The organism is Dactylosporangium siamense, from assembly GCF_016862795.1.
In the GTDB taxonomy this organism is placed as follows: Bacteria; Actinomycetota; Actinomycetes; order Mycobacteriales; family Micromonosporaceae; genus Dactylosporangium; species Dactylosporangium siamense.
Genome location: NZ_BONQ01000035.1, coordinates 1 through 56,244, shown reverse-complemented (window position 1 = coordinate 56,244; position 56,244 = coordinate 1). Strand labels below are relative to the sequence as shown.

At 71.8% G+C, this 56,244-nt stretch carries 60 protein-coding genes and 1 pseudogene (1 of these 61 only partly in view); 50 read left to right on the top strand and 11 right to left on the bottom strand.

The window, feature by feature from the left end:
- The 9 genes in view from Dsi01nite_RS12095 to Dsi01nite_RS12055 are tightly spaced (at most 56 nt apart) and all read left to right on the top strand, a layout consistent with a single transcriptional unit that may run on beyond the window.
- Positions 1-63 carry the end of an amino acid permease gene (locus Dsi01nite_RS12095; protein WP_203846199.1) on the top strand. 1,479 nt of this gene lie to the left of the window's left edge, so 63 of the gene's 1,542 nt are visible here — the last part of the coding sequence; the start codon falls outside the window, past its left edge; it ends in the stop codon at positions 61-63.
- A 56-nt stretch (positions 64-119) separates the two neighbouring features.
- Positions 120-863 (top strand): FadR/GntR family transcriptional regulator, encoded by a 744-nt coding sequence (locus Dsi01nite_RS12090; protein WP_203846198.1) that lies wholly within the window; start codon positions 120-122, stop codon positions 861-863.
- 46 nt (positions 864-909) lie between these two features.
- Positions 910-2,241 (top strand): glutamine synthetase family protein, encoded by a 1,332-nt coding sequence (locus tag Dsi01nite_RS12085; protein ID WP_203846197.1) that lies wholly within the window; start codon positions 910-912, stop codon positions 2,239-2,241.
- Between the two features lie 5 nt (positions 2,242-2,246).
- The gene (locus Dsi01nite_RS12080) at positions 2,247-3,596 is read left to right on the top strand and encodes an aldehyde dehydrogenase family protein (RefSeq protein WP_203846196.1); all 1,350 of its coding nucleotides are present in this window, start codon (positions 2,247-2,249) and stop codon (positions 3,594-3,596) included.
- Positions 3,597-4,364, top strand: coding sequence for a 3-oxoacyl-ACP reductase (locus tag Dsi01nite_RS12075; RefSeq protein ID WP_203846195.1), 768 nt, complete (start codon positions 3,597-3,599; stop codon positions 4,362-4,364). It begins immediately after the preceding gene.
- Positions 4,361-5,044, top strand: coding sequence for a gamma-glutamyl-gamma-aminobutyrate hydrolase family protein (locus Dsi01nite_RS12070; RefSeq protein WP_203846194.1), 684 nt, complete (start codon positions 4,361-4,363; stop codon positions 5,042-5,044). Before Dsi01nite_RS12075 ends, Dsi01nite_RS12070 begins: the two co-directional genes overlap by 4 nt.
- 4 nt (positions 5,045-5,048) lie before the next feature.
- On the top strand, positions 5,049-5,945 hold the full coding sequence (locus Dsi01nite_RS12065; RefSeq protein ID WP_203846193.1) for a TIGR03619 family F420-dependent LLM class oxidoreductase: 897 nt from the start codon (positions 5,049-5,051) through the stop codon (positions 5,943-5,945).
- A 4-nt stretch (positions 5,946-5,949) separates the two neighbouring features.
- Entirely contained in the window at positions 5,950-6,669 is a 720-nt protein-coding gene (locus Dsi01nite_RS12060) for a gamma-glutamyl-gamma-aminobutyrate hydrolase family protein (RefSeq protein WP_203846192.1), read from the top strand.
- Positions 6,670-6,690: 21 nt separating this feature from the next.
- Positions 6,691-7,242: a Uma2 family endonuclease gene (locus tag Dsi01nite_RS12055; protein ID WP_203846191.1), complete on the top strand. Its 552-nt coding sequence runs from the start codon at positions 6,691-6,693 to the stop codon at positions 7,240-7,242.
- Here the strand turns inward: Dsi01nite_RS12055 and Dsi01nite_RS12050 are convergent.
- Positions 7,213-7,410 carry a hypothetical protein gene (locus tag Dsi01nite_RS12050; protein WP_203846190.1) on the bottom strand — a complete coding sequence of 66 codons (198 nt, stop codon included), beginning with the start codon at positions 7,408-7,410 and terminating at the stop codon, positions 7,213-7,215. The genes Dsi01nite_RS12055 and Dsi01nite_RS12050 overlap by 30 nt on opposite strands.
- Before the next feature lie 52 nt (positions 7,411-7,462).
- On the opposite strand from Dsi01nite_RS12050, the gene map reads away from it, so the two are divergent.
- Complete coding sequence (gene map, locus Dsi01nite_RS12045) at positions 7,463-8,320, top strand: type I methionyl aminopeptidase (RefSeq protein WP_203846189.1); 858 nt, start codon at positions 7,463-7,465, stop codon at positions 8,318-8,320.
- Positions 8,321-8,348: 28 nt separating this feature from the next.
- Positions 8,349-9,047, top strand: coding sequence for a VIT1/CCC1 transporter family protein (locus Dsi01nite_RS12040; RefSeq protein ID WP_275423353.1), 699 nt, complete (start codon positions 8,349-8,351; stop codon positions 9,045-9,047).
- Between the two features lie 258 nt (positions 9,048-9,305).
- On the opposite strand, the gene Dsi01nite_RS12035 is transcribed toward Dsi01nite_RS12040, so the two are convergent.
- From Dsi01nite_RS12035 to Dsi01nite_RS12025, 3 genes are all read right to left on the bottom strand, one after another.
- On the bottom strand, positions 9,306-9,770 hold the full coding sequence (locus Dsi01nite_RS12035) for a nitroreductase/quinone reductase family protein (RefSeq protein WP_203846188.1): 465 nt from the start codon (positions 9,768-9,770) through the stop codon (positions 9,306-9,308).
- Positions 9,771-10,202: a ferritin-like domain-containing protein gene (locus tag Dsi01nite_RS12030; RefSeq protein ID WP_203846187.1), complete on the bottom strand. Its 432-nt coding sequence runs from the start codon at positions 10,200-10,202 to the stop codon at positions 9,771-9,773. It lies immediately after the preceding gene.
- A gap of 206 nt (positions 10,203-10,408) precedes the next feature.
- Positions 10,409-10,873, bottom strand: coding sequence for a hypothetical protein (locus Dsi01nite_RS12025; RefSeq protein WP_203846186.1), 465 nt, complete (start codon positions 10,871-10,873; stop codon positions 10,409-10,411).
- A gap of 197 nt (positions 10,874-11,070) precedes the next feature.
- Here Dsi01nite_RS12025 and rimP point away from each other — a divergent pair, with 197 nt between their 5' ends.
- The 17 genes from rimP (at position 11,071) to dapB (ending at position 28,364) form a co-directional block, all read left to right on the top strand.
- Entirely contained in the window at positions 11,071-11,679 is a 609-nt protein-coding gene (gene rimP, locus Dsi01nite_RS12020; protein WP_203846185.1) for a ribosome maturation factor RimP, read from the top strand.
- A complete protein-coding gene (gene nusA, locus Dsi01nite_RS12015) occupies positions 11,676-12,710 on the top strand; it encodes a transcription termination factor NusA (protein WP_203846184.1) in 1,035 nt (344 codons plus the stop codon). The genes rimP and nusA overlap by 4 nt, the downstream gene beginning before the upstream one ends.
- 5 nt (positions 12,711-12,715) lie before the next feature.
- A complete protein-coding gene (locus tag Dsi01nite_RS12010; RefSeq protein WP_203846183.1) occupies positions 12,716-13,015 on the top strand; it encodes a YlxR family protein in 300 nt (99 codons plus the stop codon).
- A 160-nt stretch (positions 13,016-13,175) separates the two neighbouring features.
- Positions 13,176-16,250, top strand: coding sequence for a translation initiation factor IF-2 (gene infB, locus Dsi01nite_RS12005; protein ID WP_203846182.1), 3,075 nt, complete (start codon positions 13,176-13,178; stop codon positions 16,248-16,250).
- 87 nt (positions 16,251-16,337) lie between these two features.
- Positions 16,338-16,718, top strand: coding sequence for a hypothetical protein (locus Dsi01nite_RS12000; protein ID WP_203846181.1), 381 nt, complete (start codon positions 16,338-16,340; stop codon positions 16,716-16,718).
- 20 nt (positions 16,719-16,738) lie between these two features.
- Positions 16,739-17,035: a DUF503 domain-containing protein gene (locus Dsi01nite_RS11995; protein ID WP_033357872.1), complete on the top strand. Its 297-nt coding sequence runs from the start codon at positions 16,739-16,741 to the stop codon at positions 17,033-17,035.
- A gap of 87 nt (positions 17,036-17,122) precedes the next feature.
- On the top strand, positions 17,123-17,620 hold the full coding sequence (gene rbfA, locus Dsi01nite_RS11990; protein ID WP_203846180.1) for a 30S ribosome-binding factor RbfA: 498 nt from the start codon (positions 17,123-17,125) through the stop codon (positions 17,618-17,620).
- The gene (locus tag Dsi01nite_RS11985; protein WP_203846179.1) at positions 17,617-18,648 is read left to right on the top strand and encodes a DHH family phosphoesterase; all 1,032 of its coding nucleotides are present in this window, start codon (positions 17,617-17,619) and stop codon (positions 18,646-18,648) included. Before rbfA ends, Dsi01nite_RS11985 begins: the two co-directional genes overlap by 4 nt.
- 63 nt (positions 18,649-18,711) lie before the next feature.
- Positions 18,712-19,113, top strand: coding sequence for a hypothetical protein (locus Dsi01nite_RS11980; RefSeq protein WP_203846178.1), 402 nt, complete (start codon positions 18,712-18,714; stop codon positions 19,111-19,113).
- Between the two features lie 147 nt (positions 19,114-19,260).
- Positions 19,261-19,479, top strand: coding sequence for a DUF6186 family protein (locus Dsi01nite_RS11975; protein ID WP_203846177.1), 219 nt, complete (start codon positions 19,261-19,263; stop codon positions 19,477-19,479).
- Positions 19,480-20,034: 555 nt separating this feature from the next.
- The gene (locus Dsi01nite_RS11970; protein WP_203846215.1) at positions 20,035-21,321 is read left to right on the top strand and encodes an MATE family efflux transporter; all 1,287 of its coding nucleotides are present in this window, start codon (positions 20,035-20,037) and stop codon (positions 21,319-21,321) included.
- 80 nt (positions 21,322-21,401) lie between these two features.
- Positions 21,402-22,235, top strand: coding sequence for a tRNA pseudouridine(55) synthase TruB (gene truB / locus Dsi01nite_RS11965; RefSeq protein ID WP_239135848.1), 834 nt, complete (start codon positions 21,402-21,404; stop codon positions 22,233-22,235).
- 72 nt (positions 22,236-22,307) lie between these two features.
- Positions 22,308-23,249 carry a bifunctional riboflavin kinase/FAD synthetase gene (locus Dsi01nite_RS11960; RefSeq protein WP_203846175.1) on the top strand — a complete coding sequence of 314 codons (942 nt, stop codon included), beginning with the start codon at positions 22,308-22,310 and terminating at the stop codon, positions 23,247-23,249.
- A gap of 94 nt (positions 23,250-23,343) precedes the next feature.
- Complete coding sequence (gene rpsO, locus Dsi01nite_RS11955; RefSeq protein WP_203846174.1) at positions 23,344-23,613, top strand: 30S ribosomal protein S15; 270 nt, start codon at positions 23,344-23,346, stop codon at positions 23,611-23,613.
- Positions 23,614-23,830: 217 nt separating this feature from the next.
- Entirely contained in the window at positions 23,831-26,290 is a 2,460-nt protein-coding gene (locus tag Dsi01nite_RS11950) for a polyribonucleotide nucleotidyltransferase (RefSeq protein WP_203846173.1), read from the top strand.
- Positions 26,291-26,293: 3 nt separating this feature from the next.
- Entirely contained in the window at positions 26,294-27,607 is a 1,314-nt protein-coding gene (locus Dsi01nite_RS11945) for a M16 family metallopeptidase (protein WP_203846172.1), read from the top strand.
- Positions 27,608-27,617: 10 nt separating this feature from the next.
- Positions 27,618-28,364 (top strand): 4-hydroxy-tetrahydrodipicolinate reductase, encoded by a 747-nt coding sequence (dapB, locus tag Dsi01nite_RS11940; protein ID WP_275423352.1) that lies wholly within the window; start codon positions 27,618-27,620, stop codon positions 28,362-28,364.
- An 84-nt stretch (positions 28,365-28,448) separates the two neighbouring features.
- Here the strand turns inward: dapB and Dsi01nite_RS11935 are convergent, their stop codons facing one another.
- Positions 28,449-29,054: a GNAT family N-acetyltransferase gene (locus tag Dsi01nite_RS11935; RefSeq protein WP_203846171.1), complete on the bottom strand. Its 606-nt coding sequence runs from the start codon at positions 29,052-29,054 to the stop codon at positions 28,449-28,451.
- 156 nt (positions 29,055-29,210) lie between these two features.
- Between Dsi01nite_RS11935 and Dsi01nite_RS11930 the strand changes: the two genes are divergently transcribed.
- From Dsi01nite_RS11930 to pspM, 18 genes and pseudogenes are all read left to right on the top strand, one after another.
- The gene (locus Dsi01nite_RS11930; RefSeq protein ID WP_203846170.1) at positions 29,211-30,542 is read left to right on the top strand and encodes a glycosyltransferase 87 family protein; all 1,332 of its coding nucleotides are present in this window, start codon (positions 29,211-29,213) and stop codon (positions 30,540-30,542) included.
- A 72-nt stretch (positions 30,543-30,614) separates the two neighbouring features.
- A complete protein-coding gene (locus tag Dsi01nite_RS11925) occupies positions 30,615-31,829 on the top strand; it encodes a winged helix-turn-helix domain-containing protein (protein ID WP_203846169.1) in 1,215 nt (404 codons plus the stop codon).
- Positions 31,830-31,922: 93 nt separating this feature from the next.
- Entirely contained in the window at positions 31,923-32,435 is a 513-nt protein-coding gene (locus tag Dsi01nite_RS11920; protein ID WP_373318768.1) for a DUF2752 domain-containing protein, read from the top strand.
- A gap of 9 nt (positions 32,436-32,444) precedes the next feature.
- The gene (gene thyX / locus Dsi01nite_RS11915; RefSeq protein WP_203846167.1) at positions 32,445-33,182 is read left to right on the top strand and encodes an FAD-dependent thymidylate synthase; all 738 of its coding nucleotides are present in this window, start codon (positions 32,445-32,447) and stop codon (positions 33,180-33,182) included.
- A 36-nt stretch (positions 33,183-33,218) separates the two neighbouring features.
- Positions 33,219-34,172, top strand: coding sequence for a 4-hydroxy-tetrahydrodipicolinate synthase (gene dapA, locus Dsi01nite_RS11910; protein WP_203846166.1), 954 nt, complete (start codon positions 33,219-33,221; stop codon positions 34,170-34,172).
- Positions 34,169-35,857, top strand: coding sequence for a ribonuclease J (locus tag Dsi01nite_RS11905; protein ID WP_203846165.1), 1,689 nt, complete (start codon positions 34,169-34,171; stop codon positions 35,855-35,857). The genes dapA and Dsi01nite_RS11905 overlap by 4 nt, the downstream gene beginning before the upstream one ends.
- A gap of 9 nt (positions 35,858-35,866) precedes the next feature.
- On the top strand, positions 35,867-36,280 hold the full coding sequence (locus Dsi01nite_RS11900; protein WP_203846164.1) for a DUF2784 domain-containing protein: 414 nt from the start codon (positions 35,867-35,869) through the stop codon (positions 36,278-36,280).
- Between the two features lie 2 nt (positions 36,281-36,282).
- Complete coding sequence (locus Dsi01nite_RS11895) at positions 36,283-38,946, top strand: FtsK/SpoIIIE family DNA translocase (RefSeq protein WP_203846163.1); 2,664 nt, start codon at positions 36,283-36,285, stop codon at positions 38,944-38,946.
- A 115-nt stretch (positions 38,947-39,061) separates the two neighbouring features.
- Positions 39,062-39,256 carry a hypothetical protein gene (locus Dsi01nite_RS11890; RefSeq protein WP_203846162.1) on the top strand — a complete coding sequence of 65 codons (195 nt, stop codon included), beginning with the start codon at positions 39,062-39,064 and terminating at the stop codon, positions 39,254-39,256.
- A gap of 370 nt (positions 39,257-39,626) precedes the next feature.
- The gene (locus Dsi01nite_RS11885) at positions 39,627-40,580 is read left to right on the top strand and encodes an AEC family transporter (RefSeq protein WP_239135842.1); all 954 of its coding nucleotides are present in this window, start codon (positions 39,627-39,629) and stop codon (positions 40,578-40,580) included.
- Positions 40,581-40,588: 8 nt separating this feature from the next.
- On the top strand, positions 40,589-41,224 hold the full coding sequence (locus Dsi01nite_RS11880) for a helix-turn-helix transcriptional regulator (protein ID WP_239135841.1): 636 nt from the start codon (positions 40,589-40,591) through the stop codon (positions 41,222-41,224).
- Between the two features lie 9 nt (positions 41,225-41,233).
- Positions 41,234-41,677 (top strand): DUF3291 domain-containing protein, encoded by a 444-nt coding sequence (locus Dsi01nite_RS11875; protein WP_203846161.1) that lies wholly within the window; start codon positions 41,234-41,236, stop codon positions 41,675-41,677.
- A gap of 29 nt (positions 41,678-41,706) precedes the next feature.
- Positions 41,707-43,137, top strand: a complete 1,431-nt coding sequence (gene rimO / locus Dsi01nite_RS11870; protein WP_203846160.1) for a 30S ribosomal protein S12 methylthiotransferase RimO — start codon at positions 41,707-41,709, stop codon at positions 43,135-43,137.
- A pseudogene (pgsA, locus tag Dsi01nite_RS11865) lies at positions 43,134-43,688 on the top strand (CDP-diacylglycerol--glycerol-3-phosphate 3-phosphatidyltransferase); the annotation flags it as partial. The gene rimO and the pseudogene pgsA, both read left to right, overlap by 4 nt.
- A 173-nt stretch (positions 43,689-43,861) precedes the next feature.
- Positions 43,862-44,347, top strand: coding sequence for a CinA family protein (locus Dsi01nite_RS11860; protein ID WP_203846211.1), 486 nt, complete (start codon positions 43,862-43,864; stop codon positions 44,345-44,347).
- Between the two features lie 99 nt (positions 44,348-44,446).
- Complete coding sequence (locus tag Dsi01nite_RS11855; RefSeq protein ID WP_203846158.1) at positions 44,447-44,908, top strand: helix-turn-helix domain-containing protein; 462 nt, start codon at positions 44,447-44,449, stop codon at positions 44,906-44,908.
- Positions 44,909-45,123: 215 nt separating this feature from the next.
- Complete coding sequence (locus Dsi01nite_RS11850; RefSeq protein WP_203846157.1) at positions 45,124-45,987, top strand: PspA/IM30 family protein; 864 nt, start codon at positions 45,124-45,126, stop codon at positions 45,985-45,987.
- Between the two features lie 31 nt (positions 45,988-46,018).
- The gene (gene pspM, locus Dsi01nite_RS11845; RefSeq protein ID WP_203846156.1) at positions 46,019-46,762 is read left to right on the top strand and encodes a phage shock envelope stress response protein PspM; all 744 of its coding nucleotides are present in this window, start codon (positions 46,019-46,021) and stop codon (positions 46,760-46,762) included.
- A 15-nt stretch (positions 46,763-46,777) separates the two neighbouring features.
- Here the strand turns inward: pspM and Dsi01nite_RS11840 are convergent, their stop codons facing one another.
- The 4 genes from Dsi01nite_RS11840 to Dsi01nite_RS11825 all read right to left on the bottom strand — a co-directional run bounded on the left by Dsi01nite_RS11840 (position 46,778) and on the right by Dsi01nite_RS11825 (position 50,032).
- A complete protein-coding gene (locus tag Dsi01nite_RS11840; RefSeq protein WP_203846155.1) occupies positions 46,778-47,566 on the bottom strand; it encodes a hypothetical protein in 789 nt (262 codons plus the stop codon).
- Between the two features lie 76 nt (positions 47,567-47,642).
- On the bottom strand, positions 47,643-48,131 hold the full coding sequence (locus Dsi01nite_RS11835) for a carbohydrate-binding protein (RefSeq protein ID WP_203846154.1): 489 nt from the start codon (positions 48,129-48,131) through the stop codon (positions 47,643-47,645).
- Positions 48,132-48,268: 137 nt separating this feature from the next.
- Positions 48,269-49,078: a DNA-formamidopyrimidine glycosylase family protein gene (locus Dsi01nite_RS11830; RefSeq protein WP_203846153.1), complete on the bottom strand. Its 810-nt coding sequence runs from the start codon at positions 49,076-49,078 to the stop codon at positions 48,269-48,271.
- Between the two features lie 18 nt (positions 49,079-49,096).
- Entirely contained in the window at positions 49,097-50,032 is a 936-nt protein-coding gene (locus Dsi01nite_RS11825; protein WP_203846152.1) for an LLM class F420-dependent oxidoreductase, read from the bottom strand.
- A 15-nt stretch (positions 50,033-50,047) separates the two neighbouring features.
- On the opposite strand from Dsi01nite_RS11825, the gene Dsi01nite_RS11820 reads away from it, so the two are divergent.
- From Dsi01nite_RS11820 to Dsi01nite_RS11805, 4 genes are all read left to right on the top strand, one after another.
- Complete coding sequence (locus Dsi01nite_RS11820; RefSeq protein ID WP_373318767.1) at positions 50,048-50,830, top strand: SAM hydrolase/SAM-dependent halogenase family protein; 783 nt, start codon at positions 50,048-50,050, stop codon at positions 50,828-50,830.
- Between the two features lie 100 nt (positions 50,831-50,930).
- Positions 50,931-51,773 (top strand): SAM-dependent methyltransferase, encoded by an 843-nt coding sequence (locus Dsi01nite_RS11815; protein ID WP_203846150.1) that lies wholly within the window; start codon positions 50,931-50,933, stop codon positions 51,771-51,773.
- A 44-nt stretch (positions 51,774-51,817) separates the two neighbouring features.
- Positions 51,818-53,014 (top strand): glycoside hydrolase family 5 protein, encoded by a 1,197-nt coding sequence (locus Dsi01nite_RS11810; RefSeq protein ID WP_203846149.1) that lies wholly within the window; start codon positions 51,818-51,820, stop codon positions 53,012-53,014.
- Positions 53,015-53,016: 2 nt separating this feature from the next.
- A complete protein-coding gene (locus Dsi01nite_RS11805) occupies positions 53,017-53,862 on the top strand; it encodes a GNAT family N-acetyltransferase (RefSeq protein WP_203846148.1) in 846 nt (281 codons plus the stop codon).
- 522 nt (positions 53,863-54,384) lie between these two features.
- Here Dsi01nite_RS11805 and Dsi01nite_RS11800 read toward each other — a convergent pair.
- Positions 54,385-54,855 carry a group II truncated hemoglobin gene (locus Dsi01nite_RS11800; protein ID WP_203846147.1) on the bottom strand — a complete coding sequence of 157 codons (471 nt, stop codon included), beginning with the start codon at positions 54,853-54,855 and terminating at the stop codon, positions 54,385-54,387.
- Between the two features lie 115 nt (positions 54,856-54,970).
- Positions 54,971-56,244: Lhr family helicase (locus tag Dsi01nite_RS11795; protein WP_444542521.1), on the bottom strand; the 1,274-nt coding region annotated here is incomplete at its 5' end.

The window sequence follows — 56,244 nt, the reverse complement described above, 5'->3', positions numbered from 1 at the left end:
AAGGGCCCGATCCGCACGATCGACGAGGCGGTCGCTGAGGACACTGCCGCGGTCAAGGAGTAGGGAATGATGTGGTCCGGGCGGCGTGAGCCGCCCGGACCGCGAACCGAGGAGGGCGGATGCCGGTGGCCACTGAGCCCCTGTCGGGCGTGCCGATGTGGCGACCGGTGCGGGGCGGCAACGCCTTCGAGATCACCGTGGCACGGCTGGCCCAGGCGATCCGGCTGGGCCTGGTGCCGGTCGGCGAGCGCTTGCCACCGGAGCGGGAGCTGGCGGAGCGCCTCCAGGTGAGCCGGGTGACGCTGCGCGAGGCCATCGCCGCGCTGCGGGAGGCCGGGTTCCTCGAGTCGCGGCGGGGCCGCTCGGGCGGCACGTTCGTGGTCCGCTCCACGGGCGACTCGCACGCCGACACCGCCGAGCAGGACGCCGCCGCCCTCGCCCGCGAGATGGGCGACACGCTGCACGACGCGCTGGACTTCCGGCGGGTCCTCGAGCCGGGCGCCGCCGCGCTCGCCGCGACCCGGGCCCTGTCCGCCGCCGACCGGGCGCACCTGGTCGCCTGCCTGGCCGCGGCCCGCACCCGGGACCCGCGGACCCGGCGGGTCAACGACTCCCGGCTGCACCTGGCGATCGCCTCGGCGAGCGGCTCCACCTCGGTGGCCGCCTCGATCGCCGACGTGCAGCTGCGCCTGGACCGGCTGCTCGCGGCGATCCCGGTGCTGCGCCGCAACCTGGACCACTCCGACGCCCAGCACGAGCGGGTCGTCGAGGCGATCCTGGCCGGCGATCCGGTGGTGGCCCGCACCGAGATGGAAGAGCACTGCGATGCGACCGCCGCCCTGTTGCGCGGCCTGCTGGGTTGAGTTTATGGTTTCTTTCTAGACCTTTAGTGGTTGACAGGGGTGGACGATGCTGACGATCGAGCAGCTGCGCATCGCGGTGGACGAGGGCGAGATCGACACCGTCGTCGTGGCGGTCACCGACATGCAGGGCCGCCTGCAGGGCAAGCGCTTCTACGCCCCGCACTTCCTGGCCGAGGTCGTCGCGCACGGCACCGAGGGCTGCAACTACCTGCTCGCCGTCGACGTCGACATGAACACCGTGGACGGCTACGCGATGTCGTCCTGGGCATCCGGCTACGGCGACTTCGCGATGATCCCCGACTTCAGCACCCTGCGCCGCATCCCGTGGCAGCCCGGCACCGCGCTCGTCCTCGCGGACCTGCGCTGGCTCGACGGCGAGTCACCCGTCGCCGCCTCACCCCGGCAGATCCTGCAGGCGCAGCTGGCCGGGCTGGCCGAGGCCGGGTACACCGCCTACACGGGCACCGAGCTGGAGTTCGTGGCGTACCGCGACAGCTACGAGGAGGCCTACGCCAAGGGGTACCGCGACCTCACCCCGGCCAACGTCTTCAACGCCGACTACTCACTGCTGCAGACGGCCCGGATCGAGCCGCTGCTGCGCCGCATCCGCAACGACATGGCCGGCGCCGGCCTGGTCCCGGAGAGCGCGAAGGGCGAGTGCAACCTCGGCCAGCACGAGATCGCGTTCCGCTACGACGAGGCGCTGCGCAACGCCGACGGGCACGTGCTGTACAAGAACGGCGCCAAGGAGATCGCGTCCCTGGAGGGCGTGTCGATCACGTTCATGGCCAAGCCCAACGCGCGTGAGGGCAACTCCTGCCACATCCACTTCTCCCTCCGCGACACCGGGAGCGGGACGCGCGTCGACGAGAAGATCTTCCACCACGCCATGGCCGGCCTGCTCGCCACCATGCGCGAGTTCACCCTCATGTACGCGCCCAACATCAACTCGTACAAGCGCTACCAGGCCGGCTCGTTCGCGCCGACCGCCGTGCGCTGGGGCAACGACAACCGCACCTGCGCCCTGCGGGTCGTCGGCCACGGCGCGTCGCTGCGGGTCGAGAACCGGGTCCCCGGCGCCGACGTCAACCCGTATCTGGCGATCGCCGCGATGACCGCCGGCGCGCTGCACGGCATCCGCAACGAACTGCCCCTCGAGGACATCTACACCGGCAACGCGTATCAGGACGACACCGCGCCGCGGGTGCCGTCGACCCTGCGCGAGGCGCTCACCCTCTGGGAGGCCAGCGAGCTGGCCCGCGCCGCGTTCGGCGAGGACGTCGTCGCCCATTACGCCAACAACGCCCGGGTCGAGCTGGCAGCCTTCGAAGCGGCGGTCACCGACTGGGAACTCCAGCGCGGCTTCGAAAGGCTGTAACGCATATGCATGACGTCATCTCGCCGGTGACCGAGGAGATCGTCGCGACGGTGCCCTCCACCAGCGTGGAAGAGACCGACGCCGCGATCGCACGGGCGCACCAGGCGTTCCAGGCGTGGCGCACCGTGTCACCCGGCGACCGGGCCCGGCTGCTGCGCCGCTTCGCGACGCTCGTCGACGAGCACAACGAGGAGCTCGCCCAGCTGGAGGTCCGCAACTCCGGGCACACCATCGGCAACGCCCGGTGGGAGGCCGGCAACGTCCGCGACGTGCTCAACTACTACGCCGGCGCGCCCGAACGGCTCAGCGGGCGGCAGATCCCCGTCGCCGGCGGCATGGACGTCACGTTCTACGAACCGCTCGGCGTGGTCGGCATCATCGTGCCCTGGAACTTCCCGATGCCGATCGCCGGCTGGGGCTTCGCCCCGGCCCTGGCGGCCGGCAACACCGTGGTCCTCAAGCCCGCCGAGCTGACCCCGCTGACCGCCATCCGGCTGGGTGAGCTGGCGCTGGAGGCCGGACTGCCCGAGGGCGTGTTCACGGTCCTGCCGGGCAAGGGCTCGGTCGTCGGCGAGCGGTTCGTCACCCACCCGCTCGTGCGCAAGGTCTGCTTCACCGGCTCCACCGACGTCGGCAAGCGCATCATGGCCGGCTGCGCCCAGCAGGTGAAGCGGGTGACCCTCGAGCTCGGCGGCAAGAGCGCCAACATCGTCTTCGCCGACGCCGACCTGGCCAAGGCCGCCGCCGGCGCGCCGGGCGCGGTCTTCGACAACGCCGGCCAGGACTGCTGCGCCCGGTCCCGGCTGCTGATCCAGTCGTCGGTCTACGACGAGTTCATGGGCCTGCTGGAGCAGTCGGTGCAGGCGTTCCGCTGTGAGGACCCCGCGCTGGAGACCGCGCAGATGGGCCCGCTGATCTCCGCGGGCCAGCTGGCATCGGTCAGGTCCTACGTGGACAAGGTGGCGATCGAGGGCACCGCCCCCGACGGCCCCGGCTACTGGATGGCCCCGACCGTGCTGATCGCCGAGTCCGCCCAGGACCGGCACTGGCGCGAGGAGATCTTCGGCCCCGTGCTGTCGGTGCTGCGCTTCGACGACGAGGCCGACGCGATCCGCCTCGCCAACGACACCGAATACGGCCTGTCCGGCTCCATCTGGACCGGCGACCTCGGCCGCGGCATCCGCGTCGCGCGGGGCGTCGAGGCCGGCAACCTCAGCGTCAACTCCCACTCCTCGGTGCGGTACTGGACGCCCTTCGGCGGCGTGAAGCAGTCCGGCCTCGGCCGTGAGCTCGGCCCGGACGCGGTCGCCGCGTTCAGCGAAGTCAAGAACGTCTTCTTCAGCACGGAGGTCTAAGTGCAGGCTCGTCTCCAGGACCGGGTCGCGGTCATCACCGGCGCCGGCAGCGGCATCGGACTCGCCACGGCGCGCAGGTTCGCGTCCGAGGGCGCGAAGGTCGTCGTCGTCGACCTGAACGCCGACGCGGGCAAGGCCGCCGCCGAGGAGGTGGGCGGCGAGTTCGTGGCCGCCGACGTGTCCGACGAGGAGGCCGTCAAGGCGCTCTTCGACGGCGTCGCCGAGCGGTACGGCCGGCTCGACATCGCCTTCAACAACGCCGGCATCTCCCCGCCCGACGACGACTCGATCCTCGACACCGGGCTCGAAGCCTGGGAGCGGGTCCTCAAGGTCAACACGACCAGCGTGTACTTCTGCTGCAAGTACGCCATCCCGCACATGCGCGCCCGGGGCAAGGGCTCGATCATCAACACCGCCAGCTTCGTCGCGCTGCTGGGCGCCGCCACCTCGCAGATCGCCTACACGGCGAGCAAGGGCGCCGTGCTGTCCATGACCCGTGAGCTCGGCGTGCAGTTCGCCCGCGAGGGCATCCGGGTCAACGCCCTGTGTCCCGGGCCGATCGCCACCCCGCTGCTCATGGAGCTCTTCGCCAAGGACCCCGAGCGGGCCGCGCGCCGGCTGGTGCACGTGCCGATGGGCCGCTTCGGCGAGCCCGAGGAGATCGCCGGCGCGGTCGCGTTCCTCGCCAGCGACGACGCGTCCTTCATCACCGCCTCCACGTTCCTCGTCGACGGCGGCATCACCGGCGCGTACGTGACGCCGCTGTGACCCCACTGGTAGGGATCACCGCCTACGTGGAGCCCGCCCGCTGGGGCGTGTGGGACACGCGGGCGGTGCTCGTCCCCGAGGGATACGTGCGGATGGTGCGGGAGGCCGGCGCCCGGCCGGTCGTCCTGCCGCCGTTCCCCGACGGCGGCGCCGACCTCGTCCGCCGCCTCGACGGGCTCGTCCTGGTCGGCGGCGCGGACATCGAGCCGGTGCACTACGGCGCGCCGGCGCACCCGTTGACGAAGACCCGGCCGGACCGCGACAGCGGCGAGCTGTCCGTCCTCGCCGCCGCGCTCGACGCCGACCTGCCGGTGCTCGGCGTGTGCCGGGGCATGGAACTGCTCGCCGTCGCCTGCGGCGGCACGCTCGTGCAGCACCTGCCCGACCTGCTGGGCAACGAGCGGCACCAGCCGAGCCCGGGCGTCTACGGCGCGCACCCGGCCCGCTTCGCACCCGGCTCCCGGGCCGAGGCGATCTTCGGGGCGACGGCGGAGGTCAACTCGTATCACCACCAGGCCGTCGACGACCCCGGCTCGCTGACCGTCACCGGCTGGGCCGACGACGACGTCATCGAGGCCGTCGAGGACCCGGCCCGCCGCTTCGTCCTCGGCGTGCAGTGGCATCCGGAGGAGGCGCTTGACGTCAGGCCCTTCGCGGCGCTCGTCCAGGCGATACGTTGAAGTCATGCGCGTCGGGTTCGGATTGCCGGTGTCAGGATCATGGGCCACCCCCTCGCTGCTCGCGGAGGTGGCCGTCGAGGCGGAGCGGCTCGGCTACGACTCGCTGTGGACCTTCCAGCGGCTCCTGGCCAGCGACGCGGCCGCCGTCTACGAAAGCGTCCTGGACCCGATCGTCGCGCTGACGTTCGCCGCCGCCCGCACCAGCAAGATCCGCCTCGGCGTCGCCGTGATCAACGCGCCGTTCGTGTCGCCGGTGGTGCTCGCCAAGCAGGTCGCGACCCTCGACGTGCTCAGTGGCGGCCGGGTCGACCTCGGCCTGGGCGCCGGCTGGTCCCCGGACGAGTTCACCGCCACCGGCGCCTCGCCCGAGCGGCGGGGCGCCCGGATCCGCGAATACGTCGCCGTGCTGCGGGCGCTGTGGTCCGGCGAGGCGTCCTTCGACGGCGAGTTCTACACCGTGCCGCCGAGCCGCATGGAACCCCGCCCGGTCCAGCGCCCCGGCGTGCCGATCCTTCTCGGCGGGGCCGTCCCGGCCGCGATCCGCCGGGCCGGTGAGATCGGCGACGGATGGATCAGCCGCTCTGCCACCGACCTGTCCGACATTTCGTCGGATGTCGCGTTGGTACGGGAGGGCGCCGTGTCCTCTGGTCGCGCTTCGCCCCGGATCGTCTGCCGTGGTGTGCTGAAGGTCACCGACCTCGAGCTCGACGCTGACGGGCGGGCGCCACTGTCGGGCACCTACGAGCAGATCCGCGAAGGTGCCGCCTGGCTCGGCACGCAGGGCGTCACCGAGGTCTTCCACGACCTCAACTGGGATTCCTTGATCACCCTCGACCCGGCGGCCGCGCGGGATCGGGCCCTGAGGATCCTGCACAACCTCGCACCCGTGGGATTAGGTTGATGACATGTCGCGACCGGTGATCGGACTGACCACCTACGCCGAGGAGACCCGCTTCGGGCTCAACGACACCTTCTCGGCCGTGCTCCCGCTGTCCTACGTGCACGCGGTGCACGCCTCCGGCGGCCGGGCCGTCCTGGTGACCCCCGATGACCCCGACATCGACGTCCTCGACGGGCTCGACGGGATCATGTTCACCGGCGGCTCCGACGTGAACCCCGACCTGTACGGCGAGCCGCCCCACGCCACCACGAAGGTCAAGCCCGAGCGCGACACGGCCGAGCTGCTGCTCATGCGCGCCGCCCTCGCCCTCGACCTGCCGCTGCTGGGCATCTGCCGGGGGATGCAGCTGATGTGCGTCGCCTACGGCGGCCGGCTCCACCAGCACCTGCCCGACGTCCTCGGCCACAACGACCACCGCCCGGTCAGCGGCCCGAAGTTCGGCGAGCACCCGGTCGTCCTGACCGGTGGCACCCTCGCCGCGAAGATCCTCGGCGACGCGGTCATGGTCAACTCGTTCCATCACCAGGGGTGCGCCGATCCGGGCTCCCTGGTCCCGACCGGCTGGTGCCCCGACGACAACCTCATCGAGGTGGTCGAGGACCCGTCGAAGTCGTTCGCCCTCGGCGTCCAGTGGCACCCGGAGGACACCACCGACTTCAGGGTCTTCGCCGCCTTCATCGAAGCCGCCCGCACCCGCCGCGACCCAATAGCCATACGGCCCTAACCTCTGCTAGGCTCCCTCTTCATGAAGGTGATGGACATGTTGGTCGAAGTTCCCGACGGTGACGAGCTCGATGACGGTCTCCTCACAGTGAACGACGTGCTGCGCATGCCTCCCCGTCGTGGATATCGTTTCGAGCTGCATGAGGGAGTGCTGCGAATGACGCCGCCACCGGCGTGGAAACACCAACGGGCTGCGTACCGCATCGAGCGGTTCTTTGATGACGCAGGGCGTGCGATGTGCCACGAGAACGGCATCAGGTTCGACGGCCGCAACTACCGGATCCCGGACGTCTTGGTGCTCAGGCAGGACGTCGAGCTTGACGAGGAACGTTCCGTCCATCCGCCGGAGATCTTCGAGATCTTGGTCGAGGTCGTCTCGCCGAGCTCTGTTGAGGAAGACCAGCTCGTGAAGGCCAAGCTCTACGCCAAGGCGGGCATTCCGCAATATTGGCGGATCGAGCCACGGCAGGCGGGCTATGTCGTGGTGATCGGCCATCTGCAAGACGGCCAATATGCGACGGTCCGCGAGGTTCCCCTGGACGAGCTACTCGCCGGTGGTGGCGGACTCGGCTGAGGTGCGGCGGTCGATGCGCAGGTCGGGGGCCGACTCGCGGTAGTGCTCGCGGTCGTCGGAGTCCCGCAGGATGGCCTCGGCCTGGGCCTTCGGGTCGTCGCTGCCGGCGGCCAGCTCCTCGGGCAGCAACTCCCCGGCGCGGCTGTTGACACGGTCGTCGTCGATCATGCACCGGGGTTACCCAGACCACGGCGAGTTGATGCGCGTTAGGCTTTTCGGCATGACGGTCCGCGCTCAGCTTGTCCCCGGCACGCAAACACCATGGCGTCAGGTTCCGGCCTCGATCGCGCGACCCGAGTATGTGGGGAAGCGTGCGCCCAGCAAGCACCGTGGGTCGGACGTGCAGACCCCGGAGATCATCGAGCGGATGCGGCTCGCGAGCCGGCTCGCGGCGCAGGCGACCGAGCTGGCGGGTGAGCACGCCAAGCCGGGGGTGACGACCGACGAGATCGACCGGGTCGTGCACGAGTTCCTCTGCGACCACGGGGCGTATCCGTCGACGCTGGGCTACAAGGGGTTCCCGAAGTCGTGCTGCACGTCGCTCAACGAGGTGATCTGCCACGGCATCCCCGACTCGACCGTGATCGAGGACGGCGACATCCTCAACGTCGACGTGACCGCGTTCATCGGCGGGGTGCACGGCGACACCAACCAGACCTTCTGCGTCGGCAACGTCGCGGAGGAGGACCGGCTGCTGGTCGAGCGGACCCGCGAGGCGATGATGCGCGGCATCCGCGCCGTCGCGCCCGGGCGCCCGCTCAACGCGATCGGCCGGGTCATCGAGGCCTACGCGAAACGCTTCAACTACGGCGTGGTGCGCGACTTCACCGGTCACGGCATCAACGAGGTGTTCCATACCGGCCTCTACGTGCCGCACTACGACAACCCGCGGCTCACCACGGTCATGGAGCCCGGCATGACGTTCACGATCGAGCCGATGATCACGCACGGCACGCACGACTACGACATCTGGAAGGACGGCTGGACGGTCGTCACCAAGGACCGCCGGTGGACCGCCCAGTTCGAGCACACGATCGTGGTGACCGAGGACGGCTTCGAGATCCTGACGCTTCCGTGACCGGGACTCTGATCCGGGCCGTGAGCGCGTGACGCATCCGGCGGCCGAGGACGCGCATCATCATGCCGACGTGTCCGGTGGGTGGTTGCGGGCGGCGGTGTTCGGGGCGATGGACGGGCTCGTCACCAACATCGCGCTGATCGCCGGGGTCGGCGGCGGCGGGATCGCGCCGCGCACGATCGTGCTCACCGGCACGGCCGGGCTGGTCGCCGGGGCGATCTCGATGGGGCTCGGGGAGTTCACCAGCGTCCGGGCGCAGAACGAGCAGATCGCCGCGGAGGTCGCGAAGGAGCGGCGGGAGCTGACGAAGTTTCCGGAGGCGGAGGCGGAGGAACTGGCCCGGATCTGGGAGCGGCGCGGGCTGCCGGCCGAGCTGGCCCTGCAGGTCGCCTCCACGCTGGGCCGGGACATCGACGAGGCGGTCCGGGTCCATGCGCAGGAGGAGCTCGGCGTCGACCCGGACGACGCGCCCAGTCCCTGGGTCGCGGCCGGGTCGTCGTTCGTGTGCTTCTCGGTCGGGGCGCTGGTGCCCCTGCTGCCCTACCTGCTGGGCGGCACGAGCCTGTGGCCGGCGCTGGCCGCGGGCGGGGTGGGGCTGTTCGTCGCGGGGGCGCTGATCTCCCGGTACACCCGCCGGCGCTGGTGGGCTTCGGGGATCCGGCAGCTGCTGCTCGGGGCGGCGGCGGCCGGGGCCACATATCTGGTCGGTCGACTGATCGGCGTGTGAGTCAGTCGCGGTGAGTGGGTCGCGGTGTGAGTGACCTGGCCCGTCCGGGAAGGTGATGGTCTTCCCGGACGGCAGGGCTCACGAGACGGTTGTCGTTAACGACGCGGCTGCATCGTCGGACCGGCCCAAGCGGTGCGGCGCATGTCGGTCTCCTCTCGTTCGGACGCTCGTGGCGTGATGCAACGATCGTCGCGGAGTGGACACGTCCATGGGGTCCTGCGCCCTTGCGATGGCACGCTTTCGGGAGTACCGGAGGTTTCAGATCCCGCGCAGCCGAAATATCCGGATTTCTCGCCCCGCGGCCCGTTCCTGGTACGTGCTGTACGCGGGCCAGCTGGCGATCAGCACGTCGAGCAGCCGGGCGCGTTCGTCGTCCCGTACCAACGCCGCGGTTGCTTGTAGCTCTTGCTTTTTCCAGGTGATCGCGCAGCGGGGGTCGGCGAGGAGATTGCTGGTCCACGCCGGGTGGTGCGCCTGGCCCCAGTTGGAGCCGATCACGATGAAGTCGTCGCCGTCGCGGACGAACAGCAGCGGCTGGGAGCGCGGCTGGCCGGACCTGCGGCCGGTGGTGGTCAGCAGCAGGGTGTTGACGCCGGCCGCGTTGATCGGCACGATCCGGCCCTTCGAGCGGTGCTGCAGCCACCGGTCGAGGCGCACCACGCGCCGGGCCGCGGCGGCGAACCACGGCCGGTGCCCGAGCCGCTTGAGGATCCTGCCGAACATCTAGGCCTTCCCGGGGAACGGGCTGGTGAGCGGGGTGGTGCCGGCGACCTGGCGGAGCCCGGCGCCGCGGGTGGCGCAGTCGACGAGCGCGTCGAGGGCGAGCTTGCGCACCTCGCCGGCGGTCGGCGCGAGCGCGAGGCGCCACTGCGCGGCGGTGCGGTCCTCGACCAGCGCGAGCAGCTTCAGGGCCGAGGCGCGGTCGGTGACCGGGAACGGCATCGTGTAGGCGGGTGCCGCCGGCGGCGGGTTCACCCCGGCCCCGGACAACCGGACCACCAGGGCGTCCCGGCGGGTGCGGTGGGCGGCGTCGGCGGCGCGGGCCAGGCCGATGGTCCCGGAGTCGAGCTTGGCGCCGGCGACACCGTAGGCGTAGATCGCGGCGTGCTCGGCCTGCAACGCGGCGACCAGCCGTTCGTCCGCGGGGGTGGTCATGCGTCCTCACTTCGTTCCGGGCGCCTGACCCGATACTGGGCTGCTGATGACCGGCCCGAGGCGCTTCGCTGGCCGGTCATGCGTCCTCACTTCGTTCCGGGCGCCTGACCCAACACTGTTCCTCCGATGACCGGCCCGAGACGCTGCGCTGGCCGGTCATGCCGGCACCTCGGCGTGGGTGGCACCGCGGCGGCTGGCGGGGATCGTCATGTCAGCACCTCTACGTGGGCGGCGCGGCAGGCGGCGATCGAGCCGAGCAGGGCCGCGCGGTAGGACGGGGCGGCCAGGCAGGCGCCGGTCGCGTCCTCCTGGCCGGCCTTCTCCAGGCCGGCGAGCTCCTTCACCACGGCCGCCTGGTCCTGGACGACCGGTCCGGCGGACGCGCTCGCCGCCGGCATGGGGCCGTTCTCGTCGAGGCCCACCTCCCGGGCGAGCGCGACGACGTGCGCGGCGTGGTTGTCCTTGAGCGGGCCGAGCCGGTCCTGCAGCGCGGGGAACGCGGTGAGGATCTCGGCGTAGCGGTCCCGCAGCGCGACGGTGCGGGTGAGCAGCGGCAGCAACACGTCCGGCGCGGGATGCCAGGTGGCCGCGGAGCGCTTCGGAATGTCGCAGGCGGTGAGGGTCGTCAACGCCGCGGCGGCGCCGGCGAGGACGGCTCTACGGGAGGACACGCGCACAGTGAACACTATCCGGCCGTTTTTCGGTGCACACGACCCACCGGTGGGCGCACCGTCGCGGTGCGGTGGGAGCGCCGCCGGAACGCCTGAGGTCACCGCGCGTTACGCTCTGCGGAGAGCCGCCCGCGCATTCGGTCGCAGGCGGCGTGCAGCCGTGCGCCCGTAGGGCGGTGCAGAAAGAGGTGTCGATCATGGCTCAGCAGCGGGATCGCCGCGCCGGCGGTTCGCGGGATGCTGGGGTCCGCGACGCCGGTGCGCACCGCGAGCGACTGCGGAAGGTGGTCGAGCCCGTCGTGGTGGCGGCCGGCTACGACCTGGAGGACCTCGACGTCAGCCGGGTCGGGCGGCGCCACCTGCTGCGGGTCGCGGTCGACAGCGACAAGGGCGTCGACCTGGACGCGGTCGCCGAGGTGTCGCGGGCGGTCTCGGCCGCGCTGGACGAGGCCGAGGCGGCCGGCGACGAGCTCATCGCGGGGGAGTACGAGCTGGAGGTCGGCTCCCGTGGGGTCGACCGGCCGCTCACCGAGCCGCGGCACTGGCGGCGCAACCGGACCCGCCTGGTGCTGGTCGACGTCGCCGGCGTGCCCGTGACGGGCCGGGTGACGGCGGTGACGGACTCAGGGGTGACCCTGGACGTGGAGGGCACCGCCCGGACGGTCGCGTTCGAGGACCTGGGCCCCGGCCGGGTGCAGGTGGAGATGAAGCGGCTCGCCGAGCTGCCCGAGGACGAAGACGACGACCTGCCCGAAGACGAAGACTTCGATGATGACGACGACGAGGAAGGGGAGGACGAGGCGTGAACATCGACCTGGCGGCGCTCCGCGCGCTGGAGCGTGAGCGGGAGATCCCGTTCGAGACCATCCTCGCGGCGATCGAGACCGCGTTGCTGACCGCCTACCGGCACACCGAGGGGGCCAACTCGCACGCCCGGGTCGAGATCGACCGCAAGACCGGTGCGGCCTCCGTGCTCGCGCAGGACCTCGACGACGACGGCACGATCGTGCGTGAGTACGAGGACACCCCGCACGACTTCGGCCGGATCGCGGCGATGACCGCCAAGCAGGTCATCCTGCAGCGGCTGCGCGAGGCGACCGACGAGGCGCACTTCGGCGAATACGTCGGGCGCGACGGCGACCTGGTCACCGGCGTCATCCAGGCGCACGACGCGAGGACCGAGAAGGGCATCGTCTCGATCGACCTCGGCAAGATCGAAGGCCTGCTGCCCGCCGCCGAGCAGGTCCCCGGCGAGCGCTACGAGCACGGCCAGCGCATCAAGTGCATCGTGGTGCACGTGGTGAAGGGCTTCCGCGGGCCGCAGGTGACGCTGTCGCGGTCCCACCCGAACCTGGTGAAGCGGCTGTTCGCCCTCGAGGTGCCGGAGATCGCCGACGGGACCGTCGAGATCGCCGCGATCGCGCGCGAGGCCGGCCACCGCACCAAGATCGCGGTGCGCACGACGGTCTCCGGGGTGAACGCAAAGGGTGCCTGCATCGGCCCGATGGGGCAGCGGGTCCGGGCCGTCATGAGCGAGCTGCACGGTGAGAAGATCGACATCATCGACTGGTCGGAGGACCCGGCCCAGTTCGTCGGAAACGCACTTTCTCCGGCGAAGGCGCTCAACGTCGAGGTCGTCGACGCGGGCAACCGGGCCGCCCGGGTGACCGTCCCGGACTTCCAGCTTTCCCTGGCCATCGGGCGTGAGGGCCAGAACGCACGGCTCGCCGCGCGGCTCACCGGGTGGCGTATCGACATCCGCCCCGACAACGCTCCGGAGGCCGGCGTCGATCACGTCACGGGCCCGGGCGCGGCACAAGCCGAAAGCGCAGGGTAGACTTCTTGTCGGTACGTCGCACGCCCCCGGTCCGCACCTGTGTTGGTTGCCGGAAGCGTGCGTCATCCTCCGAATTACTGCGGTTTGTCGCGATTGAGTCCGGCCATGACACGTTCCTGGCCGTTCCTGATCCGGCCCGCAGACGGCCGGGCCGGGGAGCGCACCTGCATCCCGATCCGGCTTGCCTGGCGCTAGCGGAGCGTCGGCGCGCCTTCGGGCGGGCCTTACGCCTCGCCGGAGTCCTGGACACCGGTCCGCTGGCCGAAGCCGTCGCCCAGGCGGCGGCATTGGAGCAATCGCAGTGATCGGAACCGCCGATGGTGGGCGCGTGATCGCCCCACCCGGACACGCAAGGTAGGACGACGGACATGAGCACACGATGAAGTCCCTGAGATGACCAGGCTTCAAGTGCACGAGTGAGGTCGGCGCGGACCTATGCCGCCCGGCCTCGAGGTGAGGAGTTCAGTGGCAGGCAAGGCCCGCGTACACGAGCTGGCGAAAGAGCTCGGGGTCGAGAGCAAGACCGTGCTCGCGAAGCTGCAGGAGCTTGGCGAATACGTGAAGTCCGCATCCAGCACGGTGGAGGCGCCAGTGGCGCGCCGGCTGCGAGCGAGCTTCGAATCCGGAGGGTCCGCACCAGCGCCCTCGGCTTCTCCTGCGCCGGCATCGTCGGCTCCTTCGGCAGCGCCCGTGCCCTCGGCACCGCGTCCGAACCCGGCCGTCCCGGCAGCCAAGCCCTTCGCGCCCCCGAAGCGGCCGCAACCGCCCGCGGGCGGTGGCCCAGGTGGTGGTTCAGGAGGCGGGCCCGGCCCGCGTCCCGGTCCGCCGCGCCCGGCGCCCGTGGTCAAGCCGACGAGCGCACACGACATCGAGGTGGCGGCCGCCGAGCAGCGTGCCGCCGCACTGAAGGCGGACCAGGAAGCGGCCATGAAGGCCGCCAAGGAGGCCCGCCAGCGGGAGACCACCCGGCGCGAGCAGGCGCCGCCGCCCAGCGGTGGCGCACCTTCGCCCGGCCCGCGTCCCGGACCGGCGTCGCCGGCCCCCGCACCGGGTGCCGCTCCGGCTTCCGGTGCTCCGCGTCCCGGCCAGGGGCCACGTCCCGGCGGCGCACGTCCGCCGGCGCGTTCCCCGGGCAACAACCCGTTCGGCGTGTCCGGCGGCGCCCCCGCGCGCCCGTCGCCCGCCGGTAACATCCCGCGGCCGAACCCGTCCGCGATGCCTCCGCGGCCCAACCCCGCCTCGATGGGCGGCCCCCGGCCGAACCCGTCGCAGATGCCGAGCCAGCGTCCGGGTCGCCCGGCCGGTGGCCCCGGTGACCGTCCCGGTCGTCCGGGTGGCGGTCCCGGCGGTGGCGGCGGTGGCTTCCGTGGCGGTGCCGGTGGCGGCGCGGGCCGTCCCGGCGGTCCCGGTGGCGGCGGCGGTGGCTTCCGTCCCGGTGGCGGCGGTGGCGGCGGTGCCGGTGGCGGCTTCCGTCCCGGTGGCGGCGCGGGCGCCGGTGCCGGTGGCGGTTACCGCGGCGGTCCCGGTGGCGGTGGCGGCGCGCCCGGCGCGGGCGTCGGCGGTGCCGGTCGTCCCGGTGGCGGCGGTGCCGGTGGTCGTGGTCGCGGTGGCGGTGCGGCGGGTGCCTTCGGGCGTCCCGGTGGCCGGCCGACCCGTGGCCGCAAGTCCAAGAAGCAGCGCAGACAAGAGTTCGACAACCTGTCCGCGCCGACGATGGGCTCGGGCGCTCCCAGGGGTCAGGGTCAGACGATCCGGCTTCCGCAGGGTGCCTCGCTGTCCGACTTCGCGGACCGGATCAACGCCAACCCGGGCTCGCTCGTCCAGGAGATGTTCAACCTGGGCGAGATGGTGACGGCGACCCAGTCGTGCACCAACGAGACCCTGGAGCTGCTCGGTGCGCACCTCGGCTTCGAGGTCAGCATCGTCAGCCCCGAGGACGAGGACCGCGAGCTGCTCGCGCGCTTCGACATCGACATCGATGCCGACGTCGACGAGGAGCGCCTGGTCATCCGGCCGCCGGTCGTGACCGTCATGGGTCACGTCGACCACGGTAAGACCAAGCTGCTCGACGCGATCCGCTCCACCAACGTCGTGGCCGGCGAGGCCGGTGGCATCACCCAGCACATCGGTGCCTACCAGGTGCACGTGCCGCACGGCGAGGACGGTATCGACCGCGCGATCACCTTCATCGACACCCCGGGTCACGAGGCGTTCACCGCCATGCGTGCCCGTGGTGCGCAGGCCACGGACATCGTGGTCCTGGTGGTCGCGGCCGACGACGGCGTCATGCCGCAGACGATCGAGGCGTTGAACCACGCCCAGGCGGCCGAGGTGCCGATCGTGGTCGCGGTCAACAAGATCGACAAGGAGAACGCCAACCCGGCGAAGGTCCGCCAGGAGTTGACGCAGTACGGCCTCGTCGCCGAGGAGTACGGCGGCGAGACCATGTTCGTCGACATCTCCGCGAAGAGCCGCATCAACATCGAGGGTCTCCTCGAGGCCGTGCTGCTCACCGCCGACGCCGCGCTCGACCTGCGCGCGCCGATCGACGGTCCGGCGCAGGGCATCGCGATCGAGTCGCACCTCGACCGCGGCCGTGGCCCCGTCGCCACCGTGCTGGTGGAGAAGGGCACGCTCAACGTCGGCGACTCGATCGTCGCCGGCCGCGCCTACGGGCGTGTCCGGGCGATGCTCGACGAGAACGGCACGCCCGTCCCGTCCGCCGGTCCGGCCCGTCCGGTCCTGGTGCTCGGTCTGACCTCGGTGCCCGGCGCCGGTGACACGTTCCTTGCCACCGACGACGACCGCACCGCGCGCCAGATCGCCGAGCAGCGGCAGGCTCGCCGGCGCGCGGCCGAGATGGCCTCGCGCACCGGCCGGGTCACCCTGGAGAACCTGTTCGACCAGCTCAAGGAGGGCGAGAAGACCACGCTCAACCTCATCCTCAAGGGTGACGGTTCGGGTTCGGTCGAGGCGCTCGAGGACGCACTGGTCAAGATCGTCGTCTCCGACGAGGTCCAGCTCCGGATCATCCACCGGGGCGTGGGCGCCGTCACGCAGGACGACGTCAACCTGGCGAGCGCGTCCGACGCGATCGTCATCGGGTTCAACGTGCGGGCCGAGGGTCGCATCCGCGAGCTGGCCGACCGCGAGGGCGTGGAGATCCGGTACTACACCGTCATCTACCAGGCCATCGAGGAGATCGAGACCGCGCTCAAGGGCATGCTCAAGCCGATCTACGAAGAGGTCGAGCTCGGCTCGGCGGAGATCCGCGAGGTCTTCCGCTCGTCGCGCTTCGGCAACATCGCCGGCTGCATCGTCCGCACCGGGCTCATCCGGCGCAACAGCAAGGCGCGCCTGCTCCGCGACGGGGCTGTCATCTCTGACAACCTCACCATCGCGGGCCTGCGCCGCTTCAAGGAAGACGCCACCGAGGTCCGCGAGGGCTTCGAGTGTGGTATCACGCTCGGCAACTTCAACGACATCCAGCTCGGTGACGTCATCGAGACCTGGGAGCTGCGGGAGAAGCCGCGCGGCTGATGATGCCGCAGAGCTGAGAGGGGCCGCCACGGAATCCGTGGCGGCCCTTTCTTTGATGTTGGATTCGGGCGTACCGTCGAATCCGTCATGAACCTCACCTGGTGGTCCATCGAGGTGCGCGACGGGGAGACCCCGGCGCGGCAGTGGCGTGACTCCTGGTCCAGCTCGTTGCTCGAGGCCGCCGTCACCCACGGCGCCCACGACTTCATCTGGCAGGCCGAGCCGTTCGGGGTGGTGCTGGAGCTCGGCTTCGCCGAGCACGAGACCGGCGCCTGGGACCGGTTCCGGCAGCTGCCGGCGGTGGTGGCCGCCCTCGACGCGGTCGACCCGCGCACGCTCTATGTCTACCCGGGCCGTGGCGGCAGCGCCGGCGCCGGGCTGCCGCGGCGCACCCCCCGCCCGATCGTGGAGGACGCCGCGCCCCTGCCCGTGACCCCAGCCCCATTATTGCTGGCCAGGGCGACCTAGACTCGTTAGGATCTTGGGCCGTGTATACCGGAACCGCGGTCTTCGACATGCTCCTTCCCGGTGACTCCCGCTCGCTGAAGGCCAAGCGCGCCTACGTGCGGCCGCTCGTGGCGTATCTGCGCAAGTTCGAGGTGTCCGTCGCCGAGGTCGGCGCCCTCGACCTGCACGGACGCGCCGAGATCGGCGTCGCGGTGGTCGCCTCCGAGGCCGCGCACGTGCGTGAGGTCCTGGACACCATCGAGCGGGCGGTCGCCGGCCGACCCGAGATCGAGTTGCTCTCCGTGCGCCGCCGGCTGCACGGTGACGATGACGAGTAATCCTGAGTTCCGTGCGCGGCCTCCGGGTCGTGCCGCGGGTAATGTCAGAGCGTTGGTCAGATCGTTTTGGCTGCGGAGGTGTTCGAGATGACGGATCCGGCAAAGGTGCGCCGGCACGCGGAGCGCGTGAAAGAGCTGGTCGCTTCGGTGGTGCGGACACAGGTCAAGGACCCTCGGCTGGGCATGATCACGATCACCGACGCGCGGATCACCGCCGATCTGCGTGAGGCGACCGTGTTCTACACGGTCCTCGGTGACGCGACGGCACAGTCGGGCACGGCAGCGGCGCTGGAGAGCGCCAAGGGGCTCCTGCGGTCCACCGTCGGCAAGGCCCTCGGGCTGCGCCACTCGCCGAGTCTCGCGTTCGTGCACGACGACGTGACCGAGCACGTGAAGCACATCGACGACCTGCTGGCGACCGCGCGCAGCGCCGACGCTGAGGTCCAGCGCCGGGCCGCGGGCGCGCACTACGCGGGCGACGCCCAGCCCTACAAGCTCGAGGACGAGCTGGAGACCGGAAGCGACGACCTGGCGGGGGCCGAAGGCGCCGACGACGAGGTCGTCGTCGGCCAGGACCGGCGGTGACCCTCGGGCAGGCCGTGCGACCGACGCCCGGGGAGTGGGACGCAGCGGTGTCAGCGCTGCGCGGCCTGCCCCCGGGCGCCCGCGTGCTCCTCGCGTGTCACGTCAACCCCGACGGTGACGCCCTGGGCAGCATGCTCGGCTTCGCGCTCGGTCTGCGCCGCTTCGCCCCGTCGTTCGTGATCGAGGCGACCTTCCCCGGCCCGATGGTCGTCCCGGCGCCCTTCGACCGGCTGCCGGGCGCGTCGATGCTGGTGCCCGAGAGCGCGGTGAGCCTGCCCGACGCGATGCTGGTGTTCGACGCGGCCAGCATCGAGCGGCTCGGTGCGCTCGCCGCGACGCTGACCTCCACCCCGGTCGGCATCGTGCTGGACCACCACGCGTCCAACGCCGGCTTCGGCGCGATCAACCTCATCGACCCGACCGCCGCCGCGACGTCGGTCGTGGCCGAGGGCCTGCTCAGCCGGCTCGGCGTCGCGCTGGACCCCGAGATCGCCGAGTGTCTCTACGTGGCCCTCGCGACCGACACCGGCTCGTTCAAGCACGGCTCGACCACCCCGGCCGTGCACGAGCTCGCGGCCCGGCTCATCGCCACCGGCATCCCGGTCGGTGACATCTCCCGCCGCCTGTTCGACACCCGGCCCTACGGCGCGGTCCGGCTCTTCGGCGCCGCGCTGGCCCGCACGGTGCTCGAGCCCGCGGGCGGGCTCGGCCTCGCGTGGACATATGTGACGCTGGAGGACCTCGCCGAGTTCGGCCAGCCGGCGGGGGCGGTCGAGGCACTGATCGACTCGGTGCGTTGCGTCGCGGAGGCCGACCTCGCGTGCGTGGTGAAGCCCGTCGGGCCGGGCGAGTGGTCCGTCTCGATGCGCAGCAAGGGCGCCGTCGACGTCAGCCGCGTCGCGGTCGGCCTCGGCGGCGGCGGGCACCGCTTCGCGGCCGGGTTCAGTGCCGGCGGCACCGTCGAGTCGGTCATGGCGTCGATCCGCGCCGCACTCGCGGACCGGGTCGTCCTCGTGGATCAGGGTTAATCAGGGGTTATCGGGGGCTGCCAGCGCTGGCCCGCCAGGTGGTTTTGCGGTGACAATCGATGTATGGACCGACCTGAGCTGGTTGCGGGGGTCGATCGGGTCTGGGCCCGCCCGGTCGTGCTGGCACCGGTCTTCGCCCTGGCCGCCCTCGTGGGCGGGGCGTTGCCGTCGTTCTCCCTGCGGGCCAACCTTCTCGTGCTCGGCGCCGGCGGTGCGCTGCTGTGGCTCGGGATGTCCGCCACGCTGCCGAAGCGCCCCGCGCCCGCGCGGCTGCCCAGGGCCTCGGCGTGGTGGCTGCTGCCGATCGGGATCTTCGCGGTCGTCGAGGGCGTCACGTTCCTGATCGGCTCGCGGGAGTATCCGACGCTGTCCCGGCTCGCGGACCCGCTGCTGGAGCACTACCCGGCCCGCGCCGCCGCGTACTTCGGCTGGCTGTGGGTGTTCTGGGCGATGGTGCGGCGATGAGCGGCCAGCGGAGCGGCTCGGGCCGCTCATCGTGTGGCGGGTTTGGCTCGGGCCGCTCGTCATGTGGCGGGTTTGGCTCGGGCCGACGCTGGAGCGTAGCGGAGGCGGTGGCATGAGCGGCCAGCGGAGCGCGGCGGAGGCGGTGGCATGACCCTGGCTCAGGTGGGCATCGCGGCCGCGTTCGCGGTGGCCCTCGGACTGTTCGCGGCGGTGGAGATCGCGGCCCGCCGTGAGGGCTCGCGGGTGCCGACCCTCGGCGAGGTCTGCGGGGTCGTCATGCGCTACCGGGTGGGCCCGCTGCCGGTCGGGCGGATCGCGATGTTCGGCTTCTGGTGGTGGCTGGGCTGGCACTTCCTGGCCCGCTGAGCTGCGCCCCTGACCGCTTTCCGACATGTGAACCCGCGGGTAACAACGTCCAAATCGCGGGATGACGTCGCACATGCTGGAACTGAACGATAACTTAGTCACCATGCGCATCGTACGAATTCTTCGCAGCCCGTCCCGGGGCTGACCGCTTCTGCGGAACCCGGCGGCGGGCGTCACACGGCCCAGGTCACACCACAGCCGCCGAATGCGAGGAATCCAGATGCGCCGGACCCACCGATCCACGTTTCAGACCGACATCACCCACCGTCGGTCTCCTGGTCGTGCGTTGGCGTGGCCGCCGGTGACCCCGGCGCCCCTGCGATCGGACCGTCAACACACCAACCGCGCCGCCGGCCGTCCTGCCGGCAAGCGTCACCAGTCAGGAGACCAGTCTCATGCCTGAGCAGCCGAAGCCCCAGCCCAAGCCGCAGGAGTCCACCCCCGACACGCGCGAGCGCGCCCGCGCCGCCCTGCAGATGTCGATGGACCGGCGGGGCTGATCCACTGTTGTAAGTAGCGCGTCGGGAGGGAACTCCTTACGCTGTCGCGGTGACCATGCGTCGTGTCGCCGCCCTCGCCCTGCCGGCGCTCGTCGTGCTGGCCGCCGAGCCGCTGTATGTCCTGGTGGACACGGCGGTCGTCGGGCACCTCGGCCGCGCGGAGCTCGGCTCCCTGGCGATCGGCGGGCAAGTCATGGCGCTCGCCGTGTGGCTCGGCAACGTGCTGGCCTACGGCACCACCGGCCGCGCCGCGCGCCGCTTCGGCGCCGGTCAGCGCGGGGCCGCGGTCGAGGAGGGCGTCCAGGCCTCCTGGCTGGCCTTCGCCGCGGGCGTCGCCATCATGGTGACCCTGGAGGTCGCCGCCGGACCGCTGACCCGTGCCATCGCCGGCGCCGCGGGCCCGGTCGCCGACGGTGCGGCCGACTGGCTGCGCATCGCCGCGCTCGGTGCGCCCGGACTGCTGCTGGGCACCGCCGGCAACGGCTGGATGCGTGGCGTCCAGGACACCCGCCGGCCGCTGTACTACGTGCTCGGCGCCAACGCGCTGTCCGCGGTGCTCTGCCCGCTGCTGGTCTACCCGTTCGGGCTCGGCCTGGAAGGCTCCGCCGTCGCCAACGTCATCGCGCAGACGGCCGTCGGGCTGCTGTTCGTGCGGGCGCTGCTGACCGAGCGCGTCCCGCTGCGCCCGCACCTCGACGTGATCCGCCGCCAGCTGACGCTCGGGCGTGACCTGCTGCTGCGCGGCGCCGCGTTCCAGGCGTGCTTCCTGTCCGCCTCGGCGGTCGCGGCCCGCTTCGGCACCGCCAGCCTCGCCGCGCACCTCATCGCCATCCAGCTGTTCTTCTTCACCGCCCTGGCCCTGGACGCGGTCGCGATCGCCGCGCAGTCCCTCGTCGGCGCGGCCCTCGGCGGCGACCGTGCCGACGAGGCGAAGCTGCTCGCCCGCCGGATCACCACCGCCGGCCTCGTCTCCGGGATCGCGTTCGCGTTCCTCGTCGCGGCCGCTCTGGCGACCGTCCGGCCCTGGTTCGGCGCCGATCCGCAGGTGTACGCCCAAGCCAAGAGCGCCTGGTGGTGGTTCGTCGCCATGATGCCCGCGGCGGGCGTCGTCTTCGCCCTCGACGGTGTCTTCCTCGGCGCCGGCGACATCAGATACCTGCGCAACCTGACCCTGGTGTCGGCCCTCGGTGGGTTCCTGCCCGGCATCTGGCTGGCGTACTGGCTCGACGCCGGCCTGGGCGGCGTGTGGGTCGCCCTCTGCCTGTTCATCGCGCTGCGCCTGGCCGGGCTGCTGTGGCGCCTCGCCGGTGACCGTTGGGCCGTCACCGGCGCGGTCAGGTAACCCCTCCACTAGGCTCTCCCGTCGTGGCGCAGAAGGCAGCAACGCAGGGCGGACTGGTCGTCGTCGACAAGTCCGGCGGGATGACCTCGCACGACGTGGTGTCGCGGATGCGGCGGCTGGCGAAGACGCGCCGGGTCGGGCACGGCGGGACCCTCGACCCGATGGCGACCGGGGTGCTCATCATCGGTGTGGAGAAGGCGACCCGCCTGCTCACGTACGTGATCGGCAGCACCAAGGAGTACCGCGCCACGATCCGGCTCGGGCAGGCGACCGTGACCGACGACGCCGAGGGCGAGGTCGTGTCCACAGTGGACGCGAGCGGCGTCACCGACGGGGACGTGCACACCGGGCTGGAACCGCTGCGCGGGGAGATCCTGCAGGTGCCGAGCGCGGTGTCGGCGATCAAGGTGAACGGGGTGCGCTCGTATCATCGCGTCCGCTCCGGCGAGGAGGTCGCGCTGCAGGCCCGGCCCGTCACCGTGGCCCGTCTCGACGTCCTGGGGATCCGGCGCGAACCCGGCTGGGTCGACGTCGACGTGGACGTCGCCTGCTCGTCCGGCACCTACATCCGCGCGCTCGCCCGGGACCTCGGCGCGACGCTCGGGGTGGGCGGGCACCTGACCGCGCTGCGCCGCACCGCCGTCGGCGCGTTCACCCTCGCCGAGGCGGCGACCCTGGAGCAGCTCGCCGACCGGGAGGACCCGGTCACGATGCCGCTGCCGGCCGCCGCCGACCGGTGCTTCCCGCGCCGCGACGCCGACGAGGTCGAGGCGAAGACGCTGTCGCACGGCGGCTCCCTGGCACCGGTCGGGATCGCCGAGCCGTACGCGGTGTTCGCGCCCGACGGCACCGTCCTGGCGATCGTCCGGGAGAAGGACGGCCGGGCCCGGCCCGAGATCGTGCTGGTGCCGTGAACCGGGCGGCCGGGCACGTGCCGTACACCTGCCGCAAATGTTGCGACAGCACCCTCGGCTAGGCTCGAAGCCATGCAGCGGTGGCGGGGAACACAGGCGGCGCCGGGTGGCTGGGGGCGTGCGGTCACCACGATCGGCGTCTTCGACGGCGTGCACCGGGGGCACCAGCAGGTGATCGGGCACGTCGTGAAGCGAGCCGGTGAGCTGGGCGTGCAGTCGGTCGTGCTGACGTTCGACCCGCACCCGTCGGAGGTGGTGCGGCCGGGGTCGCACCCGGCCGTGCTGAGCGAGCCGTCCCGCAAGGCGGAGCTGATCGAGGCGCTCGGGGTCGACGTGCTGTGCGTCATCCCGTTCACGGTCGAGTACTCCCACCTCTCACCCGAGGCGTTCGTCCACGACGCGCTGGTCGAGCACCTGCACACGTCGCTGGTCGTGGTGGGGGAGAACTTCCGGTTCGGTCACAAGGCCGCCGGCGACCTGCAGCTGCTGCACCGGCTCGGCCGCACGTTCGGCTTCGGGGTCGAGGGCGCGCCGCTGGTCGCCGAGGAGGGCACCGTGTTCTCCTCGACCTACATCCGGGCCTGCGTCGACGCCGGTGACGTCGTCGCCGCGACCCGCGCGCTCGGCCGGCCGCACCGGGTCGAGGGCGTCGTCGTGCGCGGCGACCAGCGCGGCCGTGAGCTGGGCTTCCCCACGGCCAACCTGCTGACCTCGGCGAACGCGGCGATCCCGGCCGACGGGATCTACGCGGCCTGGGTCACCCGGGACCGGGACCGGGTGTCGCACCCGGCGGCGGTCTCCATCGGCACCAACCCGACGTTCTCCGGCAAGGAGCGGCGGGTCGAGTCCTACATCCTCGACTTCACCGGTGACATCTACGGCGAGCGGATCTCCGTCGACTTCGTCGAAAGGCTCCGTGAGCAGCGGACCTATACCGGGATCGAGCCGCTGATCGAGCAGATCCGGGACGATGTCGCACAGACCAGACGCGTGCTGGAACGGCCCGTCTGTTAGCCTTGGATCGACGCCGGGTGACCGGCGGGGGTCAGGCTGCCTGCACGACGCCGCGGGGCTGACCTTTTCTGCACGTAACCTCGATAGGGAGATCATGGCGCTCGACTCTGCGCAGAAGACCGAGATCATGGGCAAGTACGCGACCGTTGAAGGGGACACCGGCTCGCCGGAGGTCCAGGTCGCGATGCTGACCAAGCGGATCGCGGACCTCACCGAACACCTCAAGCTGCACAAGCACGACCACCACAGCCGGCGTGGCCTGCTGCTGCTGGTCGGCCGTCGCCGCCGCCTGCTCAACTACCTGCAGCGCAGCGACATCGCCCGCTACCGTTCGTTGATCGAGCGGCTCGGCCTGCGGCGATAACGACGCACACGGTGGGGAGCGGCGTCCATGCGTCGCTCCCCTTCGTGTAGTGACACACTGGTAGCAACTCTTGTAACAGCGCCCCCCGCCGAGCGCGTCGGCGCACCGGTCCTCGGTAGTGGCTCCCGGGCAGCACAAGCCCCGTGAGCTTCGATCGAAGACCGGCCGCAGACGCTCCGCCCTGGGCGCACCACAACCCAAAGGAGCACCACACCACATGACCGAGCAGAGCACTCTCGGTACGCACTTCAGCACCGCGGTCATCGACAACGGCGCGTTCGGCACCCGGGAGATCACGTTCTCCACGGGTCGCCTGGCGCGCCAGGCCGCCGGGTCCTGCCTCGCGCAGCTCGGCGAGACCGTCGTGCTGTCGGCGACCACCGCCGGCAAGACGCCGAAGGACCAGTTCGACTTCTTCCCCTTGACGGTCGACGTCGAGGAGCGGATGTATGCCGCGGGCCGCATTCCCGGCTCGTTCTTCCGCCGTGAGGGCCGGCCCAGCGAGGACGCGATCCTCACCTGCCGCCTGATCGACCGGCCGCTGCGCCCCAGCTTCGTCAAGGGCCTGCGCAACGAGGTCCAGGTCGTCGAGACGATCCTCGCCCTCGACCCGGCGCACCCCTACGACGTCGTGGCGATCAACGCCGCCTCGCTGTCGACCAAGCTGTCCGGCCTGCCGTTCTCCGGCCCGATCGGCGCCACCCGCATGGCGCACGTCGACGGCCAGTGGATCGCGTTCCCGACGCTCGAGGAGCTCGGCCGGGCGACGTTCGACATGGTCGTCGCCGGCCGGACCCTCGCCGACGGTGACGTCGCGATCATGATGGTCGAGGCCGAGGCGACCGAGCACACCGTGGCCCTGATCGCCGGTGGCGCCCCCGCGCCGACCGAGGAGGTCGTGGCCAGTGGCCTCGAGGCCTCCAAGCCGGCCATCCGCGAGCTGTGCCGGGCCCAGTCCGAGCTCGCGGCGGTTGCCGCGAAGCCGGTCCAGGAGTTCCCCGTCTTCCTCGACTACCAGCCCGACGCCTACGAGGCCGTCGCCGGCGCGGTGAAGGACGAGGTCGTCGAGGCCCTGCGCATCTCCTCCAAGGCGGAGCGCGAGGAGGCCCTCGACCGCATCAAGGAGGCCGCCTTCCAGCGCCTCGCCGGTGCCTTCGACGGCCGCGAGAAGGAGGTCGGCGCCGCGCTGCGGTCGCTGACCAAGAACGAGGTCCGCGCCCGCGTCCTGCGCGAGCAGGTCCGCATCGACGGCCGCGGCCCGCGGGACATCCGTCCGCTGACCGCCGAGGTCCAGGTCCTCCCGCGGGTCCACGGCTCGGCGCTGTTCGAGCGCGGCGAGACCCAGATCCTGGGCGTCACCACGCTGAACATGCTGCGCATGGAGCAGACGCTGGACACCCTGGCGCCGGAGAAGTCCAAGCGCTACATGCACAACTACAACTTCCCGCCGTACTCGACCGGTGAGACCGGCCGGGTGGGCTCGCCCAAGCGGCGCGAGATCGGCCACGGCGCGCTCGCCGAGCGGGCCCTGATCCCGGTGCTGCCGGCCCGCGAGGAGTTCCCCTACGCGATCCGTCAGGTTTCCGAGGCCCTCGGCTCCAACGGCTCCACGTCGATGGGTTCGGTCTGCGCGTCGAGCATGGCGCTGCTGTCCGCCGGTGTGCCGCTGAAGGCGCCGGTCGCGGGCATCGCCATGGGCCTCATCTCCGACGAGGTCGACGGCAAGACCGAATACGTCACGCTCACCGACATCCTCGGTGCCGAGGACGCGTTCGGCGACATGGACTTCAAGGTCGCCGGCACCCGTGACTTCGTGACGGCCCTGCAGCTGGACACCAAGCTCGACGGCATCCCGTCGGACGTCCTCGCGGGCGCCCTGCAGCAGGCCCACGACGCGCGGCACGTCATCCTCGACGTGATGGCCGAGGCGATCGAGTCGCCGGCCGGCATGAGCCAGTACGCGCCTCGCGTGACCACGGTCCGTATCCCCGTCGACAAGATCGGCATGGTGATCGGGCCCAAGGGCCAGACCATCAACGCGATCCAGGACGAGACCGGCGCCGAGATCAGCATCGAGGACGACGGCACGATCTACGTCGGCGCGACCAACGGCCCGTCGGCCGAGGCCGCGGTGGAGCGGATCAACGCGATCGCCAACCCGACCATGCCGAAGGTCGGCGACAAGTTCCTCGGCACCGTGGTGAAGACGGCCGCGTTCGGCGCCTTCATCTCGCTGCTGCCCGGCCGCGACGGCCTGCTGCACATCTCCAAGGTGGGCAACGGCAAGCGCGTCGACCGGGTCGAGGACTTCCTCAACGTCGGCGACAAGGTCGAGGTGCAGATCGCGGACATCGACAACCGCGGCAAGATCTACCTCGACAAGGTGCTGACCGAGGCCGAGGCCGCAGCGGCGGCGGAGGCCGCGGCGGCGGGTGGCGGCGCTCCTGCCGCGGACCGGCCGTCGGGTCGTGGTGACCGGGGTGACCGGGGCGACCGTGGGCCGCGTTCGCGCGACCGGGGCGACCGTGGTGACCGTGGGCCGCGCCAGGCGTCCGGGGACACCGCGCCGTCGTCGCCCTCGGCTCCGTCGTCCGCTTCGTCTGACGAGGGCGGCGAGGGCGGCGAAGGCGGCGAGGACGGCGGCGAGTTCCGTCGCCGGCGGAACCGGCACAGCTGAGACATGGCGAGTCGACCGCTGACCCAGACGTTGGCAGAGGACCCGCTGGGTGGCACGGTGCGCCGCACCGTGCTGCCCAACGGGCTGCGCATCCTGACCGAAGCGATACCGGCGATGCGCAGCGCGTCGTTCGGCGTCTGGGTCGGCATCGGCTCGCGGGACGAGACCCCGGCGCTGTCCGGGGTCTCCCACTTCCTCGAACACCTGCTGTTCAAAGGCACCAAGCGGCGCACCGCGCTGGAGATCTCCTCCCAGATCGAAGCGGTCGGCGGGGAGACCAACGCGTTCACCGCGAAGGAGTACACGTGCTACTACGCACGGGTCCTCGACGCCGACCTGCCGCTCGCCATCGACGTGGTGTGCGACCTGGTCATCGACTCGGTGCTGACCGATGCGGACGTCGAGACCGAGCGTGGCGTGATCCTCGAGGAGATCGCGATGCACGACGACGAGCCCGGCGACGAGGTGCACGACGTCTTCACCGAGGCGATCTTCGGTAACCACCCGCTCGGCCGGCAGATCTCCGGCAGCGTGGCGAGCATCTCCGCGCTGACCCGCCGGCAGATCGACGGGTTCTACCGCAAGCGGTACCTGCCGTCGCAGATGGTCATCGCGGCGGCCGGCAACCTCGACCACGCGAAGGTGGTCAAGGCGGTCCGGGCGGCGTTCGGCGGGCTCACCGTGGAGTCGGCGCCCGCGGCACGGCGCTCACGCACCACGAGGGTCCCGGCCCGCTCCGGGCAGATCGTCGTGCGCAACAAGGACACCGAACAGGCGCATGTCGTGCTCGGTTGCGTGGGGTACCCACGACAGCACGACAACCGCTTCGCGCTCGGTGCCCTCAACAACGTGCTGGGCGGCGGCATGTCGAGCCGGCTGTTCCAGCAGATCCGCGAGCAGCGCGGGCTGGCCTACTCGGTCTACTCGTTCACGTCGCAGTACAGCGACGCGGGGCTCTTCGGCGTCTACGCCGGCTGCGCGCCGGGCAAGGTCGAGGAGGTCCTCGCCATCACCCGGGACGAGCTGGCCCGGGTCGCGGCGGAGGGCGTCACCGACGCCGAGGTCGAGCGCGGCAAGGGCATGCTCAAGGGCGCCGTCGTGCTGGGCCTGGAGGACACCGGGTCCCGGATGAGCCGCCTCGGCAAGGGCGAGCTGCTGTATGACGAGATGCTGTCCGTCGACGAGGTGCTGCGCCGGGTCGACCTCGTCACCCCCGAGATGGTCCGTCAGGTGGCGGGGGAGCTGCTCTCGCGGCCCATGTCCCTGGCCGTCATCGGGGAGTTCGACGACAACGCCTTCGAAGGGGCTTTGGGATAAATTATCCCGTGTGAACTCTCCTTCAGAGCCGATCAAGGTCGGCGTGCTCGGCGCGCGCGGCCGGATGGGCACCGAGGCGTGCCAGGCCGTGTCCGGCAGCGCCGACCTTTCGCTGGTGGCGTCGCTCGACGTGGGTGATCCGCTCGTCGCCTCGTTCGACGTGCTGGTCGACTTCACCACGCCGGACGTGGTGATGGACAACCTGCGCTGGTGCGTCTCGCACGGCGTGCACGCGGTGGTCGGCACGTCCGGCTTCACCACGGCGCGGCTGGACGAGGTGCGGTCATGGCTCGCGTCCGCCCCCGACGTGGGCGTGGTGATCGCGCCCAACTTCGCGGTCGGCGCCGTGCTGATGATGGAGTTCGCGGCCCGCGCGGCCCGGTTCTTCGAGTCGGTCGAGGTGGTCGAGATGCACCATCCTCAGAAGATCGACGCGCCCAGCGGCACCGCGCTGCGCACCGCCCAGCTCATCGCCGCGGCGCGGGCCTCCGCGGGTCTGGGGCCGATGCCGGACGCCACCACCGAGGAGATGGCGGGCGCCCGTGGCACCGACGTCGAGGGCGTCCCCGTGCACTCGCTGCGGGCCCGCGGGCTCGTCGCGCACCAGGAGGTCCTGTTCGGCGCGGCGGGGGAGACGCTCACCATCCGGCACGACTCGTTCGACCGGAAGTCGTTCATGCCGGGGGTCCTGCTCGCCGTCCGCGCCGTCGTGTCGCGGCCCGGACTGACGGTCGGCCTCGGCCCGCTGCTCGACTGATGGTTACGTTGTGTAACTGATTCGCATTCAGTAGGAGATTCCCGAACTGTGGGATACGGAGGCCCCAATTCGGGCGCAACAGGGTCACATCGCGGTAACGGAAGGGGCTTCGTCGGTCTCGAGTGACGCATGCCACCGGACCTGTGGGACGAGCAGATCATCGACGTCGAGTGACCGGCTGACCCCGTCCGGGGCCCAGCCGGAGCTCTCCAGAAATCGACGCGTAACACGGTCGTCAGCGAACGTCCACGCAAGAGCTGTCGTGAATCCGTCAGTACGCCATAAATCGACACTAGCCGCCAGCAATCGGCTTCCGTGGCCGCGACGCCCCCAGCGGGGTTCGACCAGGACATCGGTGATCGCCGCGGCCTTCGCCAGGACGGTGTGATCTTCGTCCGGGGCGAGGGCGGTGTCGTCTGCCGGACCTGACGCGGCAAACCCCACGACGTATGCTGAGGTCGGCCCACCGGGCGTTTCCTGTTGCTCAACAGCTACCAGGACCCGGTGCGCGGGAGTCGGGGGCTCCGTGATTGCGTCCCGCCACCTGCGGGTAATCCAGTCCTCATCCAGTTGGTCGAGGATGTGTTGGGGCAGTAGTCGCCGATAGGCGACCCGCCAGGTCGTGAGTTGGATTCGCGTGATCTCGACGACGTCGTCGGGTCGCGCAGGTCGGACGAAGCCGAGCGTCATGACGCAGCAGCCTACGGATTTTGTGTGAAGGGCCACGTGGCGGGGTAGCGCCGGCTCGTCACAGTTCGACCCGAGCAACCGTTGAGACAGGCAGAAGGTCAGCCAGCAGCGAGCGAGTGGAGGGCAGCACAAGTGGCGGAGCGAGGACGAGTCGCCGTGTTGACGGCCGTCCGGCCCAAGCTTCGGCCCCGGGTCAAGCAGGTGCTCATCGTGGCGGCCGTCTGGGCCGCCGTGTGGGCCTTCTTGGCGGTGGCCGCCGCGCGAAACGGGTATTTCGACCTCAAGGTCTACTACGGCGCCATGGACTACTGGGTGAACAAGGGTGGCGACATCTATGACTACCTGGTTCCCGGCACGCCGTACGGCTTCACCTATCCACCGTTCGCCGCCGCGCTGATGTCGCCCATGGCGCTCATCGGCTGGCACACCGCGATCGCGATCAGCGTGACGATGAACGTCGTCGCGCTGGGCTTCATCATCACCTGGCTCATCGGCCCCGTCATCAGGCGCCAGGGCTGGCAGTTCTGGTTCTCCCTCGCCATCGCGTTCGCCCTCGTCGCGGCCTTCGAGCCGGTGCGCGAGACCGTCAACTTCGGCCAGGTCAACATCCTGCTGCTGTTCATGGTCGTCGGCGACCTGCTGCTCCTGGTCCGCGGCGGCTCACGCCTCGGCGGCATCGGCATCGGCCTGGCCACCGCGATCAAGCTCACGCCGGGCGTGTTCATCGTGTATCTGCTGGTGACCCGCCGCTGGCGCGCCGCCGCGGTCTCCACGGCCACCGCGGCCGCCGCGACCTGGGCGGCGGCGACCTTCGCGCCGGACGCCTCGCGGGTCTTCTGGACCGACGCGATGTGGAACACCGACCGCGTCGGCTCGGCCTCGTTCGTGTCCAACCAGGCACTCAGCGGTCTTGCCGCCCGCCTGTACAGCCCCGACCCGGGCAAGCCGGTGTGGATGCTGCTCGTGCTCGGCGCGCTCGCGGTCTGGGTGTGGCGGGTCCGCAAGTCGGTCAAGGTCCGCGACGACCTCGCCGGGCTGGCGCTGACCGGTCTCGTCGGCTGCCTGGTCAGCCCGATCAGCTGGATCCACCACCTGGTGTGGGTGCTCCCGTCGATGGCGGTGCTGCTGGACCACGCGACCGACCGCGGCTACGACGCTCGACGCAGGCGCTACCTCATGATCTTCGGGGTGTTCTCGTTCCTGCTGCTGTGCAGTCGCACGCCGTGGGCGTTCCACCAGAAGTTCGACGGTCTCGGCCTGATCGGCGGCAACGCCTACGTGCTGCTGATGGTCGCCCTGCTGATCACCCTGCCGATCCGGGAGCCCGCTTCGGAGAGCTCCGGGCCGGCGCGCCTGACCAACCCGGCCACGTCGACCGGTCCGGTCGTCGAGGACGTGCCCGACCTGGTCGAGATCGACCGGCGGGTCAGTGCCGCGTTCGACGCGAAGGACGCCGGCGAACCGGCCCGCCCGCTCGTCGGCGCATAACGCGATGTTCTGAGGGCGGCCCCCGACCGGGGGCCGCCCTTTTTTGTCGTACCCCCGGGTTAGCCTCGCGGGGTGCTGACACTCACCCAGGCTCGGAGGATCGCTCTCGCCGCTCAGGGCTTCGCCGACCGGGTCCCGGGCGGCGTGCCGGAGCGGCGTCACCTGAAGCGGGTCCTCGGCCGCACAGGTCTGCTGCAGATCGACTCGGTCAACGTCGTCCAGCGCGCGCACTACCTGCCGGCCTACAGCCGCCTGGGCCCCTATCCGACCGAGCTGCTCGACCGGATGGCCTATCGGCGCCCCCGGGAGCTGTTCGAATACTGGGCCCATGAGGCGTCCCTCGTCCCGGTCCACCTGCACCCGGCGCTGCGCTGGCGGATGCAGTCCGGTTCGGCCTGGGGCCGGATGGTCCGCATGGCCCGCGAGCAGCCCGACCTCATCCGCTGGGTGCTCGACGAGATCCGCGCCAAGGGCCCGATCACGGCCAACGAGGTCGAGGGTGACCTCGCCCGCCCCCGCAGCAAGGACCACTGGGGGTGGAACTGGTCGGACACGAAGACCGCGATCGAGTGGCTCTTCTACACCGGCGAGGTCAGCGTCGCCAGCCGCAACTCCTCCTTCGCCCGGGTCTATGACGTGCCGGAGCGCATCTTTCCCGCGGCCGTCCTCGCCGCGCCCACCCCGGAGCCCGCCGACGCCTACCGTGACCTGGTCCGCGTGGCGGCCAGGTCACTCGGTGTCGCCGCCGAGCCGGAGCTGCGGGACTACTTCCGCCTGCCGCTCGCCGGTGCCCGCACCGCGATCGCCGAGCTGGTCGAGGCCGGTGAGCTCATCCCGACCGAGGTCGAGGGCTGGCAGCCCCGCGCCTACCTGCACCACGAGGCGCCCACCCCGCGCCGCATCGGGGCCGCGACCCTCGTGAGCCCGTTCGACCCGCTGATGTGGGAGCGGGCCAGGGTGGCGCGGCTGTTCGGCTTCACCTACCGCATCGAGATCTACGTGCCGCCGCTGCAGCGCCTCTATGGCTACTACGTCCTGCCGTTCCTGCTCGGCGACCGGCTCGTCGCCCGGGTCGACCTGAAGGCCGACCGGCGCTCCGGGACGCTGCTGGTGCCGGCCGCGTGGGTCGAGCCGCTGACGGGACGCGGGGCGCCGTCCCGCGGGGAGGTGGCCGAGGCGCTGTCGGTGGAGCTGCGCAGGTTCGCCGGGTGGCTGGGGCTGGAGCGGCTCGACCTGCCGGTGGCGGGGGACTTCGCCGTCGACCTGGCCAAGGCGATGGCCGGTTGAGTGTCGGATCTTCGGCGGAGAGCGTCGTAGCAGGCTGGGTGTAGCGTTATGAGGGTGACGTCACCCCTTCAGGCCGCGCCCAGCAGTGACGGGCTGGCGGCGCATCTGCTGGCTGCTGCGGAGCAACCCGCGCCAGGCGGTTATCACTACACCTATGTGGCACCGCCGAAGGGGCGGATCGCCAAGCTGGTGGACAGGATCCCGAGGTGGGCGTCGCCGCTCGGGCTGACGGCGCTGGTGTCCGGGGGCGTGGCGTATGCGTTGCTGATGCGGCCGACCTCGGCCGGCGCCACCGACGTGCCGACGTGCGTGATGAAGCTCTTCACGGGCTTCGACTGCCCTGGGTGCGGTGGCACGCGGGCGGCCTGGTATCTGCTGCACGGTGACATCCCCGCGGCCGCGCACCACCACGCGATGCTGGTCTTCGCCGCGCCGTTCCTGGCGTACATGTACGTGAGCTGGACGCTCAACCGGCTCGCCAACCGGCAGGTGCTGCCGATGCTGCGACTGTCCAGCGGCGTGCTGATCGGATTCCTGGTGGCCTGGCTGGTGTTCTCGGTCGCACGCAACTTGCCCTGGGCGCCGTTCGATTGGCTGTTCGTCTAGGCTTTTTCCATGCTCTCCGCCAAAGCGATCGCCTGGACGCACTTCGAACCTCCCGCCGATGTCCCGTGGGAGACGGACGCGGACGGCGGTCAGGCGCTCGCGGAGTTCGCCGGCCGGGCGTGCTACCAGTCGTGGAAGAAGCCCAACCCGGCGACCGCCACCAACGAGGGCTACCTGCGCCACATCCTGGAGGTCGGGCACCTGTCGGTGCTGGAGCACGGGACCGTGACGTTCTACCTCACCGGCGTGTCCCGGTCGTTCACGCACGAGCTGGTCCGGCACCGGCACTTCTCGTATTCGCAGCTGTCGCAGCGCTACGTGCCGGGGCGCGAGGCGCAGATGGTCGAGCCGGACGTGATCGCCGAGGACCCTGAGCTGCACAAGGTGTTCGTCGAGGCGTCGGAGTCGGCGCTGCGGGCCTACAACGAGCTCCTGGAGGGCCTGGAGGCCAAGTTCAGCGAGGTCGAGAACGGCACCAGCCGGCGCAAGCAGGCCCGGCAGGCGGCCCGGGCCGTGCTGCCCAACGCGGCCGAGACCAAGATCGTGGTCACCGGCAACTACCGGGCGTGGCGGCACTTCGTGACCATGCGGGCGACCGAGGCGGCCGACGTGGAGATCCGTGAGGTGGCGGTCGCCTGCCTCAAGGAGCTGCAACGGGTGGCGCCCAACGTATTCGCCGATTTCACCATCAGCGCGCTGCCGGACGGCACCGAGGTCGCCGCTGGTCAGTACAGCTGGGAATCTTGAGCTGAGCGACCAGAAGACGTCCGCTAGGTTGTGCGTATGACACGCACCGGTTCCGTCCCCGGCCGGCCGTTCGGCCGGCTGCTCAGCGCGATGGTGACGCCGTTCCGCGCTGACGGTTCGCTCGACGTCGACGGTGCGGCGCGGCTGGCCGCTCACCTGGTCGACGACCAGGAGCACGACGGCCTGGTGGTCAACGGGACCACCGGGGAGTCGGCGACGACCAGCGACGCCGAGAAGGACCAGGTGCTGCGGGCGGTCATCGAGGCGGTCGGCGACCGGGCCACCGTGATCGCCGGCGTCGGCACCAACGACACGCGCCACACCATCGAGCTGTCCCACGCCGCGGAGAAGGCGGGAGCCGACGGGCTGCTCGTCGTCACGCCGTACTACAACAAGCCCCCGCAGGCCGGCATCCTGCAGCACTTCCGGTCGATCGCGGACTCCTCCGGCCTGCCGGTGATGGTCTACGACATCCCCGGCCGGACCGGCGTCGCGATCGAGACCGAGACCCTGTGCCGGATCGGCGAGCACGAGCGGATCGTCGCGGTCAAGGACGCCAAGGGCGACCTCGGCGAGAGCGCCTGGGTGATCAAGCGGTCCGACCTGGCGTATTACTCGGGTGAAGACAAGCTGACCCTGCCGTTGCTGTCGATCGGGGCCGTCGGGGTGGTCGGGGTGCCGACGCACATCTTCGGCCCGCAGACCAAGCGGATGATTCTGGCGCACGAGGAGGGCGACGTCGCCCGTGCCCGTGCCCTCCACCTGCAACTGCTCCCCGCGTTCTGCGGATTCTTCCGCACGCAGGGGGTCATCCTCACCAAGGCTGCCCTGACCCTGCTGGACCTTCCCGCCGGGCCGGTGCGCCCGCCGCTGGTGTCGGCCAACGCAGCGGAGCTCGGCCGGCTGCGGGAGGATTGCGCTGAGGCGGGCCGCACGATCGGCACCGCGGACCAGATGGCTCATCACAACGACCTCGGAGTGGCCCTATGACGGTGGCACACATCGAGCTCGAACCACCGCCGCCACTCACTCCAGGCGCCCTGCGGGTCACCCCGCTGGGCGGTCTGGGCGCCATCGGGCGCAACATGACGGTGTTCGAGCACGACGGCAAGCTGCTCATCATCGACTGCGGGGTGCTCTTCCCCGACGTCGAGCAGCCCGGCGTCGACCTGATCCTGCCCGACTTCTCGTCGATCCTCGACCGGCTCGACCGAGTTCAGGCGATCGTGCTCACCCACGGCCACGAGGACCACATCGGTGCCGTGCCGTATCTGCTCGCCCACAAACCCGACATCCCGCTCGTCGGGTCCAAGTTCACGCTGGCACTGGTCGAGGCCAAGCTCGCCGAGCGGCGCATCGAGCCCTACACGCTGACCGTGCGCGAGGGACAGGTCGAGCGGCTCGGCCCCTTCGAGTGCGAGTTCTTCGCCGTGAACCACTCGATCCCCGACGCGCTCGCCGTGGCGGTCACGACGTCGGCCGGCACCGTGCTGCACACCGGCGACTTCAAGATGGACCAGCTGCCGCTGGACGGGCGCATCACCGACCTCGCCGGGTTCGCCCGGATCGGCGCCAAGGGCGTCGACCTGCTGCTGTCGGACTCGACCAACGCGGAGATCCCCGGCTTCGTCACCCCTGAGCGGGAGATCGGTCCGGTCCTGGAGCGGACCTTCGGCCGGGCGACCGGGCGGATCATCGTTGCGTCGTTCGCGTCCCACGTGCACCGGGTCCAGCAGGTGTTCGACGCCGCCCACGTGCACGGGCGGAAGGTCGCGCTGATCGGCCGTTCGATGGTGCGCAACATGGGCATCGCCCGCGACCTGGGGCTGCTGCGGATACCGGCCGGCCTGCTCGTGCCGATCGACGAGGCGATGGGGCTGCCCGAGGACCGGGTCGTGCTGATGTCGACCGGCTCCCAGGGCGAGCCGATGAGCGCCCTCGGCCGGATGGCCAACGGCGACCACCGGCACGTCCAGATCGGCGAGGGCGACACCATCGTGCTCGCGTCGTCGCTGGTGCCGGGCAACGAGACCGCGGTGTACCGCGTGATCAACCAGCTGTCCCGGGCCGGCGCGCTCGTCGTGCACAAGGACGTCGCCAAGGTCCACGTGTCCGGGCACGCCCCCGCCGGTGAGCTGCTCTACCTGCTCAACGTGGTCAAGCCGCGCAACTTCATGCCGGTGCACGGCGAGTGGCGGCACCTGCGGGCGCACGCGCAGCTGGCCCGCGACGCCGGGGTCCCCGGCGACCGGGTCGTGCTCTGCGAGGACGGCGACGTCGTGGACCTCGTGGACGGCAAGGCGTCGCTGGTCGGGCACATCCGCTCGCGGTACGTCTACGTCGACGGTCTCGCCATCGGCGACGTGGGTGAGTCGCTGCTCACCGAGCGCCGCATCCTGGGCGACGGCGGGTTCATCGCCGCGACGGTGGTCATCGACTCGGTGACCGGCAAGGTCGTCGCCGGTCCGACGGTGTCGGCGAAGGGCTTCTCCGACGACCCGGCGGTGTTCGCCGCGGTGCTGCCGCTGGTCACGGACGCGCTCAACAAGGCCGCGACCGAGGGCATCACCGACCCGCACCAGCTGCAGCAGATCGTGCGGCGCACGGTCGGGCGCTGGGTCAACGAGGCCTACCGGCGCCGTCCGATGATCGTCCCGACGGTGGTGGAGGTCTAATCTAGAGGTATGTATGAGGTGTTGGCGTCCACCGTGCTGGTCCTGCACTTCTGCTTCCTCGCCTACGTGGTGCTGGGCGGGTTCTTCGCCTGGCGGTGGCCCAGGGCGTTGTGGCCGCATCTCGCGGCCGCCGCCTGGGGTCTCGCCGTGGTGAGCATCCCGCTCACCTGCCCGTTGACGCTGATCGAGCACTGGGCCCGCCGCAAGGCCGGCGAGTCCGGTGTCGGGCGGGGCTTCATCGACCAGTACATCGAAGGCGTGCTCTATCCGGAGCGGTACACCCACCTCTTGCAGGTGTTGGTGGGGGTCCTGGTCGTGGTGTCGTACGTGGGGATCTACGTGCGCCGCAGAAAGCACCGGAACACGACCACGAATAGCTCCTCGGGGTCCGAAGAAATGTCGGAACCTACCGCTACGGTGTGACCATGGCGGGCCGCACCTCTCAGGCCGGCCGCGGCTCCGGCGCGTCCGGCTCCCGCGGCGGTTCGAGCACGCCGTCCAAGCGTGCTGTTCCCGCCAAGCGCGCCGCGCCCGTTGAGCGCGCCGTTCCTGCCAAGCGCGCCGCTTCCGCAACGCGTTCCACCGCTGCTTCGCGTTCCGCTGCCGCCAAGCGCGCGGCGCCGGTCCGCCGCACCGCGGTGGCGCGGCGTCGGCGTGGTGGCGCGGCGGTCGCCACGCCGCTGGGGCTGCTCGGCCGGGGCATGATCGCGCTCTGGATGGGCGTGGCGCACGGCGTCGGCTGGGCCGCCCGGGCCGTGGGCCGCCAGGCGGCCAGCGCCCGCGACCTGGACCCCGCACACCGCCGCGACGGCGCCGGCCTGGGCCTCATCGGCCTCGCCGTGCTGGTCACCGCCGCGGTGTGGTTCCAGTCCGCCGGGCCGGTCGGGCACTGGGTCGCCGGGATCTGCCACACGTTCATCGGTGGCGCCGCCTCGGTGCTGCCGGTGCTGCTGCTCGTCGGCGGCATCCGCATCATGCGCTCCGACCCCGAGGAGGACCACCGGGGCCGCGGGCTCGTCGGCTGGACCGCGCTGTTCCTCGGCGGCACCGGCCTCATGCACCTGGCGGCCGGCAGCCCCGACAAGCCCGACCTCATGGACAAGGCCGGCGGCCTGCTCGGCCGGGCCGCGGGCGGCCTGCTGGAGAAGGCCGTCACCGCCTGGGTCGCGGTGCCGCTGCTGCTCCTGCTCGGCGGTTTCGGCCTGCTCGTCGTCACCGCCACCCCGATCAGCCGCATCCCGCACCGCTGGCGGCAGCTGCGTGACCTGGCCCTCGGCCGGGTCGAGGACCCGACCCTCGACGTCGACGAGGAGTTCGAGGAGCTCTATGACGAGCCGGAGCCGCGCCCGGCCCGGCGGACCCCGGCCCGCCGCCGGCAGGCGACCGCGCTGCCCCACCCGCTCGACGACCCGGAAGGGCCGCTCGACGGGTATGACGCCTCGGCACCGGACCTCGGCGCCGGTCTCGACGACGACCTGATCGTCCACGACACGGTCGTGCTGCCGCGCCCGCCCGCCGCCGGGTCGCGGAAGAAGGCGAAGGAGCGGGAGAAGGACCCACCGGAGCACTCGCCGCTGCCGACCCGCGCGGAGCAGCTGGCGCTCACCGACGCCGACTACAAGCTGCCGCCGCCCGACCTGCTCGGCACCGGCGACGCGCCGCGCGGACGCACCCGCGCCAACGACGAGGTGACCGCCGCGCTGCAGGGCGTGTTCGAGCAGTTCGGCGTCGACGCGCTCGTCACCGGCTTCACCCGCGGTCCGACCGTGACCCGCTATGAGGTCGAGGTCGGCCACGGCGTCAAGGTCGAACGGATCACGGCGCTGTCGCGCAACATCGCCTATGCGGTGAAGTCACCCGACGTGCGGATCCAGAGCCCGATCCCCGGCAAGAGCGCGGTCGGCGTCGAGATCCCCAACCCCGACCGGGAGAACGTCGCGCTCGGCGACGTCCTGCGCTCGCGGGTCGCGACCGCCGACCACCACCCGCTCATCGTGGCGCTCGGCAAGGACATCGAGGGTGGCTACGTGGTGGCCAACCTGGCGAAGATGCCGCACATCCTGATCGCCGGCGCGACCGGCGCGGGCAAGTCGAGCTGCCTCAACACGCTGCTCGTGTCGCTGCTGACCCGGGCCACGCCCGACGAGGTCCGGCTGCTGCTGGTCGACCCGAAGCGGGTCGAGCTGACCAGCTATGAGGGCATCCCGCACCTGGTCACGCCGATCGTCACCAACCCGAAGAAGGCCGCCGACGCCCTCGACTGGGTCGTGCGCGAGATGGACATGCGCTACGACGACCTGGCCGCCGCCGGCGTCCGGCACATCGACGACTACAACCGCAAGGTCCGCGCCGGGCAGATCACCGCGCCGCCGGGCAGCGAGCGGGTCATCCGGCCCTACCCGTATCTGCTGGTCGTCGTCGACGAGCTGGCCGACCTGATGATGGTCGCCCCGCGCGACGTCGAGGACTCGGTGGTGCGCATCACGCAGCTCGCCCGCGCCGCCGGCATCCACCTGGTGCTGGCCACCCAGCGCCCGTCGGTCGACGTGGTCACCGGTCTGATCAAGGCCAACGTGCCGTCGCGGCTGGCCTTCGCCACGTCCAGCCTCGCCGACTCGCGGGTCATCCTCGACCAGCCGGGCGCGGAGAAGCTGATCGGCCGCGGCGACGCGCTGTTCCTGCCCATGGGCGCGTCGAAGCCGATCCGCATCCAGGGCGCCTGGGTCAGCGAGACCGAGATCAGCGACATCGTCAAGTTCTGCAAGGACCAGCGCGAGCCGGAGTTCCGCGACGGCGTCACCACCAAGCCCGAAGACGTCAAGAAGAAGGTCGACGAGGAGATCGGCGACGACCTCGAGCTGCTGCTGCAGGCGATCGAGCTGGTCGTCACCAGCCAGTTCGGCTCGACCAGCATGCTGCAGCGCAAGCTGCGGGTCGGGTTCGCCAAGGCCGGCCGGCTGATGGACCTCATGGAGACCCGCGGGATCGTCGGCCCGTCCGAGGGCTCCAAGGCCCGCGACGTGCTGATCAAGCCGGACGAGCTGCCCGAGGTGCTCGGCGCCCTGAGAGCCACCGAAGACGACGACTGACACCGCCCCGGCCCGCCGTCCCTCGGTCCCGTGGCACTTGCCCCTTCGACATGCGGGCCCGTAGCGCCGTGCGTGGTGGGCAGGGCGCCGGGCTGGAGCCGGGCGCGGTGGGCGTTTGCTTGGCGTGGCGGGCGTCGCGCCTGGCGTGGCGGGCGTGGTGCCGGGCTTAGCGCGTTGCGTGGTGGGCGTGGTGCTCGGCGTGCCGGGCCCCCTGATGCCTGGTGCGGCATTCGTCGTGCTGGGCGTGGTGCTTGGCGTGTCGTTCGTCGTGCCTGACCTGCTGTTTTGCCTTTTGGCATGCGGGGCGTGATACCTGGCCTGCGTCCTTGGTGCACCGGGCGCCGTGCCGGCAGCGGTGTTCGATCTGCCGAGCGGTTGCTCGGCAGATCGAAGTCGCCGGCGGGCCGTCGAATGGTGGTGCGGGTTGCGCACGTGCACCAGCGCTCGCCGGGGTCGAGCAATGTCGCCTGCGTCGTGGCGCTTCCCGGGTCCAGTCGTCGGTGCCAGCCGTTTCGCCACAAGTCGAAGGATTTCCGGTGAGTCGTGCCCGGAGAACCCACTCATGTCGCGGCGGTGACTGTCGGGCGTGCCGGCAGCGACCGACGCCCTCGACTCCCGGGGACGGCCGGGCCGGGTCGGTGTTGACGTTGGGGGAGTGGGTCGGCAGGGTGGCCTGAGCGGTGGCGATCGAGGAGAAGCGGAGCGGTGCGGCGGTGTTGGCGGCGTTCGTGCCGATCTGGGCGCTCACCGTCGTCGGATACGTCGCCGGGCGCACCGGGGTGCTGGGGCTCGGGGCCGTCGACGTGCTCGGACGGTTCGTGTTCTACGTGGCGATGCCGGCCGCGCTGCTCGACACGCTGATCCGCCAGCCGATCACCGGGCTCGCCGGTGAGGGCGTCGCCGCGTTCGTGGGGGCCACCGTCGCCGTGGGGGCGGTCGGGGTCGGCGTCGCGCGCTGGGGGTTCCGGCGGTCGCTGGGGGAGCAGGCCATCGCCGGCATGGCGGCCGGCTACGTCAACGCCGGTAACCTCGGCATCCCGGTGGCGGTGCAGGTGCTCGGGGACGCGTCGTTCATCGCGGTGGTGCTGCTCATCCAGACCTCGATCCTCACGCCGCTGATCCTCGGCACGCTCGACCTGGCGCGGCAGGAGGACGCCGGCGGGCGCTGGCGGCGGCTGGTGACGGTGCCGCTGCGCAGCCCGGTCATGCTGGCCTGTCTCGCGGGGGTGACGCTCGGTGCCGCCGGGGTGCGGCTGCCGGCGCTGCTGGCCGGTGTGGTCACGCTGCTGGGCGCCGCGGCCGTGCCTTCGGCGCTGGTGGCGCTGGGGTTGTCGCTGGTGCGCACCGACGTCGCAGACCCGGTGCCCGCCCGGCCGGTGGAGGTCGCGCTGTCGGTGCTGCTCAAGTCGTGCGTGCAGCCGGTCGTGTGCTTCGTGCTCGCCAGGTTCGCCCTCGACCTGCACGGCGCCGCGCTGTTCGCGGCGGTGCTGTGCTCGGCGCTGCCGACGGCGCAGAACACGTTCGTGTTCGCGAGGGCGTACGGGGTGGACGGCCGCTTCCCGCGGGATGCCGTGGTCGCGTCCACGGCGGTGTCGATGGTGACGCTGACGGCGGTGGCGGCACTGCTGGGATAGTTGGTCGGGTGGATGCCGCAGCGATCGCCGCCCTCGCCGAGCCGCAACGCCGGGCCGTCTACGAGCACGTTGCCGCCGCCGGGGCGCCGGTCAGCCGTAACGCGGTCGCCGACGCCCTGGAGATCGGGCGCACCCTCGCCGCGCACCACCTGGACCGGCTGGCCGAGGCCGGGCTGCTGGAGGTGTCGTTCGCGCGGGTCAACGGGCGCAGCGGGCCGGGCTCGGGCCGGCCGTCGAAGCTGTACCGGCGCACCGCCGCCGAGCACGGGCTGAGCCTGCCGCCGCGGGACTACCGGACCCTGGCCACGGTCTTCGCCGACGCGATCGAGGAGGCGGGCGTGGAGCCGGCGCTGTTCGAGGCGGCCCGCCGGCAGGGCGAACGCCACCGGAAGGACGACCTGCCGCCCGAGGAGCTGCTGCGGCGGCTGGGCTACGAGCCGTACGAGGACGGCGACGTCTGGCGGCTGCGCAACTGCCCGTTCGACGGGGTGGCGCGTACCCACGCGGCCCTGGTTTGCGGCGCGAACCTCGCATTGCTGGAGGGGGCGCTGGACGGCGTCCGGATCGACCCCCGGCCGGTGGGGTGTTGTGTGACCGTTCGGCGGAGCGTCCCCGGTACCATAAACAATGAAGATAGGTTTTAGAATCTGGAAATGACCTTCCATCTCGCGCAGCTCAACATCGGCCGGACCGTCGGGCCCAAGGACGACCCCCGCATGGCGGGCTTCTACGGCGACCTCGACCGGATCAACGCGCTCGCCGACGGGTGGCCGGGCTTCGTCTGGCGGCTGGTCGACGAGACCGGCGCGGACGCGACGTCGCTGCGGCCCTTCGGCGGCGACGTGATCGTCAACCTGACCGTGTGGGAAGACCTCGAATCACTGCGGGAATTCACGTTCCGTAGCGGCCATCTCGACGTGCTGCGACGGCGTCGTGAGTGGTTCGTCCCACTCGGTGACGTGTACGCCGTCAACTGGTGGATCCCTGCCGGCCACACCCCGACGGTCGACGAGGCGGGCAAGCGGCTGGACCTGCTGCGTCGCAACGGATCGTCACCCGAGGCCTTCACGTTCCGCGACCCGTTCCCCGCAGCCTGAGTCCGGGTCCGCCCGGTACCCTCGACAGCATGCCCACCAACGCTGACCGTCGCGTCGCCCTGCTCACCCTCGGCTGCGCCCGTAACGAGGTGGACTCCGAGGAGCTCGCGGCCCGCCTCGCGGCCGGTGGCTGGGCGGTTACGACCGACGGCACCGACGCGGACGTGGTGGTGGTCAACACCTGCGGCTTCGTGGCCAAGGCCAAGCAGGACTCGATCGACACGCTGCTCGCCGCGGCGGACACCGGCGCCAAGGTGGTCGCGACCGGCTGCCTCGCCGAGCGCTACGGCGAGCAGCTCGCCGGTGAGCTGCCCGAGGCGGACGCGGTGCTCGGCTTCGACCACTACCCGGACATGGCGGCCCGCCTCGACGCGATCCTCGCCGGTGAGAAGATCGCCTCGCACGTGCCCCGGGACCGGCGCACGCTGCTCCCGCTCACCCCGGTCGCCCGGCGCGAGGCCGTCGAGGTGGTCGTGCCCGGTCACCTCCCGGCGCACCTGCGCGGCGTGATGCGCCAGCGGCTGGAGAAGGGCCCGGTCGCGCCGCTGAAGCTGGCCAGTGGCTGCGACCGGCGGTGCACGTTCTGCGCGATCCCGTCGTTCCGTGGCGCGTTCGTGTCCAGGACGCCCGACGAGGTCCTCGCCGAGGCGGAGTGGCTCGCGTCGACCGGCGTCCGCGAGCTGGTGCTGGTGAGTGAGAACTCGACGTCGTACGGCAAGGACCTCGGCGACCCGCGCCTGCTGGAGCGGCTCCTGCCGCAGCTCGCCGCGGTCAGCGGCATCGTCCGGGTCCGGGTGTCCTACCTGCAGCCCGCCGAGACCCGCCCCGGCCTGGTGGAGGCGATCGCCACCACGCCCGGCGTCGCGCCGTACTTCGACCTGTCGTTCCAGCACTCCAGCGAGCCCGTCCTGCGGCGCATGCGGCGCTTCGGCTCGACGGAGCGGTTCCTGGAGCTGCTCGACTCGGTCCGCAAGCTCGACCCGGACGCCGGCGCCCGCAGCAACGTGATCGTCGGCTTCCCCGGCGAGACCCGCGAGGACGTCGACGAGCTCGCCCGCTTCCTCACCGAGGCCCGCCTCGACGCCGTCGGCGTGTTCGACTACAGCGACGAGGACGGCACCGAGGCCGCGGACCTGCCCGACAAGGTGTCCGAGAGCGACATCAAGAAGCGGTACGACTGGATGAGCGCCCTCGCCGAGGAGCTGTGCGCGCAGCGGGCCGCGGACCGGATCGGCTCCCATGTCGAGGTCATGGTCGACTCCCTGGACGACGACGCCGTCGAGGGCCGCGCCGGGCACCAGGCGCCCGAGGTCGACGGCTCCACCACCCTCGTCGAAGGGGGCGGGATCGAGCTGTCCTCGCTGCGCCCCGGCGACTTCGTCCGGGCCAGGGTCGTCGACAGCGTCGGCGTCGACCTGGTCGCCGTGCCGATCGAGATGATCAGTCCGGCGGACTCATGACGGTGGTCAAGCCCGTCCCACTGCTCAACGCGGCCAACGTCCTGACCGTCGTGCGGATGGTGCTCGTCCCCGTCTTCGTCGTCTTCGTCGTCGCGGGCCGGATGACCGACACCGGCTGGCAGCTCGCGGCGGGCATCACCTTCGTCGTCGCGTCCGCCACCGACTACGTCGACGGTTGGATCGCCCGCACGTACAACCTCGTCACCTCGTTCGGCAAGGTCGTCGACCCGATCGCCGACAAGGCGCTCACCGGGGCCGCGCTGGTCCTGCTGTCGCTGTATGACCGGTTGCCGTGGTGGGTGACGGTGCTCATCCTCGTGCGCGAGTGGGGCGTCACCCTCCTGCGGTTCTGGGTGATCCGGCACGGGGTCATCCCCGCCAGCCGGGGCGGCAAGGTGAAGACGGCGCTGCAGATCCTGGCGATCGGCTGGTACCTGACGCCGCTGCCCGACTGGCTCGCCGCGGTCGGCCCGTGGCTGATGGCCGGTGCCCTCATCGTCACGGTCGTCACGGGCCTGGACTACGTGCTGCGTGCGTATCGCGTCCGCCGCGACTCCCTGCGCCGCCGTGCTGGCGGCCCGAGCGGGACGGCCGGCGGCTCCGATGAGTTCGGCGACGCCGCCCGATCGGCCACCGAGTCGGCGGGACTGCAGGGTCCCCTGCTCAGCGCCCCCGCGGCGGCGCCCGCCGTGGCCCCCACGGCCGACGAGCCGGTGGCGTGAGCATGACCGCCGCCGACATCCTCGCGCTGCTCCAGGACCGGGGCGAGACGCTCGCCGTCGCCGAGTCGCTCACCGGCGGCCTTCTCGCCGCCGAGTTCATCACCGTCCCCGGGGCGAGCGCCGTCTTCCGCGGTGGCGTCGTCGCATATGCGACCGATCTGAAGGCCAGCCTGCTGGGCGTACCGCCGCCGCTGCTGCATTCGCACGGGCCCGTCGATCCGTCCGTCGCGGCCGCGATGGCGGCCGGTGCCAGGGAACGCTGCGGCGCCGACTGGGCCGCCGCCACCACCGGTGTCGCGGGCCCTGATCCGCAGGGTGGCCAGCCCGTCGGCCGGGTCTACGTCGCGGTCGCCGGCCCGCTGCCCGGACATGCCGCCGTGCGCGAACTCACCCTTCAGGGTGACCGCCCCGCGGTGCGCTCCGGCGCCGTCGACGCGGCCGTCGCCCTCCTCGCGGAGCGGCTCGCGATCACCATCACCTCCCGATAACGGCGGGGCAGGGTGTCGATCGGCGCCGCACCAGGTACCGTGGCGGGTACCAGTTTTCGCGGCCAGCCATTCGCGGACTGCCTCAGAGGGGGTGCCAAGGTGCTGCTTCGTCGAGTGATCGGTGACGCGCTGCGTGCGCGGCGGCAGGCCCAGCACCGGACCCTGCGCGAGGTGTCGACCGCCGCCAACGTCAGTCTCGGCTACCTGTCCGAGATCGAGCGTGGGCAGAAGGAGGCTTCCAGCGAGCTGCTGGCGGCCATCTGCGAGGCGCTCGGAGCCGCGTTGTCCGAGGTGCTGCGCGATGTGAGCGACACGCTCGCCACGTCCGAGGACCTGCCACGCGTGCTCGTCCCGGTGGGTGCGCCGGAGTCCGGGTCCACCTCCGAGGCCGGGCCAGAGCCGGCCGGTCCGTCCGCTCCGGAGGCCCGCCTCAGCCGTGGCGCGCCGAAGGCGAAGGTGAGCGCGGACGCCAAACTGTCGGTCGCGGTGCGCCACGACGGCCCGCTCCGCACCACGCTGCGTGCGACTCGCAACCCTCGCGAAGTCGTCTACGCCGCCTGATTGGTCATGATCATGAAGACCTTGTGTGCCCCCCGGCGCGCAAGGTCTTCCGCGTCTTGGGGGTATCCCTGAGATCACCCTGAGTCGTGCACGGTTCGTCCCGGTTCGGCCGGTTTCTTCTACCGTTTGCCTCGAAGCCGGGCGTGACGCTCTAGCGCTCGCCTGACACGATGGAAGCCGCACGTTGGTAGTGCTGGCGCAGAGAGGACCGCGAGATGGCGAATCCCGCCGTTAAGGGCTGGAAGTACCTGATGGCGCTCTTCGGCGCCAAGATCGACGAGCATGCCGATCCCAAGGTGCAGATCCAGCAGGCGATCGAGGACGCGCAGCGTCAGCACCAGGCCCTGGTGCAGCAGGCCGCGGCCGTGATCGGCAACCAGCGTCAGCTCGAGATGCGGCTGTCCCGGCAGATGGGCGAGGTCGAGAAGCTGCAGGGCTCGGCCCGGCAGGCGCTGCTGCTCGCCGACAAGGCCCGGGCCGAGGGCAACGAGGCGAAGGCCGCCGAATACGAGCAGACCGCCCAGATCTTCGCGACCCAGCTGGTCGCGGCGGAGCAGGGCATGGAAGACATGAAGACGCTGCACGACCAGTCGCTCAACGCGGCCGCGCAGGCCCGCCGGGCGGTCGAGAACAACGCGATGCTGCTGCAGCAGCGCCTCGCCGAGCGCACCAAGCTGCTCAGCCAGCTCGAGCAGGCCAAGATGCAGGAGACCGTCGCCAAGTCGCTGGAGTCGATGAGCGGCCTCGCCGCCCCCGGCAACACGCCGTCGCTGGACGAGGTGCGCGAGAAGATCGAGCGCCGCTACGCCAACGCGATGGGCCGCGCCGAGCTCGCCTCCAACTCCGTCGAGGGCCGGATGCTGGAGGTCCAGCGCACCACCCTCGACATGGCCGGCAGCTCCCGCCTCGACCAGATCCGCGCCAGCATGGCCGGCGACCAGCTGACCGCCGCGCCGGGCACGCCTTCCGCGGCGACGTCCACCGGGCCGAAGGACGCCAGCGTGGCCCGCCTCGACGAGATCAGGGCCGGGCTGCTGAACAAGGACAAGCAAGCGGGAGACGCCGCCAGCGCGAGCTGACGTTCCACATCGGCAAGGGGGAGAGCGGGTCATGGCGTCGGAGCGGACGAAGCACCTGAAGCGACTGCGGCGGCTGCACCGCTCCGCGCGGGCCTGGTCGGTGCGAGCCGGCCTGCTGACCGGCGCCACGGCCGTGCTCGTGCCGTACAGCGGCCTCGGACTGCCCGACGCGTTCTGGGCGGCGGCCGCCGGCGGCTCCGTCGCCGTCGCGATCTGGCGGTGGATCGACCTGCGGGCCTTCCGGGCCCTGCCCGTCCCGCCGGAGGCCGACCCGGCGGTCCTCGGCGAGAAGCTGGTCGGCATCGTCGCGCGCATGCCCGCCGGGCGCACCGCGCTCGCCGAGTTCGGCCGGCACCGCGACTCGTTCAAGCTGCGCGGCCTCACCGTCGCCGAGCCGTGGCGGCGCCTCGACCGGGCCTCGGCCATGCTCAGCGGCCTGGTCGGGCGGCTCGGACCGCACGCGGAGGCGGCGGTGCTCGACGCCACCGTCGCCGAACAGTCGCTGCGCGACCTCGCGCAGCGCACCGCCTCGGTCGAGCGGGCGATGGGGATCGGGCCGGCCGGCGAGTCGCTGCGGCCCGCGCACGCCGTCCTGGCCGGGCAGCTCGAGCAGGGCGTGGCGGCGTATGAGCAGTTCGTCACGGCGGCGGCCGGCTGTGTCGCGGAGGACAGCGCCACGATCGGCAACCTGGCCGACGCCACCGCGTTCCTGCGCGGCGTCGCCGAGGGACTGTCGGACCTGCGCGCCACCAGCCCGCGCCCCAGCCCCGCCTGAAGTCACTGCCTGAAGTCACTCGTTGGGCAGCAGGTATCGCCAGCTGGCCCGGACGATGTCGCCGCCGGCGGTCGCGTAGGCGGGCCACGCGCCGCGCTGGTCCAGGTCCCGGGTCAAGGTCCGCACGACCGCCCGGGCGGCGTCACCCGACAGGTCCGCCTTGCGCAGGGCACCCGCGTCCGGTGCCGGCAGCGCCACGTCCGGGGGCCACGTGTTCACGGTGGCCGGCTCGCCGTCGACCGGCATCGCGACCAGCCGGATCCGGTCCGCCAGGTAGGGCTGGGCGGTCGCCGACACCGTCTTGTGGATCGCGGCGAGGCGGTCCCTGGCGTCGTAGAGCACGTCGGCGTAGACGCGCTCGGTCTTGAGCTCGTCGAGTCCCTCGGCGGTGAACGTCAGCACCCCCGACGGCGTCCATGTCGACACCTTCGTCACCGGGGCGCCGGGGATGGGCGGGGCGGCGGTGCGCTGCTTCTGCGCGTCGCTGGAGCGCAGGTCGGCGAGGAGGCCGGTGTTGAGGCTCTGCAGCTCGTCGGCGTCCAGGCGGGACCGGTACGCCGCGTCGGCGATCGCGTCGCCGTCACCGAAGACGACCAGGCGCGGCGCGCGCAGGGCGAGCATCGCCGTGCCGACGAGCTCGCTGGTCAGCTCCCAGACGGCCAGCGGCGTGCCGTCGGGCGGTCGCATCGTCGGGGCCTCGGTCGGTGTGGTGAGCGGGGTCCCGTCGCAGCCGCCGAGCGCGGATGCGAGGAGCGCCGCCGCCGAGCCGACGACCAGGCCCCGCCGGCTCAGCCGGTGATCCACCGGAACAACACCACACCCAGCGTCACGCCCCAGACCCTACCGCGTGCCCGCAATGATCAGTGCGCGGGCGTAAACCTCACGACACCCGGCGCCAGAGCACGGGTGCGGCGACCGGTGACCAGTCCACCTGCGACGTGTGCGCCTGCAGGCAGGCATAGCCGACGCCCTGATACGTCACCTGTGCTCCCGTTCGATAGGCGACGCCGACCGTCCAGGCGGGGATCGTGGCCTGCTTCGAAGCGGGTGGCTTCGAAGCGGGCCTGGTCGGCGCGGCGCTCGTCGGCGCCGGGGTCATCGGTGTTGGGCTTGCTGGTGTCGGGCTTGCTGGTGTCGGGCTTGTTTGTGTCGGTCCGGACACGACGGGTGACGGTGGGGCGCTGGGTGGGTCGACGTCGGCCGGAGGCGGCAGGCAGGCGGCGCCGACGCCCGCCGAGTTGTAGCAGAGCCGGCTGTCGTCGGTGGCCTGGACGGGCCCGCCGTCCGTCCGTGCGACCGCGACGGCACCGAGCGTGAACGTGATCAGCGCCGCCGTGCCCCACAGCAGCGTCCGATCGGTGCGGCCCAACCGGTGAACTCCCTGCACGTCCGCTCTCCCCAACGCCTTCGTACTTCGCGCTCCGCGCTCTGTGCCTCGCGCTCCGCGCGAATCGCTCTGCGCTTCGCGCACGGCGCGAATCGCGCTTTGACCAGCGGGTTCGCAGCCTACGGGCCAGGTGGCGCGGCGACAACCGGCTGGCAGTGCGGACACCAGTAGGTGATCCGGTCATGATCGCCGCCGGTCCAGCGTTCGATCGTGGTCCCGCACCGGCGGCACTGCCGGCCGGCCCGCTCGAACACCCAGTTCGTCTCGCCCCGGCGCAGCGACCCGGTGGTCGTCTGGGTCCAGCGGCCCCGGTTGGAGTTCAGCAGCCGGTTCGCGAGGTCCACCAGCGCCGGCAGGTCCGGCACCGCGCCGGTCTCGGTGAACGGGTTGACCCCGCGCAGGAACAGCACCTCCGCCTTGTACAGGTTGCCGATCCCGGCGAGGTTGCGCTGGTCGAGCAGGGCGTCGGCGATGGGCCGGTCGGGCCGTTCGGCCAGCCGCGCGACGGCGAGCGCGGGGTCCCAGCCGTCGCCCATCAGGTCCGGCCCGAGGTGCCCGATGAGCCGGTGCTCCTCGGCGGTCGGCACGATCGCGAGCTCGTGCAGGTGGAAGCCGACGGCGACGGCCAAGGGGGCGTGCAGGGCCACCCGGATGAGATGCGCGGGGCGCCCGGTCCAGCGCTCGCCCGGCTGGTACACCCGCCACGCCCCGTCCATCCGCAGATGAGAGTGGAGCGTCATCGCCCTGTCCGCCCGGGTCAGGCGCAGCAACAGATGCTTGCCGTAGCTGGCGGACTCCTTCACCAGCCAGCCGGTCAGATCGACGGTCGCGAGTTTGGGCACGCGGAAGTCGCTACGGGTGAGGACCTGGCCTTCGATCGCCTCGGCGAGCACGCGGGCGGTGTTCCAGACGGTGTCGCCTTCGGGCACGCCACCATCTTGCCCCCGTCACGGCAGCAGTGGCGCTACCTCCGCCGCGATCAGATCCAGCTGCTCCAGGTCCCGGAGGTCGAGGATCTGAAGGAACGCCCTCGATGCGCCGGCCTTCACGAAGTCGGCGAGTTGTTCCGCCACGCGGGCCGGCGTGCCGTACAGCTGCCCGCCGGAGGCCGATGGCCCGTTCGGGTCGAGCCCGGCCGACTCGGCCCGGCGGCGGACCTCGGCGTCGGTCGCGCCGCACACGATCGTCTGCGCGAACGAGAACACGATCGGCGCCCGCCCGTCGCGCCCCTCGGCCTCGATCGCGGCGACGACCCGGTCGTAGGACGTGGTGGTCTCGGCGAGCGAGGAGAACGGCACGTTGAACTCGTCGGCGAACCGCGCCGCCAGCCGGGGTGTCCGCTTGAGCCCCTTGCCGCCGATGATGATCGGCGGCCCGGGCCGCTGCACCGGCTTCGGCAGGGCGGGCGAGTCGACCAGGTCGTAGTGGCGGCCCTCGAAGCTGAACGTGTCACCCTCCGGCGTCGACCACAGCCCGGTCAGGATCTCCAGCTGCTCCTCGAGCCGGTCGAACCGCTCGCCGACGGGCGGGAACGGGATCCCGTACGCCGCGTGCTCCCGCTCGAACCAGCCGGTGCCCAGCCCCAGCTCCACCCGGCCGCCACTCATCGCGTCGACCTGCGCGACCGCGACGGCCAGCGGCCCCGGGTAGCGGAACGTCGCCGACGACACGAGCGTGCCGAGCCGGATCGTGGAGGTCTCGCGGGCGAGCGCGCCGAGCGTCACCCACGAGTCGGTCGGCCCGGGCGCTCCGCCGCGCGTCGCCAGGTAGTGGTCCGAGCGGAAGAACCCCTCGAAGCCGAGCCGCTCGGCCCGTTGCGCGAAGGCGAGCTGCTCCTCGTACGTGGCGCCGAGCTGGGGCTCGATGAACACTGCTAGCCGCATGCAGCCGACACTATCCTGATGGGCCGCAGCTGGATCTCCTTCATCACCGACTACGGGCTCGAGGACGGGTTCGTCGCCGCCTGCCACGGCGTGATCGCCCGCCTGGCCCCCGACGCGCGCGTGATCGACGTGACGCACCTCGTGCCGCCGGGCGACGTCACCCGTGGCGCGCACGTGCTCGCGCAGACCGTCCCGTCGCTGCCGCGCGGCGTGCACCTCGCCGTCGTCGACCCGGGCGTCGGCACCGCGCGCCGGCCGATCGCGATCGAGGCGGCCGACGGCGGCTTCCTCGTCGGCCCCGACAACGGCCTGCTGATCCCCGCGGCGGAGGCCCTCGGCGGGATCCGCCGCGCCGTGCACCTCAGGTCCGCCCCCGACGCGTCACGCACGTTCCACGGCCGCGACATCTTCGCCCCGGCGGCCGCCCGCCTCGCCGAAGGCGCTGATCCGGCGTCCCTTGGAAGTGCGACCGCGGATTTGGTACGACTACCGCCGCCGCTCCTGCTTACCCTCCCGGACGGTTTCACGGCAGAGGTGCTCACCGTCGACCGGTTCGGCAATGTGCAGCTCGCGGTCGCGGCCTCCGCCGCTCCCGTCGCTGTTGGAGTGGCGTGGTCCGACGTGACCGTCGACGGCCGGCCGGCGGTGGCCGGTGGCACGTTCGGCGACGCCGCGCCCGGCGGCCTGGTGGTGTTCACCGACTCCGCGGGCTACCTCGCCGTCGCCGTCAACGGCGGCAGCGCCGCCGCGCTGCTCGGCGTCTCCGCCGGCAGCCATGTGACCTTGCGTGTTCGTTGATGCACTGACAGTGTTCGATAGTGACCGAGGGTGATGATCGGGCATATGATCCAGGCGGGCCGGGGACGCCCAAGCGGATCACAAGTGGCGGAGTGTGGACATGTCAGGCGCCGACTGGATGAAGCCCAAGCCGGAGGAGACCCGCGAGCCGGTCGACCTGCAGACCGACCGTCCGCACCCGGCCCGGGTCTATGACTTCCTGCTGGGCGGCAAGGACAACTTCCCCGCCGACCGGGGCGCCGCCGAGGCGGGCCTGCGCGCCAACCCCAACAGCCGCATCCCCCCGCGGGAGAACCGGGCCTTCCTCCGCCGCGCCGTGGAGTATCTGGCCGGCGAGGCAGGCATCCGCCAGTTCCTCGACATCGGCACCGGCATCCCGACGTCACCCAACGTGCACGAGGTCGCCCAGGCGATCGCCGCCGACTCCCGGGTCGTCTACGTCGACAACGACCCGATCGTCCTGGCCCACGCCCGCGCCCTGCTCACCAGCAAGCCCGAGGGCCGCACCGAGTACATCGACGCCGACCTGCGCGACGTGCGCCGCATCCTCGACTCGCCGCAGCTGCGCGACGTCATCGACTTCGACCAGCCGGTGGCACTGCTGCTGATCGCGATCCTGCACTTCGTGGGTGACGCCGACGAGCCCTATGCGATCGTCCAGGATCTGCTCGACGCCCTGCCGCCCGGCAGCTACCTGGCGCTGTCCCACCTGACCGGCGACTTCGACCCGGTCGCCTGGGAGCACGTCGCCGCGATCTACGCCCGCCAGGGCGTGACGATGCAGGTCCGCCCGCACGACGACATCGCCCGGTTCTTCACCGGCCTGGAGCTCGTCGAGCCCGGCCTGCCCCTCGTCACGAAGTGGCGCCCCGACGAGCACGTGTCGCCCGACATCACCGACACCCAGGTCTCCGTCTACGGAGGCGTCGCCAAGAAGGCCTGACCCTCGCCGCGCATGACCGGAGCCCACCCGGGCAGTGCCACGCGGTGGTGCGCAAAGCTCCGGCGCTGGCGATGGTGCTGTTGCTCGTGACGGCGCTGCTCGTACCAGTGACCTGGCCTCGTCCCGAACAGACGGTGTGCACGACGGACCTGGTCCAGGCCAGGGCCGTCGCCGGCCTGGCCAACTTCTCGGCGTGGCTGCGCCGCAACGACGCGACCGGTTTCATCGGCGAGATCGGCTGGCCCGCCGACCGCGACGCGCAGCAGTGGACCGGGGTCGCCGAGGCCTGGTATTCGGCCGCCGACGCGATCGGCCTGCCCGTCACGGCCTGGGCGGCCGGCACCTGGCCGGCCAACTACCCGATGGCCGTCTACCGCCCCGTCGCACACGGCATGGACGTCGACGTCCCCGGCCCGCAGGCGCGCGTCGTCGAACGCCACGGCACCGCCGCCGGCTACCTCCGCGGCGTCAACCTGGCCGCCGGCTCCTTCGCCACCTCCGAGGTGAACGGCGGCTTCGGCAGCGCCAACCCCGGCCGGTACGGCCACGACTACACGTACGAGACCCCGCAGAGCTACGAGTTCCTCGCCGGCCGCGGCGTCCGGCTGGTCCGCCTCGCGGTCAACTGGGAACGCCTCCAGCCGACCCCCTTCGGCCCCCTCTCCGCCACCGAGGTCGCCCGGGTCCGCGCCGCCCTCGACCACGCCCGCGACGCCGGTCTCCTGGTCGTGCTGGACCTGCACGGGTACGGCGACTTCGCCCTCGGCGGCGGCCCCCACCAGCAGACCCTGCTGCGCCTCGGCGGCCCCGGCCTCCCCACCACCGCACTGGCCGACTTCTGGCGCCGCATGGCCGTCGAGGCCGACAACCCCTCCGTCATCGGCCTCGGCCTGCTCAACGAGCCGACCCGCCTCGCCGCCGACGGCCGGGCCGGCGCCCTGCTCTGGGAACGCGCCGCCCAGCAGTCCGTCGACGCGATCCGCGCCACCGGCGACCGCCGTGCCCTGCTCGTCAGCGGCTACATCCCGATGGGCCCGCCGTCCTGGGGCCTCATGCACCCGCGAGCCTGGATCCGGGATCCGCTGCACCGCGTCGCCTACGAGTCGCACGCCTACTTCGACTACGACGGCAGCGGCCACTACTGGCGCACGTACGCCGACGAACTGCGCGACGTCACCTGGCCCCGCCCCGCCCTCTGCCAGCAAGTGACCCCGGTGACCCGCCAGGTGCTTCAATGGTGACGATGAGCGATGTGCGCGCCGCGCTGCCCGGCGACCTGCCCGCCGCCGTGGAGGTCTGGCACGCGGCGAACGCCGCCCGCGGCCTGCCCCCGACTGCGTCCCGACTGACCCGCGTCCGCGAGAAGCTCACCGCCCCCGACGCAACCGTCCTGGTAGCCACCCTGCCCCGGGCCACCCCGTCTCCCGCCACGCTGACCCCCGCCACGGGTGCGTCCACCGCTTCCGGTGCGTCTGCCGCCGCGGGTGCGTCTACCGCTTCTGGTGCGTCCGCCGCTGCGGATGCTGCGGCGGGTGCGTCCGCTGGCGTGTCCGCCGCTGCGGGTGTGTCCGCTGGCGTGCCGGCCGCCATGGTTCGCCCGGCCGCCGTTGCCTCCGCCGTTGTTGCCCCGGATGCCGTCGCCTCCGATGCCGTTGCTCCCGCCGTTGTTGGCTCCGATGCCCTTGCCTCCGCCAGCCTTGCCCCCGCTGACCTTGCCCCCGCTGACCTTGCCGCGGCGTCGGACGGCTTCGGGGACGAGGTTGTCGGACCTGAGGTGGTGGTCGGCATGGCACTGGTCGAGCCAGGCCGCGCCGACGACGGCACCGGCGAACCGGTTCCTGGCTACGGGCACGTGTCGATGGTGTTCGTGCATCCCTCCTACTGGTCGAACGGCTACGGCCAGCAACTCCTCCGAGCGGTCAACGCCCTCGGCTGGACCCGCACGACGTTGTGGACCCGGCAGTCCAACAGCCGTGCCCAGCGGCTCTACGCCGCCGCCGGGTACACGCCGACCGGCCGCGTCGCCCACCTCCACGACGGTGACGCGATCATCCAGCTCGAACACCTCACCGGAGCATCGCCGGCCTGACCCGCCCGCCGCCCGCCGTTCGTCGCCCGCCGGATTGACCGGTCTAGCTTCGCCCGGGGCGTCCTGGCCCGGGGTGCGTCCGCTCGGGGCCGCCTGGCCCGCGGTGCGTCCGCTCGGGCCGCGTTCGCCTAGGGTGCCTTCGCCCGGGCCGCGCCCAGACGCAGGAGTGCCTTCACTCGGGGTCGCGCTCGCGGGGCAGTCTTCGCCCAGGGCGCCTCGCCGGAGTCCATGGTGGCCGGGCACTGAGTCGCACCGCGCGTCTCTGGCGGTGCACGTGGAGCCGCTCGCGACAACCCGAAGGATCCCCCAGGGCCCTGACACCGAACATCCTTCGGGTTGTCGCGGATCGCCGCTGCCGGCCCGCGCCGCCTGTTCCCGGTTGGCGAAAACTGTCCTTGCCGCGTTACAGCTCACTGGCCACGACATGGTCGAGGTGCTGGCGCCCACGCCGGGGTTACGCGCCGCCGACAGCCTCGATCCACCGGGGTCGCGGTGCCACCCGAGCCCCCGGGCCGGAGGTCGTCAGCGGGGTCCCTCCCAGGTCCAGTGCGGCATCCGGACGTCGATGGGCACCTGGGAGTCCTGCGGTGAGTACTGCATGACATCGCCCGCGGCCCAGGTCATGTAGTCGCGTAACGCCTTCCGGAACTCCGGGTCGGCAGGTAGGCCGGCGTCGTCGCAGGCGAGCACGAAGCAACGCACGAACCTCTCGCCGAGGTCATCGTCGGCGCCCATCCGGGCGTGCAGGTCGAGCATCCCGAAGTGGGTGCCGCACGTCTGCGTGTACGCCGGTGGCCCCCCGAACACCTCGGCCAGGTACGTCCCGAGCCGCTGGACATGCTCAGGGTGCTGCCCTTCGTGCGAGAACGGATGGTTGAGCACCGGATCGGCGAGACACCGCTCATGCAGTGCCGCCGCCAACGCCTGGAACGCCGGCGTGCCACCGGCGTACTCGAACACCGACGTCCGTCCCTCGCCTGTCGACCCGGTCACCGTGCCGCCTCCTTGCTCTGTCCTTGTGGTCGTTGCCGTATCTGCGGCTCCACTGCGGGAGCGCGCCGTGGCCCAGGTCTTCGCGGAGTGTGGCCGGGGCCGCAGGTGGTGTGGTTCAGTTCCGCAGGCGGAGGCCTTTCGGTGTGGTCCGGAAGCCGGCAGCGGACAGTGCGTCGCCGAGGGCCGAGGCGTGGATGGACTCACCGTCGGCGCGCTCGACCGACATCGCGCCGAGGGCGCCGGCGTGGACCGCGTCGGCGAGCGCCTTCGCGGCGAGGGCGAGCAGGTCGGTGTCCTCGACGTAGGACAGCAGGGTCCGGCCGCCGCGCTCCACGTAGATGACGAGGTCGCCGCCGACCGTGACGACGAGTGCGCCCGCCTTGCGGCCCGGCCGGTGCCCGGAACGCTCGCCGTCACCGGCGTCGACGACCCTGTCGGGCCAGGGCAGCGCCGCGCCGTACGGGTTGGCGGGGTCGGTGGCCGCGAGCACCAGCGCGTCGCGGGTGTCGGTGCCGCCCCGCAGCCGGTCGACCGCACCCGGCAGCGCGAACTGTGCGGCGCCCAGCCCTTCGACGAAGTACCCGCGCCGGGCGGCCCCGCGCTCCTCCATCGCGGCGAGCACCGGATACACCCCGGCGAACGCCCCCGGCAGGTCCTCGGCCATCACCGCTCCGCGCGTGACGACCCCGTGCCGTTCCAGGAGCAGCTCGGCGTTAGCAGTCGCCCGGCGGGTCGGGTCGAGGTCCCGGTCGGGCAGCCGATGCCACCGGCCCGCTCCGGTCGGCGGCCCGGACCTGGCCACCGCGAGCGACGCTCGTGCCGCCGCGACGCCGGTGCGCCGGTACCGCGACCGCGGGGCGGCCGGCTTCGCCCGGTGTGCGCCGCCGCCGCCGCCGAGCTTCGCCCGCAGCGGCCCGAGCGTGTCGTTCGACAACAGCCCGGCCCAGACCAGGTCCCACACGGCGTCGAGGAGCTCCGCCTCGCCGACGAAGACCGGCCGCCCGCCGCCCGGCGCACCGGCGTGCAACGACGCCTCAACCCCTCGCAGGGTGTCGCTGATCGAGCCCTCACCCGGCGCTGCCTTGGCCCTGCGCAGCCTGGCGAGCGGAATCGGCGGCGACACGACCTCGCCCGCCTCCACACGCCCCGCCGCAGCCGGAACAACACCGCTCCCCACCTCACCCGGCCGCACCCCACCGCGCCGATCCCCGCCCCTGCCCGCGCTGTCCCTGCCCGCGCTGTCCCTGCCCGCACTGTCCCTGCCCGCGCTTGCGGCACCCGCGCCTGCGGCGTCGACTTCCGAACCGTCAGCGGCCGAACCGTCAGCGGCCGAACCGTCAGCGGCCGAACCGTCAGCGGCCGAACCGTCAGCGGCCGAACCGTCAGCGG

Coding starts and splice junctions, on each gene's coding strand:
- Dsi01nite_RS12030 (WP_203846187.1), bottom strand. CDS start 10,202: ATGACCACCCCCGCGGACGAACGGCTGGTCGCCGCGTTGCAGGCCGAG.
- Dsi01nite_RS11860 (WP_203846211.1), top strand. CDS start 43,862: ATGACCGCCGCCGACATCCTCGCGCTGCTCCAGGACCGGGGCGAGACG.
- Dsi01nite_RS11875 (WP_203846161.1), top strand. CDS start 41,234: ATGACCTTCCATCTCGCGCAGCTCAACATCGGCCGGACCGTCGGGCCC.
- rbfA (WP_203846180.1), top strand. CDS start 17,123: ATGACGGATCCGGCAAAGGTGCGCCGGCACGCGGAGCGCGTGAAAGAG.
- Dsi01nite_RS11970 (WP_203846215.1), top strand. CDS start 20,035: ATGCGTCGTGTCGCCGCCCTCGCCCTGCCGGCGCTCGTCGTGCTGGCC.
- Dsi01nite_RS11975 (WP_203846177.1), top strand. CDS start 19,261: ATGACCCTGGCTCAGGTGGGCATCGCGGCCGCGTTCGCGGTGGCCCTC.
- Dsi01nite_RS11950 (WP_203846173.1), top strand. CDS start 23,831: ATGACCGAGCAGAGCACTCTCGGTACGCACTTCAGCACCGCGGTCATC.
- Dsi01nite_RS11945 (WP_203846172.1), top strand. CDS start 26,294: ATGGCGAGTCGACCGCTGACCCAGACGTTGGCAGAGGACCCGCTGGGT.
- truB (WP_239135848.1), top strand. CDS start 21,402: ATGACCTCGCACGACGTGGTGTCGCGGATGCGGCGGCTGGCGAAGACG.
- Dsi01nite_RS12000 (WP_203846181.1), top strand. CDS start 16,338: ATGAACCTCACCTGGTGGTCCATCGAGGTGCGCGACGGGGAGACCCCG.
- thyX (WP_203846167.1), top strand. CDS start 32,445: ATGCTCTCCGCCAAAGCGATCGCCTGGACGCACTTCGAACCTCCCGCC.
- Dsi01nite_RS11980 (WP_203846178.1), top strand. CDS start 18,712: ATGGACCGACCTGAGCTGGTTGCGGGGGTCGATCGGGTCTGGGCCCGC.
- Dsi01nite_RS12035 (WP_203846188.1), bottom strand. CDS start 9,770: ATGTTCGGCAGGATCCTCAAGCGGCTCGGGCACCGGCCGTGGTTCGCC.
- pspM (WP_203846156.1), top strand. CDS start 46,019: ATGGCGTCGGAGCGGACGAAGCACCTGAAGCGACTGCGGCGGCTGCAC.
- Dsi01nite_RS11900 (WP_203846164.1), top strand. CDS start 35,867: ATGTATGAGGTGTTGGCGTCCACCGTGCTGGTCCTGCACTTCTGCTTC.
- Dsi01nite_RS11935 (WP_203846171.1), bottom strand. CDS start 29,054: ATGACGCTCGGCTTCGTCCGACCTGCGCGACCCGACGACGTCGTCGAG.
- Dsi01nite_RS11815 (WP_203846150.1), top strand. CDS start 50,931: ATGTCAGGCGCCGACTGGATGAAGCCCAAGCCGGAGGAGACCCGCGAG.
- Dsi01nite_RS12055 (WP_203846191.1), top strand. CDS start 6,691: ATGAAGGTGATGGACATGTTGGTCGAAGTTCCCGACGGTGACGAGCTC.
- rpsO (WP_203846174.1), top strand. CDS start 23,344: ATGGCGCTCGACTCTGCGCAGAAGACCGAGATCATGGGCAAGTACGCG.
- Dsi01nite_RS12050 (WP_203846190.1), bottom strand. CDS start 7,410: ATGATCGACGACGACCGTGTCAACAGCCGCGCCGGGGAGTTGCTGCCC.
- Dsi01nite_RS11905 (WP_203846165.1), top strand. CDS start 34,169: ATGACGGTGGCACACATCGAGCTCGAACCACCGCCGCCACTCACTCCA.
- Dsi01nite_RS12060 (WP_203846192.1), top strand. CDS start 5,950: ATGTCGCGACCGGTGATCGGACTGACCACCTACGCCGAGGAGACCCGC.
- Dsi01nite_RS12080 (WP_203846196.1), top strand. CDS start 2,247: ATGCATGACGTCATCTCGCCGGTGACCGAGGAGATCGTCGCGACGGTG.
- Dsi01nite_RS12090 (WP_203846198.1), top strand. CDS start 120: ATGCCGGTGGCCACTGAGCCCCTGTCGGGCGTGCCGATGTGGCGACCG.
- Dsi01nite_RS11825 (WP_203846152.1), bottom strand. CDS start 50,032: ATGCGGCTAGCAGTGTTCATCGAGCCCCAGCTCGGCGCCACGTACGAG.
- Dsi01nite_RS11805 (WP_203846148.1), top strand. CDS start 53,017: ATGAGCGATGTGCGCGCCGCGCTGCCCGGCGACCTGCCCGCCGCCGTG.
- Dsi01nite_RS11850 (WP_203846157.1), top strand. CDS start 45,124: ATGGCGAATCCCGCCGTTAAGGGCTGGAAGTACCTGATGGCGCTCTTC.
- rimO (WP_203846160.1), top strand. CDS start 41,707: ATGCCCACCAACGCTGACCGTCGCGTCGCCCTGCTCACCCTCGGCTGC.
- Dsi01nite_RS11960 (WP_203846175.1), top strand. CDS start 22,308: ATGCAGCGGTGGCGGGGAACACAGGCGGCGCCGGGTGGCTGGGGGCGT.
- Dsi01nite_RS12085 (WP_203846197.1), top strand. CDS start 910: ATGCTGACGATCGAGCAGCTGCGCATCGCGGTGGACGAGGGCGAGATC.
- dapA (WP_203846166.1), top strand. CDS start 33,219: ATGACACGCACCGGTTCCGTCCCCGGCCGGCCGTTCGGCCGGCTGCTC.
- Dsi01nite_RS12065 (WP_203846193.1), top strand. CDS start 5,049: ATGCGCGTCGGGTTCGGATTGCCGGTGTCAGGATCATGGGCCACCCCC.
- map (WP_203846189.1), top strand. CDS start 7,463: ATGACGGTCCGCGCTCAGCTTGTCCCCGGCACGCAAACACCATGGCGT.
- Dsi01nite_RS11895 (WP_203846163.1), top strand. CDS start 36,283: ATGGCGGGCCGCACCTCTCAGGCCGGCCGCGGCTCCGGCGCGTCCGGC.
- rimP (WP_203846185.1), top strand. CDS start 11,071: ATGGCTCAGCAGCGGGATCGCCGCGCCGGCGGTTCGCGGGATGCTGGG.